The following is a 57,671-nucleotide window of genomic DNA, read 5'->3' on the forward strand; positions in this document are numbered from 1 at the left end:
AGGTGCTGGGTCTGCCACCTCCATGGAGCGATCTGCTTTGAGGAGGATCATCAATGGGCTCTCATCGCCTGCAAATGAATCTGGTTTTTTCTTCCATGTTGGCCCTGCGATGGCGGAGATGGTCATAAACCAGAAAGCCAGAAGTGGCCAATTTAGCGAACGCCGTGAATTTCTGGGATAGGTAAGAGCTGCAAGTAACTCGGAATCCATTTGCCTTCGCCAACCCTCCAGTGGATCGGTCTTGATTCTCCAAAACCACCAGATTGTTAGACATATTGGCAATAGCCAGAATGCTTCCGGTCGCAGGAAATGGAAGTTCACAATTGTCATGGAGTTGTGAGCAATTGGCCTGTTCGTGGATCGACACGGAGCGATCGATGAATTTGTACAGGTTCTCGACGAAATCTAGTTATCCTCCACTTTGAACCCAATGATATGCATATCAAAAGTGATAGAGGCAGATGGAATAGATCAAGCTTGGGACGATGGCTTACCGTTCTTATTTTTCGGGTCTCGACCTGATCCAATTCATGGTAAATTCCTTCGAGTTCCTCTCGGTTTGCAGCGAAGTAAAATTGGCCGTTTGTATTTTGTGCAACTTGTTCGAGTGAATCGAGATCAAGTTTGTCTTCCTCAACAGTGCCAGGGTCTCCGATCGCTACGGTGTGAATCCGAATGTCTCGCTGTGCTGCAATCCTTGCAGCTTCGATTGGAGGAACCTGGCTTTTTGTATCGTTCCCGTCGGTGAGTGCGATGATGGTTTTCGCAGGCGCATTCGATTCGTCAAAAAGATGGATTCCAAGTCCGATTGCATCGCCTAACGCGGTCCTTGGACCAGCCATGCCCACCGCAGACTCATCCAGTAAACGGCGTGATAAAGCCAAGTCAGTGCTGAATGGAGCTTGCAGAAACGGTGAATCGCCAAAAACGACGAGTCCAACTCGGTCACCTTTTCGCTTTATTACGAAATCGCCGACGATTTCTTTGACGGCGCTAAGTCGATCAACCTTCTCACCGGAAGCGTTGTTAAAATCCTCCTGGTCCATCGATCCTGATAGATCGACAAGCAGGAGTAGGTCCCGTGTGGGAATGATTTTTTCGACGGGGTCTCCTATCCATTGTGGGCGACAAAGTGCTGCCACGGCACAGACCCATATCAAAATGGGAGTAAGCCACTTGAATTGGCTTTTGACTTGTTGAGTTGGATTTGAAGCCATGGCCTGCTGAAGCCGTGCACCGAACGGCACCCAAACGGCTTGAGCCTTGTTAGAACTGGCTGGTAGGAGCCGAACCAAATAAGGAAGTGGCAGAAAAAACCAAAGCCAAGGGTGAGCAAAGATCAACATGGCGTGCGATGGGTATGAATCCATTCGATCGCAAAATCGCGTAGAATGCTGACCTCGGAAAGCGCGATGGATCGTTGGTAAAGATCAGTGCCGAGGATTTTCTGAACTCTAGGTGGAACTGAAATCGATGTTTGTGCCGCTAGCCAGTCGACCCATTGGTCGTTGTAGACTGTTGCAAGAGTCGTGCGCGGTGCTATCGCAAGTGCGGTCCTTCGCAAGATGCAGGCGATGGTATTTGCTGATTCACTTATCTTGATCTGGCGAATGGCTTCCCGGCGATATGCGGAAGATTTCCAATGCCTGTATTTCTTTAAAAGAAAATAGATGCCAATGATCAGGACGACCAATGCAAGCATAAGCCAGCCTGGTGCGAGTGGCCACCAGCCGACGGGTGGTGGCTCAACGATATCGTGCAATCGATCAAGGCTGGTGGTACGATCAGACATGGCTTCTTAAAGATTCTCTCAATTGATCGATTACGGGTTCGGATGTGCTGATTGGAAAAATCGGGATGCGTAGACCTCGGAAAATTCTGGTCCATTTCTCAGCCAGTTGCTGAAAGGATCTCTGGAAGTTTTGTTGAAATGACCGCTCTTGAGGGATTTGCCACAGATGCCCATTCTGAGTAGCGCGCATTCCTGAGCTGCCTTTTATTTGGGCTCCTAGCGGATCGTATACCGCAGCGATGATCAGATCGTTATGAGCATTCAGATTGATGGTGAGTTGATGGGTTAGATCATCCGCTCCTTCCAAATCTGAAATGAGAATGATTAGATAATCGTGATGTGCAATTTGGAGAACCGATTGCAGCACGGAATTCAGAGAGATTGTGGTTTCTGGTTCCCGTCTATCCGTTAGATCTTGATTGTATCGAACGATTTGCTGGAACAGACGCATCGCCTGGGAATGGCCGTGATTCGGGCGAATGGTTGTGATTTCCGAATCATTGAAAATCAAACCACCAATTCGTTCTCCCGCCTGAATGGCTCGCCATGCGACGAGTGCTGCCAATTCTGCTGCAGCGACCGACTTCATGGCACGGCGGCTCCCGAAGAACATGGTGGCGCGCTGATCGACTATCACAAGGACAGGGCGTTCACGCTCTTCAGTGTAAACGCGGACATGAGGCGAGCGCAATCTGGCTGTCGCCCGCCAATCGATGCTTCGAACATCGTCACCTGGATGGTATAGGCGAAGCTCCTCAAAAGTAAGTCCTCGACCTCGCAAGCGTGAAGCGTGGCGTCCCGATAGAATCGAGTTCGCGGGCTGATTTTTCGTGAATGAAAATCCATGAGCATCTGCTTTCAGCCCAAGCAGATGGTTGAGAGTTATAGTTACAAGTGCTTTGCTCATGACTAGAGGGCAATGACATGCTGCAAAAGTTCATCGATTACCGCAGTGCGGGATCTCCCCTCTGCTTCAGCTTCGTAGGAAAGGTGAATCCGGTGGGACAAACACGCAGGGGCGACTGCACGAATATCATCGGGACTGACGAAATCTTGATCATGAAGCCATGCGTGGGCACGTGCGGCAGCATCGAGTGCAAGCGTTCCTCTGGGGCTTGCACCCAGGCGTATCCACCTACCGAGATCTTTGTTGATTTTTGATGGCTCTCGAGTCGCAAGTACCAGATCGACCATGTAGGTTTCGGCAGCTTCCGCTACATGAACGGCGTTCACCTCATCGCGCGCGCTGAATGCCAAATCCTGACTGATTGGAGCGATGGGAGGTGGACTGGTCGTGGTTTCACTTCGGATAAGCCTTAAGATCGAGGCTTCGTTTTCAGCATCAGGGTAAGGGACATTCACATATAACATGAAGCGGTCCATTTGTGCCTCTGGCAGCGGATACGTGCCTTCCTGCTCGATCGGATTTTGAGTTGCCATGACCAAGAATAATTTCGGTAGTGAATGGGTTTTCCCCGAGACCGTCACCTGGCGTTCCTCCATCGCTTCTAGCAAAGCAGACTGTACCTTCGCGGGAGCGCGGTTGATTTCATCAGCAAGTATCAAATTGGAGAAAATCGGACCTTGCTGGAATTCGAATGAAGCAGTGGGTTCACGATAGATATCCGATCCTGTGACATCTGAAGGAAGCAAATCAGGGGTAAATTGAATTCGCCCGAAACTACTTTCGATCAGTTTAGAAAGGGTTTTGATGGAGCGAGTTTTTGCCACACCGGGTAGTCCTTCCATGAGCAAATGGCCGTTGGCGAGAAGTGCTATCAGCATGCGCTGAACGACCTGCTCTTGTCCAATGATCGCCTTGTTCATTTCGGCTTCGATCATCCGGAATGCCTCACGAGCACTCATTTTGAGGAGCTGGTAGGGAAAATCGTTTTCCAGTCGGATTTGATGTCCACGACCGTCCAGTATTTCGTTTCGGCATCGGTCCAGGCCTTGTCGAGTTTACCAATCGAGGAATTTCTATCATAGGCAAATTCACGATCTTCATCATTGTGATGTAGAATCATGCCAAACCGTGCTCCTTCACTAGAGGTCGTCCAATCGAGCATTTGATAATCTCCATCAGAATTCCCTGCGGCAAAAATTGGTCGACGGCCGATGTGCAAGTGGATGCCTGCGGGTTTACCCGGTCCGTCATCAATGAAGTCAAGCTCAGGGAGTTTGACAATGACTGGTGTGCCATCACGTATTTCGTATTTTGCCTTGTTCCGAGTTCCTACGACCTGTTCCGGTGGGATTCCGTAGGTTTCTTCTGCAAATACGCGGATGAAATCAATTCCACCTCCAGAAACGATGAAGGTTTTAAAATGCTCGGCACGCAGGTAGGCCAGTAGTTCTAACATTGGCTGATAGACCATTTCGGTAAATGGCAGTCCGGTCTGCGGATGCCTGGCGGATTTTAACCAATCGCGGACAACAATTTTGAATTCGTCATCCGTTAGATTGCCGTGCGTGGCCATCGCTAATGCAACGAGCGATTTTTCGTCCGCAGACAGGATCTTCTCGGGTTCTCCGCGGAGTACGGTGGCGAATGGTTCTTGTTCGGCCCACTCCGGATGTTTGGGTGAGAGTTGTTTGATCCGATCTAACAAGAACAGTGCCTGAAAATAGACCGGTTGTTCAGCCCACAGAGTGCCATCGTTGTCGAACACTGCTATGCGCTGGCTGGGGTCAACGTAGTCTTTTGAGCCTGCGGTTGTTACCTTTTCAACGAATGACACGATGGCTAGCTTTGATGGTGTCTGCCGCCATGAAGGTAGAGGATCAGCTTGCAACAGGGCAGAACTGAGAACCAGACAGAGGCAAATGAAGTTCTTCATCGCATTGCTGATGGATCAGGGTTTCGACCCTCCGTTGGGAGGGTCTATGGGGATTTATAACAAATCATTTTCCTTCAGCGCCTGAGCTAAGCTTGCCCATGACTTCGTCCAGATTGAATGAAGCGGGTTTTTGACGAGGAGGGAAATCCTTGAAGGTGGCAACCATCTTTCCGGCAATCGCCTGGCTGGCTCCACCAGCGAACTGCATTACACCCTCCATCCATTCGTAATACGTATTTGAATTGTGTTGCGCGCGTTCGAACGGGTCCATGCGAAGGTCGAAAATCAGGGGAATCCGCAAGGAGACAAAGGGATACATCCACACACCGAACTTGCTCGACTGTTGCTCCATGAAAACAAATTTCCAGCGATCGTAGCGCATTGCGACAAGCTGACCATCATCGTTCCAATAGAAGAATTCATGGCGCGGCCATTCTGGTGAAGTTGCAGTGCCTTCTTGATCTTTGATCACCTTCGGTGGGTCCGCTTTTGTAGGATCTAACAAAAATGGCAGAAGGTTGTAACCATCGAGATGAACTTTGTAATTCATGTCGCCAACCTTATATCCGGTGAGCAATTTCTCCTTGATGTCAGGAACTCCCACGGCCGCCATGAGGGTAGGCAACCAATCGTTGCTTCCAAAGATCCCGTTCAATACGGCGTCTGCCGGAATTTTACCGGGCCAGCGCACGATGCATGGAACTCGATATGCGCCTTCCCAGTTTGTGTTTTTCTCGCCACGGAAGGGAGTAATCCCGCCATCCGGCCACATATTGAAGTGGGGTCCGTTATCGGTGGTGTAAATAATGATGGTGTCCTTCGCGATTCCAAGATCATCCAGTTTTTTCAAAAGCATGCCGATCTGGTCATCGTGTTGAATCATCCCATCGGCATAAAAATTCAAACCTGACTTGCCTTTATACTCATCTGGCGGGTGGGTGACATAGTGCATGCGTGTCGTGTTGAACCAACAAAAGAACGGCTTGTCGGCCTTGACTTGTCGCTCGATGAAGTCTCCGGCGGCATCAAGAAATTCCTGATCCACCGTCTCCATGCGCTTTTTCGTAAGTGGGCCTGTGTCTTCGATTTTACCATCGGATGACGATCGGATCACGCCGCGTGGGCCAAATTTTTTCCTGAATTCTGCGCTTGCCGGATAATTCGGATGTTCAGGTGCTTCCTCCGCATTCAGGTGATATAAATTTCCGTAGAACTCGTCGAATCCATGATTCGTTGGAAGAAATTCATCGAGATCACCGAGGTGGTTTTTTCCGAATTGACCGGTGGCGTAGCCGAGCGGTTTCAGTAGCTCAGCAAGGGTTGGGTCTTCTTTTTGGATGCCGAGTGTTGAGCCAGGGATGCCGACTTTCGTCATTCCGGTCCTGACCGGCATTTGACCGGTGATGAAAGCTGCGCGACCGGCCGTGCACGATTGTTCCGCATAGTAGTCGGTGAAACGGATGCCTTCATGTGCGATGCGGTCGATGTTTGGAGTTTTGAATCCCATCATGCCATTGTTATTATAGCTGAGATTCCAGTAGCCGACATCATCTCCCATGATGACAAGGATGTTTGGCTTCTTGTCCTGTCCCGAGCCTGTGGCGGCGATTGCGATCGTCGCTGCTATAATGAGTCGACCTATAATCATTGTTCTACTTTTCATGATGCTGTTTTTTGGATTCTTGATTGAATGAACTTGTTGAGATTGTTTCATATTTCCCGAATTTTTCGTGACTTGGAATATTGGTGATGGATTCGAAATGGTTGTGATCATTTGCTGATTCGATTTAGCTCTTGGGAAATAGGAAAGTTATGCCAAATCGCAGCCCCCATTCAGGTCCGCCGCTGGGTTTGTCTAGATAGTAGCGGACTCCGCCAAAAAACTGCACTGGCTGGTTGCCGATGGTGACCAGCTGGCTCACGACCAGATTGATTGGAACCGTCCATTCTGAATGATTCCAATCATAGGTCGATTCGAGATTGGCCGTGTAGGTGGTTTTGGTGGATGTGATATAACTGGCAAACGGCTGGATGAATGTAGCATTCACATCGTCACGGTTTCCGTCTCCCGCGAAGCTCCAGAGATGATTGGTTAACATTCCATAGGTCCAGGATCCAGATTGCTTCAACACTACGCCGGTAGGACCAGTGCCCCATTTTTCAGAACCAAGGACCGAATCGGTAGCGGTCGGGATTAGGAAAACCGGGCCTAGTCCCCAGATCGGATCGCTCACTTTTGGTGAGAAAAAGAAGCTTTGCACCGTATCTCCCAGGCCAAACTCATCACTGGAGCCACCAGGTGTTATCCCTTGCTGATCAATCACCGGTAGAATCGTCCGTGAGATCAGATTCCAGTGTTCCGTCAACTCGAATGGTATGACCGGCTGGATATTGGTGGTCCACCGTGTGCCATCGCCTGGACCGATGCCGAAATCATAATTGCTCTGGATTGGCAGGCTGATCAGCGAGGCAACCGGGTTTGCCAGCTGCTTTGCCAGATCTGACTCTTCACCTAAGGCGGACGTGGCAAATGCCACGAGAAGGCCATGGATCATGGTTCTCATAATTGAATGGCATTTTCATGCGTTTCGCCATTCATGGATATAGAACCTTGGTTTTATCAATTCGAATATGTCATTGGAGGATTGCCAAATAAATTTCCCAAAATTTCAAGAAGTGGTGCCTGATCGATGGGTTTTGTCAGATAGGCATGGGCACCTAGCTGATTGACGAGCTCGGCATTTCCAATTTGATCGTGGCCGGTGATGACAATGATTGGAGGTGGGTTGGGGATTTTTGACATGCTTTCAAGGATATCAAATCCATTCATCACTGGCATGTGAAGATCGAGTATGATGGCTGAAATGCATTTGTCTCCCACCGCATCAATCAAGGAAGTGCCGTTGGCGAAGAGCACAATATCAAATCCCCGGGGCGCTAGAAGCCGACGGAGCGCGATTCGCATGTTCTCTTCGTCGTCGAGAATGGCGATGACCGGCGGAAGCCTTGGCATATCTCGAGTGGATAATGTATTCTCAAGGCGATGAAAATACTACCATCGTTTAATTTATCGAGTGTGCCGGTTCGATGTGCAGATCGCTCGCAGCTCTCACCAATTCGGCGACTGAAGGGAGTCCTGTTTTCTCGGTGATATGCATGCGGTGGATTTTTACGGTTTGCTCGCTAATCCCCAGCTCTGCCGCGATTTGTTTATTCAGCCTGCCGGCAATAACATGCCGGAGGACTTCCTGTTCTCGTGGCGTCAGGCTCTCGAACCGGCCACGTATTTCGGCATGTTCATGCGCTTCGAGCCTCTCACGGTTTCTTTGAATCAGAGCGAGCCGAAGTGAGTTGAGCAATTCTCCCGCATCGACAGGTTTTGTTAGAAAGTTGATCGCGCCGCCTTTCATGGCGCGAACGGTGGAGGGAATATCTCCTTCTCCACTGAGAAACACGACTGGCAGCAGGTTTCCTTTTTTGCGGAGTTGTTCCTGCAATTCCAATCCTCCTAGTCCCGGCATTTCGAGATCAAATACGGCACAGTCCAGTGCCGGTTCGCGGTGGTTCCAGAGAAATTCCTCCGCAGAGTGAAATCCATGAACTTGAAATCCGCGATTTGTTAGCAGCCGCCCGAGCGATTGAACGATACCAGGGTCATCATCCACAATACCGATGGTTGGTGTTTTCATGATCATTCTTTTAGGTTGATGCCATCGGTAACGAGATGATGAAGGATGCGCCTTCGTGTTTATTCGGTTCAGCCCATAGTCGACCACCGTGCGCGGTGATCAGGGTTCTGCAGATGCTCAATCCCAAGCCGAGGCCCTGGAGTTTGGTTGTATAAAATGGCTGGAAGATGTTTTCCGGATTGGTGGGCAGGCCGCAGCCACGATCTTGCACCGCGATGCAGACATCGCTGCCGTTTGTAAATGTCCGCAAGGTTATGGATCGCATGGAAGGATCATTTCTTTCCATCGCATCGCAGGCATTGACGATGAGGTTGAGCAGGACTTGTTGCAATTGCACCGACTCCATCAGAACCGGCGGTAGCTCGTGGGCGAATGATGTGGTGATGGAAACTCCGCGGCGAATCAGATCGCTATTCATGATCCGAAGGACGTCTTCAGCGTTTTCGTTTACATTGAGCAGCTGCGGTTTTTTATCGCCTCGGCGAAGCAGGGCACGCAGGCGCTTGATGACATCGCCAGCACGGCAGTCTTCGCGGATGATGTCGCTGATCATCGCCCGCAATTCGCCCAGATCCGGGTGATCGGATTCTAACAAATACTCCGCCGCTTGTGCGTTGCTCAGGATGATCCCGAGGGGCTGATTCAGCTCATGCGCCAGGGCGCCGGATAGGACGCCCAGGGAGGAGATCCGGGAAAGGTGGGCCAGCTCCTGCCGGTGCAAATCCGCGGTGGCTGCGGCCTCATAGCGATCGGTGATGTCCATGGAAGCGCCGTGGGCGGAGTATCCGCGACTGTTTCCACCGGATTGGGATCTGCCATGGGAGGCGATCCAGCGGGTAGAGCCATCATCACATACGATTCGGTGTTCCAGCCGGAATCCCTGACCTGCGGTGGCTGCACCTTCGATGACTTTGGTGACCCGCTCGCGATCGTCCGGATGCAGTCGCTGATGGACCAGTTTCAGATCGAGCGGACCAAGTGTGGGTAAATCAAAGATTTTACGGAACTGATCGGTTGCAACTACCAGGCTGGAATTTGCTTCGCGCCGCCATAGGCCGATGTGTGCCGCTTCTGCTGCCAGGGTGAGACTTTCATCCGCACGCCGGGCTTTTCTCCGCGCCGCCAGAAGTCCGATGATCAATCCCAACTGAACGATGATGATCAGCGCGACAAATAGGATCGATTCATAGTGTTCCTGCCAGAGGTTCGCCTCGTGCAGTTCACCCAGAAATGCAAATGCGGATTCGTCAGGGATTGGCTGAATGAACCAATCGGCCGATGTGCTTGAAAATTTAAGTAAGGCAGGGAACTGGGCAAAGTTCGGCCATGAATCCGCATCGGACCAATTCGGGGGGGACAGGTTTACCCGGAGCCGAATGATGAGCACTAGCGTATCATACAAAATTTTGTAATCTGGTCGATCAAATTCTAGTAATTTTACGCATCGCCGAAATCAGGATCGATGGCTTGTTTTGATCCGATTGAAAATAGCACTTGGCCGCTGTGGAGAGGATCCGCAGTCTTTTTGCCTCTATGACGCGATTTCGCCCCTGCATTGATCTCCACGATGGCAAAGTGAAGCAAATCGTCGGTGGCACGCTCTCCGATTCCGGTCCTGGGCCGAAGGAAAATTTCGTATCGGATCAGTCACCGGCGTCGTTTGCAGAGAAATTCCGCGCCGATGCGCTGACGGGTGGCCACGTGATCAAACTGGGACCGGGAAATGATGAGGCGGCGAGAAATGCACTGGGTGCCTGGCCGGGAGGGTTGCAGATCGGTGGGGGAATTCACGCATCCAATGCCAAGGAGTGGCTGGATGCGGGGGCGAGCCATGTGATCGTTACCTCGGCTTTGTTCGATGCGAATGGCAAATTCCTGCCGCAGGTGCTGGAGGATTTGGTGCAAACGATCGGCGCGGAACGATTGGTGATCGATTTATCCTGCCGCAAGGTGGGGGAGGGGTGGGTTGTGGCGATGAATCGCTGGCAAACGCTGACCGATTTGACCATTTCCGCCGAAACGCTCGATTCCCTGGCTCCTCACTGTGCGGAATTTCTCATTCACGCCGCAGATGTTGAGGGATTGTGCCGGGGAATTGATGCGGATCTGGTCGCTTTGCTGGGAAATTGGGGGAAAATTCCGATGACTTATGCAGGTGGCGCAGCCTCGCTGCAGGATGTGGAAGCCGTTCAGCAGGCTGGAAATGGCAAGGTGGATGTCACCGTGGGCAGTGCGTTGGACTTATTTGGCGGCACTGGAGTTCGTTACGACGAGCTGGTTGCGTGGAATCAACGCGATTTCTGACTGGATCGGGAAAGCGGTTGCAGCCCATGGCCGCCATGTCCTAGCCTGCTGCCGTGCCTCAACCGGATAACCAATCGTTTCCTCAAGAACCCTTGATCGACCCAGAGTTTCTCAAGTCGGTTTTTCGTTCGATGCTTCGTTCTCGGATTCTCGAAAACAAGCTGTCCAGCTTGTATAAAGCCGGGAAAATCGTTGGTGGTGTTTACCTTGGAAAAGGGCAGGAAGCGGTGAGTGCCAGCTTGGGCACCGCGCTGAACCCGGAAACGGATGTATTCTCCGCCTTGATCCGGGACCAGGCGGGGCGCATCGCATTTGGCGAGCCATTGCTGGATTGCACCCGCAGCTATCTGGGTTCGGTCGAGGGGCCGATGCGTGGCAGAGATGGCAACATCCACCGCGGTCGACCCAAGGAAGGCATGCCGGCGATGATTTCCCATCTTGGCTCACAGGTTTCGTTGGTGACCGGGATGCTTTTCGCCAAGCGGCTCAAGGACCCGACGAGCAGGGCCGTGGGCGCAACCTGCGTCGGCGATGGCGCGACCTCGACCGGTTCGTTCCACGAGGGGCTCAATGTGGCTGCGGTGGAAAAACTGCCATTGGTCGTGGTGGTGGCGAACAACCAATTTGCGTATTCGACTCCCAACTACCGCCAATTTGCCTGTGGCGATCTGGTCGAACGGGCCCGCGGTTACGGCGTGGGCGGATTTTCTGTCGATGGCACGGATTTGATCGCCTGCGCCACTGTCATGCGGGAAGCGGTGCGCCGTGCCCGCTCTGGCGACGGTCCGCAAATGGTGGTGGCACAGGTTTTACGCCTTTCCGGGCATGGTGAGCACGATGATGGCTCCTACGTGCCGGAGGATCTTCGGTCCGGGCATTACGGTCGCGATTGCATCGAAGTGGCGATCCGGCAACTGACCGACCGAGGAATTGTGACGGTCGATGAAATCATGGCTTGGCAAGAGCAGAATGCTGAAGAGGTTCAGCGGGCGGTCGCGCAAGCGCAGCAGGAGCAAGCCCCGGATCCCTATCAGGAAGACTGGAGCGCGCTTTCCACCCGATTTCCCCTTTGCCAATCCGGTAATCAACCCATCGCCCAGTGAGTGTAACTTATATCGACGCTATCCGTGAAGCCCAGGCAAAGCTGCTGGGCGAGGACGAACGCGTATTTCTTTACGGCCAGGACATCGCCAGTTTCGGCGGTGCGTTCAAGGCAACCAAAGGCTTGGCAGAAGCATTCCCGGGGCGCGTGTTTGATTCACCGATTTCGGAAGACGCGATGGTCGGGCTTGCGATTGGTGCCGCGATCGAAGGCATGCGGCCGATCGTGGAAATGCAGTTCGCGGACTTTTCGTCCATCGCTTTCAACCAGATCGTCAACCAGGCGGCGACCCATTACTATCGGACCGGCGTGCCGATTCCGATCACGGTGCGATTGCCCTCCGGCGGCACTCCCGGTTCCGGACCTTTCCACAGCCAAAGCATGGAAGGCATTTACGCTCAGTATCCGGGATTGATCGTGCTGACTCCAGCCACGGTTTCCGATGCCTATCACATGCTGATCGATGGCGTCGCCCTGGACGACCCGGTCCTCTACTGTGAGCACAAGTTTCTCTATCGCTGGCTGAAGGCGAAATCCATCAATGGCGAGCATCTGCCGATCGGTCAGGCACGCATTACCCGCCCGGGCAAACATGCCACGGTCGTGGCGTATTCCGCGATGGTGCACGAGGCGGTCCGCGCGGCAGACCGTTTGTTGGAAGAAAGTGGCTGGGAGATCGAGGTCGTTGATTTGCGATCCGTGAAGCCTCTGGACATGGACACTGTTCTTGCATCGGTGGCCCGCACGGGACGTCTGTTAGCACTGGGCGAAGCTTTCCCATGGGGCGGAGTGACGGCGGAAGTGGTTTCCCGGGTGACCGAAGAAGGGTTCCACCTGCTGGATGCGCCACCGCAACGGCTGAATGCCCGTGACACCCCGGTGCCATACCATCCCAAACTTTGGGCTGCCCACCGGCCTACACCGGAATCGATTTGTGACGCGCTGCGTCGACTGCTTTCTTTCTGAAAACCTGAAATTCGAACTTTTTCGCGATGCCCACCGTTCCCATCCTCATGCCCCAGCTCGGCGAGTCCATTGCCGAGGCGACCGTCGTCCAAATGCACGTCAAGGTGGGCGACGAAGTCTGGGCGGACCAGGAAGTCATTGAGGTGGAAACGAACAAAGCCGTGATGAGCGTCACCACGCTCTGCAATGGCATCGTTGCGGAAATCCGTGCCACTGAGGGCGAATCCTACGCCGTGGGCAGTATTCTTGGTTTACTCGAAGTGACGGAGGAAGAGGTGACGCGCACCGGCGTGGACACGATGGAGTCGCTGGAAGCGAAGCGCAGCATGCCCAGCCAGTCAGCTGCGGCCTCCGATTCGAAGGAAAGCAACCTCCACTTCGCCGTGGATGGTGATGACTACGAGGAAGCGCCTGCAGTCGTGCCATCGGTGAAGGGCTTGCCAGTGCCGACCGGAACGATGGGTGCGCATTACATTTCGCCGCGCATGCGCGCCCGGATGGACGACATGGGACTGCGGGAGGCGGACATTTCCGCAGTCGTCGGAACCGGAGCAGGCGGTCGCGTAACCGTTGAAGATTTGGAGCGTTTCCTGGACTATCTTCAGGATTGGCCAAGCTCGACCGCCTCGCCGATGCGATTGGCGGTGGCTGATGCGATGCGCCGCAGTTGGACCCGCCCGCTGGCAAATGTCGGCATTCCAGTCTTGCTGGATCGGGTGCTGGATCATCGCCGGGCCCAATCCCCGAAACCGGGCCTCACTCTTTACTTGTTGCGTGCGTTTGCCTTGGCGCTGGCGGAGCAGCCGAAAACCGCCGGTTATTTCATCGGCGAAAAAATCGTCCATCCACGGTCATTTGATATCGGGGTGGCGGTTCAAGTCGATGACGGAGTGGTGGTTCCAACTTTGCGCAAGGTGGACCAATTGCCGCTGAAAGACCTCGTTGCGATTTACGATGATCTGGTCGATCGCGCCCGCCGCCGACGACTCACCGAGGCGGATACCAAGGGTGGTATCGCGACCGTCACCAACTTCGGCACCTTTGGACTCACTTCCGGCATGCCGATCCCGCTGCCCAATGAAACCCTGATTTTAGGAATCGGGGCAGGGGTGAAGAAACCGGTCTGGAGCGATCAGGTGGAAGCGTTCCTACCTGCGACCGAGGCCGGGTTGTTTCTCACCTTCGATCACCGCGTCGTCGATGGCGGTGGCGCAGGTTTGTTGCTCAAACGGGTTTGCGAACTGCTACAACACCCGGAATCCCTTTAAGCCGATCTCGTGGAAAACCCGGACAAAATTGGTAAAATCGATATCCCGAAAAAGGCGATCTATCGCCTTTCGATTTACCACCGGTGTCTTCAAAAACTGCACGATAACAACGTCGAGACCGTTTCCTCCACGACTCTTGCCAGGGCTGCTGGCGTGAAACCGGCGCAACTGCGCAAGGACCTCGCCTATTTCGGCCAATTCGGCACCCGTGGCTTGGGATACCCGGTAGAAATCCTTTCCAACATCATCCGTGAAACGCTCGGTCGCGAGCACTTGCAGCCGGTGATTTTGGTCGGAGCGGGTAATCTGGGTTCGGCTTTGCTGCGTTATCAAGGTTTCGGTCGCGAAGGTTTCGAAGTGGTCGCCGCGTTTGACTCGATGCCTGAGGCGGCGATTGCCCGGGGGGTGATGATTCCCGTGATTTCGATCGACCGGCTGGAGGAGTTCATCGAGGAACGCGCCATCAAACTCGCCATCCTCTGCGTGCCGGTGGAGGCGGCGCAGTCCATTGCCAATCGACTGGTCAACGCCGGGGTCCAAGGCATTCTCAACTTCTCACCCATCGTTCTGGAGGTGACCGAAGAAGTGACGGTGAACAACGTCGATCTTGCACTTGAGCTGGAACATCTCGGATATTTCATCCGCTGATATGAAAAAGTCCCCCGGCCAGCCCCAGAAAACGGCAAGCTCCAGCGCTCCGCCCGCGAAGGAAACGGAGATTTCCGTCGAGGCATTTGTCGGCGCTGCGCTGCAGAAATATCAGGCGGCGCTGATCAGCTACGTCATCACGATTGTGCGCGACCCGGAGCGTGCGCGGGTTGTCGTTCGCGACACGTTCATTCGCCTGTGCCAGCAGGATTTTTCGAAAGTAAAAACCGATCTCAAAGTCTGGCTTTTGATCAATGGCCGGGATGCGGCATTACAGGTTTCACAGAAAGGAAAGCCTAGCCAGCCACCGGACGAGATCCGATGGCAGCGGGTTGCCGGACCGGATTTGTCGGCAGATGAAAAGTTTCTGCAAGACGAGCGATTCACCAAAATCATGCAGCTTCTCGATCAACTTCCGATCAAACAGCGGGAGGTTCTCATTCTTCATTGCCAGCAACGGATGAATGCTCTGGAGATTTCCAAAATCACCGGACTGTCCTCCTCCCAAACAAAAGTCCATCTGCACGCAGGCCTGAAAAGGATGGGAGAATTGCTGCCTAACGATTTGAAAATCTGAAACATGGTTTATCATCAATCATCGCCCATGTTTCGCCCATGACACTGACTCCGGAAGATCCACGCCTCACCTCCTATCTGTTAGGAGAACTGTCGCCTGAAGAAGCCGCAGCCGTTGAGAAGGCTGTAGCTGAAGACCCGAAGCTGCAGGCCGCTTTGTCGAAATTTGATGATATTCGCGAATTGATCGGGGATTCCCTGATGCGGAATGATTATCAATTGCACGCGGATCAGCAGGATGCTGTCCGGCGGAGCGCGGTCCTGGCCGACCGGACGCGGAAGCTCACACCCGCACCGGTAGCCGTTCGAAAGTTTCCGATCAAACCCGTGCTGATTGCATTGGGAACGGTCGCTGTGGTCGTCATTCTCGGAGCCGTGATTTTCGGCGGATCGAAGGATCAACCGGTGGCTTCATCCGGATCGCCAGAAGCCTCTACTCCAGACGAATCCGTTGCTGCACCCGCCTTGCCGAAATTTGCCATTGGCCCGGACAATCCCAGTGGATTCAGTGCAGCGCCAGTCTTGGAAAACCGCCCGGATGAGGCTGAGTTTCCGCCGCTTCTTTTTCGCAACCCAATCGCTGCCAGCGAATCGCCAGTGCTGTCGTTGCCGATTCGTTCCGGTCATACGAGCCTCGATTGGGTGAGCAATTTCATTCACCAAAACAGCAAATTGCCGCCGGTTAATTCCGTTCGGATCGAAGAGTTTCTGAACGCATTCGAGTTGTTACCAGCGGGAAGTGCCGCCATCGCCAAGGGGGTTTCCTTGTCGGCCGAAGCCATTTCCTGCCCATGGAAACCATCCGCCGTTCTCCTGATTGTATCGTTGCGCGGTGCGCCGAATGCCAATCATGAAGTCACGGCGAGTTTCCGGGCGGACCCGACGATGGTTTCCCATTATCGCTTGCTCGGCTATTCGCCGATGTCGGGTGAGGGGAAGGATCTTCCGATGACAACCCAGGTTCCTGCGAAATCGATGGTGACGCTGGCCTTGGTGATTGAGCCGCAGGGGGTGGCGAAAAATTTCGGAACATTGGATTGGACCGTCGATCACGAGAGCGCTCCAGCGGTGCCGATGGTTTTCAATCCATCAAATGAACCTTCGGACGATGCCCGATTTGCGGCTCTGGTTTGCACTTACGGGCAATGGTTGGCTGGCGATCAACGGGGGATCATCGACACTGAAATCGTGGCGGCGATGGCCCGTGAGGTCGCCTCGGAATCCATTTCCCCGGAACGATACAGTTTTCTGGAATTGATCGATCGCTCACTGAGCCTGTGAGCCACCGCTTAGTTGGGCAGAGTGGTTTTACCGTCTGACTCAAGCAACGTGGGTTCCACGACTTTCAAGCGGCGAATCTCGAGCTCTTCGCGCTGGGTATTGGCTGATTCGATCAAGCTCGAAAAATCCACATCGGCGATTGCCGGACAATGAGGTTGGATTTCCTGCAAGGCGACCCAGAGCAATTTTTTGCCGCAGATCCCAAGTTCGAGCATCTCAAGCGCTTCCATAAATCCAAGCTCGGGCGGGTTGAGACCGTCCCACATCATCTTCAGGCGTCCAACTTTCATCGACAAATCACCGCTGGCTTGGGCGAGCCGGTTCTGGCTCATGTTCAGCGTTTTGAGTAAACGCGTGAGTTGATCGAAATCTGATTTCACCTGCAGTCGCAGGTTGCGATAGAATGAAGTGTCATCCGGAGCATTTTTCCGATTCGCGAGATCTTCCAACAATTGTAGTGCGCCAGTGGCACCGGCTAAATGGTCGTTGAGATAGCGTTCGAGATTGGATGAATTCATAAGACAGCGGCCTTTTAGCAAGCGATATGCCAGTGCCCATGTTCGTCCCGGTTTGCCGCTTCTTGGAGTGGTCGTTTGGCTCGAGAGATTTCAGGAATGGGCCTTCTGCCATTCGCTCAAATCATTCAATCGGCTGCCGCGCTGGAGTCCGGAGATTCAGCGGTAGAAGGATCAGAAGGCCGGAAAGGAAAAACAAGCCATTGATGCCAATCGCGATCCGGTAGCCGAATGCCCATGCAAGGCAACCAAAAACGAGGGTGCCAATCACGCCGGCAAGTTTGGTAAAAAATCCCCAGTAGCCGAAAAATTCGCCGCTTCGGCCGTCGGGTGTGAGTGTGGAAACCACTGCCCGACCTGCGGATTGCAACGACCCCATTGCAATTCCCGCCAGAATACCAATGACGTAGAATTCAACTTTCGTCTGACAGAGTGCAGCCCAGACGCAGATGCCGATCCATAGAATGAGGGAAATGATCAAGGCAGGTTTTGCACCCGCTTTGTCCTGCAAAAATCCAAAGCCAAAAGCGCCCGCTGCGCCTGCAAGCTGTAGAACAACAAACAGTCCGATGATCTCTTCATCGGCCATGCCTAAAACCTTTTTGGCGAAGATTGAGGCAAACCCGACAACTGCGACTAAGCCGGAGGTAAAAAGCGTTAGCGAAAGGAACAGAATCGAGAGTGTGCGGTGTTGGCGTAAAACTCCGAGGGAGCCGACGTTGGTCTTCCAGCCAGCTGACCAAACCGTTTCTCCCGGGGCCAGGTTATGAGGCTTGGCCCGCTCTTTGAGAAAGAAAAGTGTAGGAAGGCTGGCTAACATGAAGAACAGCCCGGTCATGACGAAGGTCCACGGCACCCTGCCATCGCCGCTTTTTACGATCGCAAGCGCGATGACAAGGCTGAGTAATCCGCCGAAATAGCCAAAACTCCATCCGTAGCCGGAAATTTTTCCTGATGTTTCCGGAGTACTGATTTCCGGTAAAAATCCCGCGCAGAGGTTTTCGCTCAGGGAGAACGCAATGTTGGCGATCACGACGGTGATCAAAGCAGGCCAGATTTCGCCCGGTCCAACAAAGTAAAGTGCCATCGTGGCCAAAGAACAGACCACCGATGTCATCATCAAATAGGATTTTTTGCGGGCCTTGACGTCAGCCATCGCTCCAATCAATGGCGATAGTAGAATGACAACAACTTGAGAGGAAGAAAGGGCGAAGCCCCACCAGGCGGCAGCGCTGGGAGATCCTCCAGCGACGATTTTCTCGAAATAAACCGCGTAAATCACCGTGATGATCACCGTGGTGAACGAGGAGTTGGCGAAATCGAAACAGCACCATCCGAAAATTTCCCGTTTCTTCACCGGGCCAGGGTCCGCCAAGGCGTGTTGATTCATTGGCGGGAGTAAAGCCGTGAAAATGTGGGGGCGCAAGCCGACAAAAATGACAGGAAAGCCCCTATCACTTTCATCTCAAGGCAACGTAAGTGCCGGTCAGAGTGACCGCCGTTTCACCATTTTCCTCGATCAAAACCGTGAGTTTGATGCGGGATTTGCCCTTTTGGTGGAAGATTTTGAGAAATTTCGCCAGTTTCTTTGGATCTGGGGCCAGGCAAGTCGCGCGTAGTTCGCCGCGCACGGGTTTTTGGTAGGAGATGGTGCTGTCCCGGATCACGATGTGGGCATCTCGATCGCCAAGAGCGATCCAAAGGAATGTGTAGCCGGCGAGGGTTGCCAAGGCACTCAGGCTGCCACCAAATGCGGTGCCCAGGTGATTATGGTTTGGCTCCAAGGGAGCACAGAGAGTCAGTTCCGTATCGTTGACTGCCACCACTTGGACGCCCATGGCACGAGAAAGCGGGATTTTCTCATGCAGGAATTTCTGCAGCTCCAAGCTCGAATCGGTGGGAGTCATCGGAATCGTGAATCAAGGCAGGGGCTGCGCATCAATGGCATCCTTTGGAACGTTTGGAAGACGCTTCATTTTCCGGGCTGCCACTTGCTTGCGCAGTTGTTGAATGAAAAGTCGAAACAGTTGATCCAGAACTAGTCCTGTCAGCAATCCGGCAAGAGCTCCGGCGAGCGCGCCCGCGCCAATCGCGATCCAAGATTGGATGGGAATATCGAAAATTTTCACGGCGAGCCAAGTGCACACGCAGCCAGCAGGCAATCCGGCGACAACTCCGCATTGCAGAAAAAAGGCACGGATTCCATGGGAATATTTGCCGCTTTTGAAGCCGATCACCAATGAGGAGGAGATCACGCCAAGCGCCATCAGGGCGGAGAGGATGAGGCACGCAAACAAGCCAATCGCGATCCCGACACCCATCAGGACCAGCACGATCAGCAAGGCAATGAGGCCAAAAACAACCATGAGACTTTTGAACTGAGATTAGCCACGATTCGCGATCCCGGCGGCCAGCAGTTTATCGACGTGCTTTGCCAAAAGATCGGCTTCGAGATTTACCGGTTGGCCGGATTTGGCGGCGCGCAGGTGAGTGTGATCCCACGTGTGCGGGGTGATCCAGAAAACCGCCGAGTTCGGCAGAAGCTCGGCGATGGTCAGAGAGATCCCATCGATCGCCAGTGAGCCTTTGTCGATGCAGAGGCGGTGGATTTCGGGGGGGAGGCTGATTTCCAGTCGGTGATCGTTTCCGCTGGGTTCGATGGAGGCGATGCTGCCGGTCGCATCGACGTGGCCTTGGACGAAATGCCCGCCAAGCCGATCGCCAACACGGAGTGCTCGCTCCAGATTGACCACGGAACCGGTGGTTAGATGACCGAGGGAGGTGACTTTCAAAGTCTGGGCTAACAAGTCAAACGCGACTCCTGTTTCTTCGAACGAGGAGACTGTGAGGCAGCAGCCATTGACCGCGACCGAGTCTCCCAAGGCTAGTTCCTGGGAAAACGGGATATCCAGAGTGAGTTTGGCTTGGTCGCCCAGTGATACGAGACTGAGAACGCGGCCGGTGGCTTCGACAAGACCGGTGAACATGGCAATTACGGGTGTTCGGGCTGAAGGTTTTTAACCTCCGGAGTAGGGGGTTCAGCCGTAGCACTGGTTTCGTGCGTGGCTTCCATGCCCTCGACTGGCTCGAACATTTTGTCAATGCCCCGGTCTGGGAAGAACATCATGCAGGTGGCCACCAGAATGGTAGGGATCAGGGCACCGAGCATCAGTTTTCCGGGGGATACACCATCACCGAAGAAACGGCCGAGCAAGGCCTGTCCGGCAGGGTTCGGAGCATTGGCGATGACCGTGAGGCCACCACCGGTGACGGCACCCGCGAGCACCGCGTATTTCAAGTGGGGCGAAAGCCCTTCCACCTGGCTGGCGAGGAAGGTGATGGCGGCGTTGTCGTTGAAAGAGGTGAGGATCGTGGAGCCGATAAAGAGTGGCCATTCCTTCAGGCTGGAAATGATCGGGGCAAGCCACCAGCCCTGCAGTCCACCGTGGATCACCAGACCGCCCAAGAAGAAACCGACCAAAATGGGGCCGCGCAGATTGATGTCGTGTTGGTGGTGCGCCGTGGCTTGGGAGAAGGCGAGGAAGAATAAGAAGCCGCCAATGAAGAGTGGTGGGTAGTGGGAAAACGCTACAGTCCACGCCATGAACGCGAGGTGAGTGATGATGACAAACGGAGGAACCCGGCGCTCCTTGACGATCAGATCGCCTTTGCCATCACCATCGTGATCACCCGCGCGTGATGCCATTTGGCCGAGTTCCTTGCGGAAAAACAGGTAATAGATCGTGCTGGAAACCACGATGGAGAAGACTGCTTTGTCACCGTAGTGCAAAAGCATCTCAAAGGTGGTAAGACCCCACTTTTGCGCGACCATCAGAACAGGCGGAGCGGCAAAGTTGGTCAGAACTCCACCTACGGAAATGTTCACAAAGAGCAGACCGAGAGTGGCATAGGCGAACTTTGGAGATGGCTTGAGGCTGTAGAACTTTTTCGCCAGCAGCATGGCTGCGATGGTCATGGCTCCTGGCTCCGTGATGAATGAGCCGAGAAGCGGGGCGACGATCATGATGGAGAGCCACCAGGCCGCAGGAGTTTGTTTGCCGATCCGGGCGAATCCACTGAGGCAGGATTCAGCGAAACGCAGGATGGGGCGGGTGGAGGCCAGCGCCATGATGATGATGACGAATAGGGGTTCGGTGTAATTGACCCCCATGAAGTAAGCCTTCACCGTATTGAGATCGTAGTAGCCAAACATCGCGACGATCAGGACGAGCACCCAGATGCCGAAGATGGCTTCCACCTCGCCTAGGAAATGCAGGGCGGTGGCCTTGAAACTGACCATATCTCCCGCTACCGCCGCTTCTCCTTCTGCGGCTTTGAGCCGGCGAATCTTCGCATCATGCTCGTGTTGCACGTGATGCGCGCGCTTGGTGATCGGAATCGCGAAGAAAGTGTGGACGATGGCGAGCAGGAAAATGATCGTTGCGACTAACAGAAACGGCTGTTCCTTGGCACGGAAGGCGAGGCGTTCCCCGATGCTATCCAGGCCTTTGGCTTTTTCCAACTCATTGAAGTGACTCATTTCTGTCACGAAGGCCGGCTCAGCAAGATGAGATTCGGCTGCCCGGACCGGTGAGTGGAACGTGAGAAAGAGAGTGGCGAGGAGCAGGAGAAAGCGTTTCGTCATGGTGTCAGGGAATTCCCACGGGTTTCATACGAGCAAGGGTAGGAAAGGGCAAGGCAAACCGGACCGGCAGACTCAGCGACGAGCACAAACCGAGATGGAGCCGAAATGTTGGGAATGGTTGCTATTTTCTTGGCTTGTAAGTGAAACGCTTATTTTCACTCAGGATTTCAACCGATTGTAAGATAGTTTGTGATGTTGCATGTTAGATGCATGACATTTGATCAGTGTTCCCCCCAACTGCGGATATCATTTCGGCATACTTCATCTTGTATTTCAGCCCTAGGGCTGGAGCGAAGAATGGAGCGATCTGGTAATTTGTCAGCGAATGTTAGCTGGGTGATAGAGAACCAAGTTTCAAGTGGTATCATGGTTCTTGGAAAATGTGGGCAGATAGGTCTAACAGCCATTTCGAAGCTGATAGACATTTGTAAGGAATGGTCACCAATTCGCAGAAATTCGACTGTTCAATATGGTCGGATCTTTTTCGATTCAGATAGTCTGAAAGTCCGAATGGTTTGAAATTAGAGGGGTTACAGGCGGTCTTACAGTACCTTGTATACGAGTGTTTGTTCGACCAGTATTTGCAGCAATCTAACAATCAGTCCTGCGGGTATGGCCATAAATAGCGAACAGAATGATGAAAGTCTCCACAGCAGCTGGAAAGGCTCCCGTGCACAGCTTGCATTCCCGGAAACAACTCATCCTGCGCGATTTGATCGCAATCTAACGGTTTCCATCGTTGGCATTGGTGGCTCAGAGGGTGGGCTGTTACCTCTTCAAGAATTACTGTCCACCTTGGAGACTCCGACGGGGTTGACTTTCATCGTTGTGGCTCATGGAGCTTTTGAAGCGGAATGCCCGTTTGTTGAAGGGCTCCGGCGTTTCACTGCCATGCCGGTGCGACTGGTGAAGGATTCAGCGGTGTTAGAGCCGGATCATGTTTATGTGGTGCCAGCCGGTAGCTACGTATCGATCAAAAATGATTTACTTCAAGTCAACGACATGAAGTGGCCCGAGGGCAGTCACATGACCTTGGATTTATTTTTTCGGGCTTTGGCGGATGCCCACCGCCACCGGTCCGTTGCAATTGTTCTTTCAGGAGCACAAGACGACGGCTCGATTGGTTTGAAAAGAATCAAAGAACGTGGTGGATTGACGATCTGCCAAGATCCCTCCGAAGCGGAACATGCGAGAATGCCCCGGGCTGCCATAGCGACGGGGATGGTCGATCGCGTTGTGAAAGTGGCGGATATGCCAGATCTGTTGCTGAAATTTAAACAAGGCCAGAATGAGCTCTATACTGCGGATCGCATCGGCAAAGGGGCTGATCATGATTTCGCAAGCAGTGATGGGAATGATGACGTTATCTGGCGAATTCTGATGTATTTGAAAGACCGGATTGGCCTCGAGTTCAGCCGTTGCAAGCAACATCATATCAGGCAACGTGTGAGCAGGCGGATATGGCTCAATAAAGCTCAAGATGGATTGGCATATCTTGAGATGCTCAAACAGCGACCCGCGGAAACTACGGCATTATTGAGAGATTTGTTGGTCGGCTTCACGAACTATTTCAATGCCGAAGAATTCATTCGGTCACTTGAAATTCAGATTCCCGGCATGATCGAAAATCATTCAGGACGAACCATCCGCGTTTGGGTACCCGCATGTTATACCGGTGAGGAAGCTTACACGGTTGCCATGTTATTAAGCGGTCATGCAGCGAAATTGGAGCAACCTCCGTCCATCCAGGTATTTGCAACGGATCTAGACCAGGCTGCACTCAACTTTGCGCGTGAAGGGAGATATATGGAAATGCCAGGTCTCGATTTTTGTGCAGAGCAGATCCAACAATATTTTGAACGATGCAATAATGGATTTCGAGTCAAGAAATCGATCCGTGATATGGTTTTGTTTGCGCGCCATGATCTATTCATTGAGCCACCATTTTCACAGATGGATCTGATATCATGCTACGATCTCGTACTCGGATACGTAGAAGGACCTTCAGAGCAGATAATGGCGATTCTCCGTAATGCACTGCGTCTTGGCGGGAAATTAATTCCTCACAGTAAAACGGACGAATTTGCGGAATCGATGAACCGCGAAGCGATTCGTATGGAGCGGGACACCCATTCATTCAGTCGATGCGAGGAAATCAATCAAGGCGGGATGAACGCTCAGGCGTCCCGAAACAATTTCCCAATCCTTTGTGAAACAACTGGAGTTTCTGAGAACGGGGCTACGGAATATCAGTCGGTTGATGGGTTGATGAATTCACCACACGCCGAGAATTCCCTGACTCCGGATATCATTGAGCAGTTAACACCACCCATCATGATCATCGGACCGGATTACCGGATCGTCAATAGGTCTAAAAAAGCAATCAAGTTTCTGCAGCGGAAGAGCGGGCGTGAAAGTGGGAATTTACTGCAAGATATCCGTCCCGAAATACGGGCGAATTTGGCAGAGGCTCTCCATCGTGCAGAGCAGACTGAAAAGAAATTAATTCTCTCAAATGCAGAATATTATGAGAACGGAAATCGCATTTGGATAGAGATCGCAGTTCATCCGACGCAACCAGCGATGAAAGGATTCCGTTTGGTGGCGTTCCGGGAGCTGGGGGCTGCATTGACGGCTTGGCCGAGTGTTGAATTCGTTCAGCCAATGATATCATCTCAAATTGGTCGGCCGACTCAGACTGCTGAACCCTGCCAGCAGCAGAATCATGAGATTACTGAGAAGCAGACTAGACAGATTCGTTCGTTGAAAAGCGCGAACAAGCAAATCGCATCTGCAAATCGGGAGTTGAAGAAAAAGCTGGATGATTTGAAGCGGAATAACATCGAATTGAAAAATTTGATGGCGTCTACCAAAATTGCCAAATTGTTTTTGGATACCAAATTACGCGTCAGCCGTTCAACCCCGTCGTCCACTGGTATTTTTGACTTTCCTCAATCTGATATAGGTCGGCCATTTTGTGAACTGACCCATCAATTGGAATATCCTGAAATTCATTCAGACGCAGCTCATGTTCTACGGTCCTTATCCTTGATTGAACGTGAAGCGAGAGATTTGCGCGGTCATTGGTTTTTGGTCAGACTATTTCCATATCGAACGACAGAAGATCTGATCGCCGGGGTGGTCATCACTTGCGTGGATATCACGGAACGGAAAAAAGCCGAGGAAGCTCATCGCTGGCTGTCTGCGATCGTCGAGTCTTCCAATGATGCGATTTTCAGTTTCAATATGGATGGCAAAATCATCAGTTGGAATCGCGGGGCGGAACGAATTTTCGGCTATACAGCAGAGGAAACCGTAGGGCGAGAGCAGTCGATTCTCGCTCCGAAGCAATATCAAGCTGAGTTGATTGACATGCTCGAAAAGTTGCGCGACGGAGAGGCCATAGATCAGTTTCAGACCATTCGTCGGTGCAAGAACGGGAAGCTGATTGATGTTTCTCTATCGGCAGCTGTGATGAGAAATGAGGCCGGCGAGATTGTGGCGGCAACGGCGATTGCCCAGGATGTCACCGAAAGGAATCAGGCAGTTAGAGATTTGGAGAAAGCCCGGGATGAATTGGAACATCGGGTTGAGGAGCGCACCGCAGAGTTGCAACGACGAGTCCGGCAACTGGGAAAAATGGCGGCAGAACTGACGTTCGCCGAGCAACGCGAACGAAAGCGCATGGCTCATGTTTTACATGACGGTCTTCAGCAAATGCTGGTTGCTGCTAAAATGCGCGCGGAATCTTTAAATATGCAGTGTCCTGGTGATCGTTCGCCTGAAGTCACTTCATTGGTCGAACTGATGGATGAGGCACTGGCCTGTTCACGATCACTGGCAATTGAACTTTCTCCTCCGATTCTGTCTGAAGGCCTTCCCAAAGCCTTGGAGTGGCTATGCAAGATATGGTTGATGGATCGCTATCATCTGAAGGTTGATTTGCATCTTGATATGTCTCTTGACGCTGAGGGCGAGAATCTGAGGAATCTGATATTTCTATCGGTCAAGGAGCTGCTTTTCAATGTCGTGAAACATTCGGGCGTTCTGGAGGCGACCGTTGATCTTTATAAAGTGGGCGAGTCTGAACTGTGCGTGCTTGTTCAAGATTATGGCGTTGGTTTTCAAACCGGCGCCACGGGATTGAAGTCCCGTGCAGCCTCAGGATTCGGACTTTTAGGTCTGCGCGAACGCCTGGAAATGTTGGGCGGAGCATTTAAAATCGAACGAAATCGATCTCGTGGAGTCAAAGCAACCATCACTGCGCCCCGCGCCAAATCCTTTCAATGAACTCATTCGAAACCTCAAAATCATAAATCAGTGAAACGTGTATTTATCATCGATGATCATCCAATCTTGCGGGAGGGATTACGCCGTCTTTTGGAAAGTCAGCCAGGATTTGAAATATGTGGAGAAGCCAGCGTGGCGGCAGGTCTAACCGAACGCATTCTCCAATTGAAGCCTGATCTGTTGATCATGGATATTGCACTGCCGGACAAAAGCGGTTTGGAGCTTATTAAAGATTTACAATCGATTGGATCGAATGTGCCAATTCTCGTCTTTTCCATGCATGATGAAATGCTCTATGCAGAACGTGCCCTGCGTGCTGGAGCCAAAGGTTATTTGATGAAAGGCTCGGGAGCTGACTCTTTGGCAACCGCCATTAAAACCGTAGTTGCGGGTAATCATTACCTGAGCCAACGCGTTTCTTCCCATATCCTGGCAAGTTTGTCAGGAAAGCGAAAAGCTGGAAATCTTCCAATCGAGCGGTTGACCGATCGTGAGTTGCAGATTTTTGAATTAATCGGTCGTGGTGCCACCGTGGCCCGGATCGCGGAACAGCTGCATATCAGCCCAAAAACGGTGGAAGCTCACCGTGGGAATATGAAGACCAAGTTGGATTTGGCGGATGCTGCACGGCTGATGCGTGAGGCGGTGATTTGGGTTGAACTCTCAGCGGGATAAATCGCTTCGAAGAATCACCAGCTCGTCTGCTACCGCCGCGCATCACTCAGCGACGGCGGTAGCAGAGTCATCTTGGGAGCTGCTCAATGGCTGCGATTCAACCGCGTGGATCAGCCCCCGGTAGGCTATGATTCCTGCGATGTAGAGGACGGCGGTTGTTAGGAAAATTTGCCAATAAGGTAAGTCATGTGTGCGTAGTAGCTGGAAACAGCGAGCCGCAAGCCACCAGGAACCGCTCCATATCGCACCGCTGCAGGCACTCATCAGCTCGCGATTTCTTTCCCCGACATAGGTCATGGTGAGCTCACTGGTCGAGGGGCCAGCCATGCTCATCAAGGGTTGCCGAAAAATGAAGCAACACACGGCCAGAGGAAGTGCCCAGAAGGCCGTTTTGAGCAATTCGGTAAGTCCCATTACCATCAAAATCAAAACCGCTATGGATTGCACCCCGATGATGGCGCCTTTCCACCCGAGCCTGCGTTTCACCTCGGGCACGATCAACCCGGCGATTAACACCATCACACTGCTGATCGACCCGAAACCTGAATAGGCTTTTGAGCTGAGGTGGTGCACATGCCGGAAAAACAAGCTCATGAATTGAATGCTCAATCCGGCGCCAGTCGCGATGCAAAGCGTCGGAACTAGAGCCTTGGCGAGAATCGGCCAATCTTCGCGATGAATATGCAACCAATGCTGGGTGGGTTTTTGGCTTGCGACGGGGTTTGGCAGTCGCGCGTAAACGAAAGGAGCTACTGATGCAATCAAGGTAAGTATCAAGAGGGTCGCATGCTCATCGAAAACAAGGGTCATGCCTGCGATCTGCATTTGCCCCAATGATTGGAGAGCGGTTGATAAAATTCCTCCGCAGACACTGGCACCAGCCCAAGTCGCGAAAAGCAGGCTGAGTGCTTCGCTCGATTGCTCGGATGGCGCCAATCGCAATGTCATCGGCAAACTTGCGACGTTCAGTAACAAGTTGGCGAATCCCATGCAGAGAAATGCGATGGAGGCTGCGGACATCATTCCCAAACGGACCGTCTCCAGGGCTACAAGTGCAGAGACCGGAAATAGAATCGAGCCCAGGAGGAGGGGAGTCTTCAAGGGTTTGCCACGCAGCCAAAGTCCTGCGGGAAGAGCGAGAAACAAAGTGGCTAGAAATCGCTGGGAGCCGAGCGCTGCGATTGCGGGGTCATCCAAGCCACAACCCTGGAGGAAAAGATTGAGTAGCAAGAATTGCGCAGTGGTGATCAAATTGATCAGAAACTGACCGCTGGCGAATAAAATCACTGGGCGAGGTAAGTCGCGGTATCTTTCCAACCAAGCAGGGAGTTGCGGCATGCCGCCGCTTTCATGATCGGCAATTTCCGTGGAAGCAAGGGATTTGAGTGATGGCTGCGAGATCGGGAGGTGCCAACCCATGATTTGGGGCAAAGGGCTATCGATTCCGCCATAAATCCCAATGACTCGCTTCCTGTGCACTGTTCTTGACCTGTGCTATTTCGCAAAGTAGTTGCTGATATGCTTTCCCCTTCGCCTGCGTCTTTTCCTCCTGCTCCGCCGCCACCGCTTCCTCCTTCTCAATTTGGCGTGCCTGCGGGTGGGCATGAGGAAGCATCACTCCACCCGGACGTGATAGATTTTCTGGAACGAGTAAAACGAGGTGAGCGTGTGATCACGATACCTTATGTGCTTTCGATCCTGATTCTAACATTACAGCGCAGTATGGGAGGGATTCATTATGTGAACTCATCGAACTGGCCGATGGGACGCATAATCATCGCTACGATCGTTACCTCCATTTTTGGTTGGTGGGGGTTGCCGTTTGGACCCATTTTCTCGCTAATATCTTTGTATTATCTTTGGTTCGGTGGGCGCGATCAAACTCGCACCATGCTGAAATCCATGGTTGGCCCAGTGGAAGCCAGTCGAATTCTCGCTAATGCTGTAAAGCCGAAGCCTACAGCCGGAATTTGGATCATTCGAACCATTATCGTATTAGATATTTACGCAGTCGTTCAATTATTTCTAACGATCATACAGGGTGCATGATGGAATTGAAAAATTTACACTGAAACGTCGGTCCTAATCCGCCTAACCATTGGCGGCGATCGATGAGTCGCCCAGATGGATTGATCGTTTGGTCAAGGATTTGATGTTGAGCCGATTTTTCAAAAGCCATTTTTGGCTAGAAGAATTCATTGATGGATGCTTTGGAGGCAATCTGAAATCTAGTATCTCAACTTGTGGACCGGGAATGAAAAGTGATTAGGTTTCAACCGCCGGATAAAGATCATCATTCGGATCTTGTCAGGGAATGGCGATGATTTGTAATCCGGTGACGCCAGTCCAGCCGCCTTCGAGATCGCCGCGCCAATCGATTTGGATGTCTTTGGAAGTGTTATCTGGGAAAATGACGAAGTTTCCTATCGTGGCTTGCTCCGGTGATATTCCACCGGATTGGGAAAATCGGCCATCCACCCATCCGAGCTGGTAGTAACAATCCTTGCTGGTTTTTGAGCTGCTTGAGTTCGATGTGAGTGTTACTTTACCCTTACCTCCATTGTCGTCCGCTCCTAGATAGACATAAACTTGGTATTTTTTGTAGGGGATGTTTTGAATCGTAAGGGTTCCGCCTGCCTGAATGTATCCTTTTTGCAGTTTCAGATTTTCGTTTTTGAAACCCCAATCTCGTCCTGTTTTGGATCTCCAATCGTTGTCTCCAGCAGGGACTTTCCATTCCAACTTGGTTGGTGTTGGCTGTCCCTGATCGTCGATCGCGTGATCGACCGATCCTTTTGCTCCTGTTAGATTGTTCCAGTTTCTTTGCGAAACCATTGGTTCGCCTGTTAGGTCAGTGGATTTCAGGATCGTCGATTCGTCATCATTAACTGAAAAATTGAGTCCAATCGCTTGCGTGATGAGTCCGGGTATCGTTCCAGGCGGAGCCATCGTGTAGTCGGGTACGGGATTTTTCGCAAAGACTCTCACGTAATCGATCCACATGTCGGAACCTTCCTGATACCGGCTGAGATCGATTTTCCAGCCGCTGATGCCGCCGATAGCATAGTTGATTAAAAAACAGTGCGGGTATTGTTTTGATATTTCACCTGTGGGGTGGCGAAACACTTCAATATTATCAAAATAATAAATGGTATCCTGAAGATCGATTTTACAGCCGTAGGTGTGAAAGGTGGTGGACCAATACGACTTGCCGCCTAGCTCCATGATTTTTGCTACCGTGTTCGGGTGCTCTTTTTTGCTGCCGTCAGCATTGAATTGACCCCAAAAGTGACCGACGATGGAATAGCCAGGATGATTCGGGTTGCCTTTTCCGACACCGCCATAGGCTTCTACAATATCGAGTTCGTCACCACGGGTGCCGGGATCCAAATGGGTGATGGTCCAAAAGGCGGGCCAAGTACCGATGGCGGATTGGGCGGTAAAACGGCATTCAAGATAGCACGGAGCTTTCGCCCAAATACCTTTGCCATCCATGTTTACGGAGGCAATGAGACCCGTTCGGCCCTGCGGCGAGCGTGAATCCTTGCGCGCTGCAATCTTCAGCCAGGTGCCAGTTTGAGAAAATGGTTCGCCATCCTCGAGATCATCACTGAATGGCCAGCCACTGAAGTCGCCGAATCTCGGCTTGTGTGCCATGTAGGTGGCATTTCGGCCGTCATTGGAAATGGACGGACTTTGATCAAAGTCGTCGGCGAAGATCAATTCCATGCCTAGTGCTGGATCAGGAATGTTATTTGGAATTCCCTGATTCCATTTCACACCACCGGTATTGAATAGTTGAAGTTCACAAACATCTCTTTTGCCGGCTGCGTTTTCGGCCATGATGCGGATATTGATAGGACCGTTGGGAAATTGATCCGCTCGAAAAACAAATGAGCCGTTTCCCCCAGCGTCCAAGCGAATCCCATCTGGACTTAGATTCTGATCGTGTCCCCATGGATTTGGAAATTGAGAAGTGGGTTGCTGCCAGCAAAATGCGGAAGCGTGCTCCATTCCACTGGCCTTGAACTGGATTGGCACATCGCCGCGAATTTCTGAGCGATACGCGGGGCTGGATACTCGAATGGATTGAATCCAGTTTTCTCCACCCGTGTCCTGGCCATAATTGAATTCGGTGTATTCGTCCGATTGGGCACTGGCCAAATGGACGGAAATCACCAGAATCGGGAAGATCGAGCAGATCCGCCGGCATATCGATTTCACCATGAAATCTATTTACGCGACGGTCTTGCGATGTGTTGCAATTTACGAAACGAAAGAATCAAACCTAAAACCACCGTGCCTGCGACTAGGCCCGTCAAACCATTCAACAAAGGTGGAACTATTTTTGCGAGCCAAACTGCAGATGCTCCACCATGGGTGATTGATTCCAGTATGGCTTCGATCGCGTGGTGAATGGGAGGTATGCCATGAGAGATGATGCCGCCACCAACAAGAAACATGGCGGCAGTTCCTGCGACCGAGAGGAGTTTCATCAAAAATGGTGCAAACCAGAGAATCGATTTTCCGATGCTGCGGGCGGCTGATGAATCGCGTTGACTCAGATAGAGTCCAGCGTCGTCAAGTTTCACAATTCCGGCCACCAAGCCATAGACCCCAGCGGTCATGACCACGGCGATGATGCTGAGAACAAGCAGTTGGGGAAGGAATCCCTTACCTTCCACAGTGCCGAGTGTGATGGCAATGATCTCGGCTGATAGAACAAAATCCGTTCGGATCGCTCCCTTGACCTTGTCGGATTCTGATTCGGGCTTTTCCTCGAGTTGGGTCAGCTTCTTGACGGCAACTTCATGGTCCTTGGGCTGGCGGTGAAAGAGCAAATGGTGGAGTTTTTCGCAACCTTCAAAACACAGATAAAGCCCGCCGACCATGAGCAGAGGGGTGATTCCCCATGGAGCAAAGGTCCCGATGACTAATGCGAGGGGGACGAGGATGAGTTTATTGATGAATGATCCTTTCGCCACCGCCCAAACCACGGGCAGTTCACGTTTTGAAACGACACCGCTGACCTGTTCGGCATTGAGTGCCAGATCGTCGCCTAACACCCCGGCTGTTTTTGAGGCGGCCTTTTTGCTGAGAATTGAGACGTCATCGAGGATCGATGCGATGTCGTCGAGAAGGGTAAGGAGACTGCCTGCGGCCATATAAAGATCATGTCCTCCATGGTTAGGTCATGGGCAAGTCACAAAAAACAAAAGTCGTCCGGCATTGTCAGGCGAGATCGGCATCCATTTACAATCAAGAGACTGACAGGAGAGCGATCTAACGCGTCTAGGTGTCAGCGCTCACGGAGGAAGGATTCTGCTTGAGAAGTCTCAACCGGCAATTGTGGATCGCGAATTTTGGAATAGGTGTATGCCGCCCGGATGGCGATCGCATAAAAGAGAATGTCGATCGGAGAGAACATGGCGACGAGAACGTCGTAAGAAGCAGCATAGTTGAAATGGAGATAGGTATTCAAAAAGCCGAGACCATTTTCCTTTGCGACGAATCCGATTCCAGAAAGCACGTTTCCCGCGACACATCCAAGGATGGCAAATCCCACACCAATCATACTGTAAGCTGTCGTGTGTCCGCGTCCCATGAGTCGGATTAAAAATCCGATCAGTGCGCCGACTCCAATTGCCATGTAGCCGATTTGGTAACCTGTATAGACCGTGACCATGGTCCAAATAGCCGCTCCTAAAACGGCACCGATTGCTCCTCCGGCGATGGCCAAAACAATGTTTCCTTTCATGCTCTCGTCGCGGAACGCTAGGCGGCTATCGTTGAGGTGGAAGCCTAAAAGCAATTGAATGGGTGAATTCCCGTAAGACAGATGTCGACATTTCCCGGGATTCGTTCGTCGCCGGATCAATGAGCCTGCACAGCGAAAGGCGGCTGGTGCTTGCAGAAGCTCACTTTTCCGTCCATGCTCCAAGAGCATGATCCCAACTCCTAACCAACTGTTCTCGCGGTTTGAGCGCGGAGAAATCGAACGTGATGAACTCCAAGCCATGATGGCGATTCACGCGCGCGAATTGATCGGCGAAATGGAGGAGGATTATCGAAATCCGGCCGCGGCTTTGATGGAGAGCCTCTTGGCAAGGCGTGCGGTTGGCCGTTTGGTAAGGCAGCATAGCGGCCGATTGGTGCGTGAGGTTTTGGAGGCACTTTCCGAGGTCGAGGATTTTCCTCCGGCAAAGTATTTATGGAATGCGTCGCATCCGGATGTTCCGCTGCATTGCTATTTCCGAATTCGGCGGGCACCGATGTTTCGCATCGTCTCGTTGGAGCTGGAGCGCGAAAAGGTTTTGGTTGCTACCGAATATGGCTCAGTCGCCAAAGGCTTGGCGACCAAACGCTCATTCACCTTGAAGCGGGATGTGGCTTGGCGGCTTGTGGTGGTTTAGTCCGTAGCCACAAGCGCGGCCCCAAAGTGAGGCAGGCTACCGAGAGGCCTCCTGCCAAACCCCACCACACTCCGCGGGTTCCCAGGTGGAAATGAAATCCGAGCGCGATGGCAAGTGGAAGTCCGACCAGCCAATAGGAGATGAACCCCATGAGTGCTGGCACGTGGGCATCGTGTAATCCACGCAGCATGGCTCCGGAAACCACCTGAAGGCTATCGACCAATTGGAAAATCCCGACAATGATCAAGAGGGAGGCAGCCAGCGAAATGACCTCTTTGTTAGAAATGAAGAGGCTTGTTAGATTTTTCCCAAATAACAAAAATGTGGCTGCCGTCATGAGGGCGATGATCGTTGCCAGCAGCCAGCCGGAGATGGCGATAGGACGCAATTGGTGATCCAGCCCGGCTCCATTGGCTTCGCCGATACGGACGGTCAGCGCCATTGATAGACCGAGTGGGATCATGAAAGCGGTGGCGGCACACGTGATGGCTACCTGATGCGCGGCCATCGGCGTGGAGCCGAATCGACCAATGATAAGGCCGGAGGTAGAAAAGGCCGCGACCTCGCATAGCATGTGGAGACTGGCTGGCCAGCCGATGCCGAGCAGGCGGCGTATGGCGGTGAAATCCGGCCGTCGGAACCAACGATAGGGGACCCATTCCCGCAAGCCGTGGGCATGCAGCAACCAGACAATCATGGCAATCAAGACGAGTGTTCTGGAGATGAAAGTGGCTGTTGCGGCTCCAGTCAGTTTCATCGCTGGAAAGCCGAAGTGACCATAGATCAGCAACCAGTTTAGGCCGATATTGAGGGCGACACCTGACATGAAAATCCAGAACGGTGGCCATGGCCGGTTCAGGGCATCGGCATGATTTTTCAAAGCCAAAGCGGCCAGTCCCGGTATGATCGAAGCCATGAGAATTCGGAAAAACGCAGGCGTCCTTGCGGTCACAGCTTCAGGTTGACCGAATAGGTCCAGTCGCAATGAGATCAGCCAAGCCGCCGCGAACAACAGGGTGCCGATTGCTAGAGCGAGGTACGTTCCGTTGCGACAACTGGCACGGGCAGCTTCAGGGTCATTCGATCCTTTTGCGTTTGAGGTAAAAACCGAAACGGCGGTGAGGAGCCCAATGCCAAAGACAAAGGGCACGTGAAATACGGCGTTGGCAAAAGTGAGCGCAGCGAGCTCGGTAACGCCGAGTTTACCGATCATGACGGTGTCCGCCACTCCGAGCAGCATCTGGCTGAGTTGGCCGATGATGAGCGGGAAGGCGAGACGTAGGGTGCGTTTTGATTCGTGGACCAGATGCATGGGTTCGGCGGTCATTCGCCGCCAGGCAGCGGAGGTGTGAGGCCGCGAAGCCCGGATGTCCAAGATAATCGTTCGTGAGCCTTGTCCTTGATCTTGTGGAAATTGTGGCGATCAAGACTATTTAGAGCAACCTGAGATTCTCGCGCGAACTGCATCTTTGCGTTCGAGAAAACAGGAAATATCTCGTTCCGTCAGCGCTATTTCAAAATTGATAGGTTGCAGAAATGAAAAAGTTCCTGCCGGGTGCCGTGGTTCGATCATCTACGGACGACGCTTGCCCACCGAAACTATCGAGGCCGAGGTGGCCACCGCTACGCCGGACAGTTCCCCAGTTCCAGTATTTTTCGTCGAAAATATTATTGATTCCAATATTCAAGGTGAGATCCGGAACGGGCTTCCACCAACTGACTAAATCCAAAGTGAACCAGGCGGGTGGATGAAACATTTCACCATTCATCGTGGTATCATCTGTCCGTGTCATGGCTCCTGTGTAAGTCCCGATCAGTCGGCTGCCAAATTTGCCTTCTGGATCCGCGTAGCCTAGATATCCAATGATTTTCCAGGGTTCGACGGTATTGATAGGTTCATCGGTTGTTAGATTATTGCCGATGGTGTAAGCTGCATTTAATCCAAGCGTAACGCCTTTTAAGGCAGGCTTCCAAGAATCAGCATTCCATTCGCCAGATGCTTCTATCCCGTAGATTTCAGCTGATCCACGGTTTACAGCTGTGGTGATCACGCTGCCGTCCTCAAGGACATCTACCACGACATTATTTTCGATGAAGTCTTGATAACGTGTATAAAAAAGTTCGGCTCCAAATCGGCCAATCCGGCTTTCACCTTTATACCCAAGCTTGAAGGCATGGCTGACTTCTTCCTGCAAGTCAGGGTTTGGGATGGTGATTTGCTGGTAGCTGCTGGACGGGTGATCGAACACCATGGTCAATTCCTCAGCAGAAGGATTGCGGACTCCCATTCCGTATCCTGCGTATAGGCGAGTATTTTCAGTGGTATGATAGGCGATGTCTAGCCGGGGTGACAGCGTGATGTTTTGATAGCCATCGCTTGCTTCCGGTATGGTTCCGCTGCCGACTGCGTCTTGCAATCGCTGCATGAAATCTTCAGTTAGATCTGTGTTGATATCGTAGAAATCAAACCGCAATCCTCCTGTTAAATCCCATTTTGGGCTGACCTGGGCCTCGTCTTGCAAGAATAATCCGAGACGCGTGGTTGTCGCAGGCGCAAATGAAATCCGATTCGTTTCTGTTACGACCGTTTCTTCTTCGAATGTTCCTGCGGGACCCGTTAGATCGGGTACGACTGTGCCATTGGTTTCGATACGATCGAAGCGATTCGATGATTCTTCTTGTGATAAATCGATGCCGCCTGTGAATAAATGATGGGTATGACCCAAGTCGATGGACTTTCTCGCAACTGTATTTAAACCGTAAATTTCGGTTATAAAATCAATCCATTGCTCACGGTTTCTTCCATCAACCATGAGATCTGGGTTGGTCGTGGCGATCCATTCTCGCCATTGCTCAGAGATATCGGTCCGCTCCGTTGCCAGGGTTCTTGGATTGGTGCTGATGTTATGACTCGATGATTCTACTTTTTGCCAATAAAGCTGTGTTTCGACTCCGTCGATCCAACTCGCTACCGGGCGATAAGTCCACTTGACGCTGGCGCGATTCCTCTCTTCTTCCTGCCAGTTTTCAATGCTTTGCTTGTAGATATTGAACATCTCTATCGACGGATGCAATGCGCTTTGCATGTCAGCATAGACATCCCGATGATAATGCTCGAAAGTGAACTGAATGACGTGATCACCTGCATCGTAACCAACTTTGCCTAACCAGGAGTCGCTGTTTAGCGACATTGGATCTGGAGAAATGCTTCCATTGTTGGAAGTCTCATTGGTATCACGACCCGCATAGAGGAGGAGATAATCGACGGGGCCGCTTTTTCCTGCACCGCCGAGTTGCCATGCCAGACCGTCGTTACTGGAGAAATATTGAGTTCGTGCGAGGCCCCCCCAATTTTTGTCCCGATATATGTCCGAAGGTTCCAGGGTTTTCATCGAAACCACACCACCCATGGCATCACTACCGTAGAGGGCACTAGCCCCTCCTTTGAGAATCTCGACCAACTGGAACATGGAAGGGTCGAAATAATCGCGCCCCATGCCCCCGGCACCTGTTTCGGAACCACCATCGAATGAAGTGGAAACGTATTCGGGTGGTTGACGAATGCCATCGACTTCGATGCCAACTCGATTTCCTTCAATGCCCCGAATATTGAAACTTGAGGCACCACTTGATCCATACGCGACGGCACCATCACCAGTGGTCATGTCAAAAGGAACAACGACTGTTGGATCATATTTAACGATGCCACCAAGGTCCTGGACTCCCGTTTCTTCCATCGTTTTCCTGTTCACCCGCGTTACGGTGCCTTTGGTATCGAGCCATTTTTCTGGATTGAGCGATGCCACCACAATCATATCCTCCAAGGTTTGAAGAGTGGGGGAGTCCGGCTCTTGGGATTGCTCACTTTCCTGGGGCGTTTCTTGACCAAATCCTCCGGGAATTGAAGTTAGCAGGAATATGGTTCCATACAGAAAATAACGCGGATACGATGGGGAAATCATGACGAAATGGGGGGGATATTAATAGGCGATTTCGAGTCGCATGAATCGACTTTTATGGTTAGAAAGCGCTGCCTCATCGGTGACTGTCACCTCGTCACGATCATCTAACTCACTGATTTGAATCATGGATGATCCAGCTCCATTCCAAATCCAATCCTCTGTTCCTGTTTTACTTGCAAGGGTTGTCCATGTTGCCAAATCGCTCGATGTGCTAACAGTGTAGACCAAGGCTGATGACGGTTCTGCCGGCATCTTGAAGGACAAGCTCATGTGCTGTTCCGCATCTATCGAAATCACTTCGGGCTTAGGGCTGGCTCCTGGACCGTCTTCTCCTTCATTCGAATTGGGGTCTGTGCCCAATGCGAACTCGAGTAAATTTGACAACCCATCATGATCAGGGTCTGCATCACTCGCGGCACTCCCTGAGTCATCAATTGATCCGAAATGGGTTTGTTTCCAATCTTCGAACTCGTCAGACGAATGATCGCTAATATCTGTAAATTTCGAGGCGACATCGACGCGAATTCCTCTAACAGAAGTATGATTTGCAAGCGGGAGAGTGATGGTGATGGATGTGATTTCCTCGCTGATAGCGGAAAGATCCCATTGCCATGTAGCTCCTCGGTAGACAAATGAGTCAAGACCGTCCGTGTCCGGGATTCCAGTTCCGTTATCGACCTCTTCCGAATCATGAAGAATCATCGGCAGCGGCGATAGTTCTTGATTTCCGCCATTGTAACTCAATTTCGGGCCACCATTAATTGGAAATTCGGACTCAGGATCCCACACGGCATCAATCTGAAAAACAGCTTGTTGGATGTCAAAGTTGGTCGCCTGTTGGCTGACCGAAACCGAATACGGACCGGACCAGCTGTATAGCCCGGAACTTGCTGAGTAACCCGGACTGTTTACGGTGAGAGAGCCGCTCACATTCCATGGATCATCCGCATAATAATTCGGATTCACTGAGGTCAGCGTCGTCCATGAGCTGGAGCTCGTGGTGCCATCCAAATCGTAAATGGCGATGAGTGAATCTGACTCTTCTGCCCTGATCGGAGCGATGATGAGTAAAACACCAAGAAGGGTCACGATGATGTGCCGAAGAGTCATCCGAATTGATCGATTTTAACCTGTAAATATGGAACCATGACTGTGGATCTCTGCTGGTGTCAGCTGAGTAATCCTTATCTTCTGCGTCGAATAAGTCCGGCCAATCCAATCGCGCTCAAAAGAGAAATAGCCGGTTCAGGCACTGCGGCGGGTAGAATCGATGCGTCTACAGTCGTATCATCTTGCTGGATGCTTATTCCATAAATTTGAGCGTGTTGGACCGCGCTCCATGTAATGTCGAAACGATCAATATCACCGACAATACCACTCAAATCGAACCACAGTGCGTAAGTGTTGGTATATAGAACCTCGTCCCCGTCTGGAGTGGAAAATGTCCCTGCATCAAATTGGTCATACAAAGATGAACCTGAAGCAACTATCGTATATATCGTGCTATCACCAGATAAAGTGTATGATAGTAGAGGAAGCTCATGATTGTAAAAATCATAGCCATAAGCTTCGCCGATCTGAATTTGGAAAAGAATGGTTTGCAGACCGACTATGGGATCACTCGTGCTTAATGACAGGGTTCCGCCAAAGAGATTGGAGCTGCTGGAAAAGCCACCGAAATAGATGGATGAACTGGCAACGAATGCACCCCCCTCTGCTCCATTGCTGATTTTTGTCAATTGAGTGGAGGGGTCGTTTTGGTTGTTCTGGGAATTGATGGGCGACCAGATGGAGTTGCCTGGAAACCCACCGGTCGTGGTGATCGTGCTGCTACTCAGGTCATTCCAGGATGCATAGCTGCTATCGCTGCTCAGGCCTGAAATGGGCTCCAGAGTAACACCATTCAGAGTGGTGCTGGCCATAGAGGCTGCTCCCAAGCAAAGAGAAAGGGCCAACTGCCGATAGATTTGTTTCATTTCGGGAGCAGCATGCCCTTCTAACGGCGATGCCGCTCCCGTTGGATTGCGCGAAATTAGCGCTGGTTTGCTGGTGTGGACGATGAATTGCGATTCAAGCACCCAATTGCTTTTTATCTAAAGCTTTCTCTGTGTAACGCCCTCAACGGCTGCATGTTGCCATACCGAGATTTGACAGAATGCGTTGCACGGCGGTCGATTGATTGAGCGTGTAGAAGTGAATGCCTGCAACTTGGTGGTCAAGCAGATCGGCGCATTGCTGTGTCGCGTGATGGATACCAATGTTCATTGCGACTGCATCGTTTCCGTTAGAGCGCTGCATGGCTTTCATCAATTTAGCCGGGATACGCGATCGAGCCGCGAATTCGGATATTCTGGCTAAGGCGGAATTGCGAGTGATCGGCATGATGCCGGCTAAAATGGGAATCCTGATTGAAGCGATTTCACAACGTTCCCGGAAATCCAGAAAGTCCCTGTTATCGAAGAAAAGTTGTGTGCAAATGAAGTCGGCACCAGCTTCGGCTTTAGCCTTCAAATGATCAAGTTCCACCATCCGGTTTCTTGCGTCCGGATGCCCTTCAGGATATGCCGCTACTCCAATTCCTAGATCACAGCGGTGTTTTTCCGAGAACTTCTGAATGAAATTCACGAGGTCTGAAGCGTAACGAAAATCTCCGTCCTTGATGCAATTCATTCTCGGTGAATCGCCACGCAACACCAAAAGATTGCGTATCCCTGCTTTGACGTATTGCTCCAGGATTCGGGTGACCTCATCCTTGGTGTGCCCGATTCCTGTTAGGTGGGGTATGGTTGGGAATGGTTTTTGCTGTTTCAGCTTGAGGACCAGCTCATGCGTCGCATCGCGTGTCGATCCGCCAGCACCGTACGTAACGCTGATGAATGATGGCGAATAATTTTCCAATTCAGAAATCGACTGGAGCAATGATTTTTCGACAGCTTTGGTACGCGGTGGGAAAAATTCGAATGAGAACTTTGTGTCCGGGCCTGCTAAAATATCACGAATATGCATTGCTTCTGATCTACACTATGCCCGCTCACAAAGTTCCGGTTTCGTTGCCTTTTCCCTGAGATTGCGTGCAGCATCGACCATATTGATTAGCGAAGGCTCAACTTCTTCCCAACTTCTGGTTTTTAAACCACAATCCGGATTCACCCAAAGATTTCGCCTTTGTAGGACGGCCTCGGCTTTCTCCATCAGTTTCTCCATTTCCTCGGTGGTAGGGACTCTCGGTGAATGAATGTCATAGACGCCAGGGCCAATCTCATTGGGGTAATCGAAATCGACGAAGGCATCCAGTAGCTCCATGTTGGAGCGTGATGTTTCAATGGTGATGACATCTGCGTCCATCGCCGCGATGGCCTCGATGATATCATTGAACTCGGAGTAACACATGTGAGTGTGAATTTGCGTGTCATCTCTCACACCACTTGAGCAGAGACGGAATGCGTCCACAGCCCATGCTAGATAGGTCGGCCAATCCTCTTCCCTCAGCGGCAATCCTTCTCGAAATGCTGGCTCATCGATCTGGATCGCTGCGATGCCGATTTTTTCCAGATCGATCACTTCATCACGAATGGCTAGCGCAATCTGTCGGGCCGTAACATCACGCGGCTGATCATTTCTAGCGAACGACCACTGAAGGATGGTTACAGGTCCTGTGAGCATGCCTTTCATCGGGCGCTGGGTTAATGTTTGAGCGAATTTCGACCAATAGATTGTCATGGGATTCGGTCGACTTACGTCACCATAGATGATGGGAGGTTTCACGCAGCGACTTCCGTAGCTTTGAACCCAGCCGTTTTCGGTGAATAAGAAACCTTCCAATTGTTCTCCAAAATATTCGACCATATCATTGCGTTCAAATTCCCCGTGAACTGGCATATCGATGCCAATCCGATTTTGAAACTGAACGCAGTGCTCGGTTTCTTTTTTGAGGAATGCGTCATACTCCGCGTTACTCATGATGCCTTTTTTCCACTTTGCGCGGGCGGATCGTATGTCCTTCGTCTGAGGAAATGATCCGATCGTGGTGGTCGGGTAGAGCGGGAGTTTCAACTTCTCATGTTGCAAACTTTGACGATTGGCGAACGGTGATGTGCGTATGCTGTCGCCAGGAGTAATCGCCTTAAGACGAGCCTGAACACCGAGGTCACGAATTTTTGTGCTAGTATTGCGTCTCTCTCTGCTTTCTTGATTCGCCTGTAAAACGTTGAGATCGGATTCGCCAGTTAGAAGGTTTCTTAAAGTATCGACCTCGATCATTTTTTCGTCCGCGAACGCGAGCCAATCTTTGATCTCTCCATCCAGATCCGGTTCATTTCGCAACGTGACCGGGGAGTGGAGCAACGAACAAGAAGGTGCGATCCATAGGCGATCTTCCCCTACAGCAGACGTCGCTTGCTTCAGGATGCCGAGTGAATCCTCAAAATCGTTTTTCCAGATGTTGCGACCATCAACAATGCCTAGCGATAGAATCTTGTTAGACGGGAATTTGGCAAGCAATTCACTCAATTCATTCCGACCTCTAACCGCATCGAAGTGCAGGCCTGCAACAGGGGAGTCCAGCGCGGCTTTTAGATTTTGACGTAATCCGCCAAAGTAAGTGGCCACGAGAATTTTAGGCGAATTGGATACCTGAGACAATCGTTCATAAGTGCGCTGATAGTGCGTCCGTTCTTTATCTGTTAGATCCAGAGCGAGGATGGGCTCGTCCAGTTGAATCCAACTCGCGCCTTCATTACCCAGTCTGGAAAGGATTTCTTCATAGACGGGTATCAAACGATCAAGCAGCTCCATTCGATCAAAGTTGCTGCTGGTTCCTCCAGTAACTTTTCCCAGTTTTAGGTAGCTCAAGGGGCCAATGAGTGTTGGCTTGGCGTCGAATCCTAGTGCTTTGACTTCATGATATTCATTGAATATTTTCGTGTCAGATAGCTTGAATTCAGTGGTGGATTTGAATTCCGGGACGATGTAATGGTAGTTGGTATCGAACCATTTCGTCATTTCACTGGCATAGGTCGCGATGTGGCAGTTTTTGCATTCATTGGCGTGATCGCTAGTGGTGCTAAGATGATGGGTGCCACGTGCGATCCGAAATCGAGTATCCAGATCTGCGGCTTTTCCATCCCATGCAAAGCGTTCAGGAACGTTGCCAAACAGGCAGGTGGCATCCAGAATTTGGTCATAGAATGAAAAGTCGTTACAAGGCACCAAATCGATTCCAGCAGCGATTTGCTTTTTCCAGTTTTGTTCGCGCAGATTTCTGCCGACGGCCTCCAATCCAGCTCTCGATAGTTTCCCTTTCCAATACAGTTCTGTTGCTTTTTTGAGTTCTCGTTGCTCGCCGATCCGTGGGTAGCCTAAAAGGTGGGTTCGTGTTTTCATGCTTGGATCGACCATAGGCGAGAACCCGACCATTCTGTTAACTCATTGTTTTTATCATCGTCATTCGAAAATTGGATGATCAGATTTGCTTCATGATCGAACTCCGCCATTTGAAAGCTCTGGTTGCAGTGGCTGAAACTGGAAATTTGTCCAAAGCTGGCAAGCGACTCAATCTGTCCCAGCCTGCGCTTTCTCATCAAATGAAGGCGCTCGAAGAGCACGTTGGTGCTGAATTGTTCCAGCGAAAAAGCAATCCGCTAAAGCTCAGCCCAGCAGGAGACCGGCTTCTAACAACAGCCTATGAAGTGGAAAAGCTGATCGTGCAAAGCGAGCGTGATCTAGCAAGAATTGCTGAAGGCAAGGCCGGGCAGTTAAGAATCGCGGTAGAATGCCATTCATGCTTCGACTGGTTGATGCCGAGCATGGACGCGTTTCGTGAAGGCTGGCCGGAGGTGGAGATGGACCTGGTTTCAGGTTTCCATCCGGATCCAGTAGGACTTCTGCATGAGGATGTTGCTGACTTGGTCATTGTTTCCCATGTCAAACCTCGACCTCAGGTCGTTCACCACCCCTTGTTTCGATATGAGGTGCTGGCTCTATTGGCGAAAAATCATCCGTACACCTCCAAAACTCATCTAACAGCTAGAGATTTCGCCAGAGAAACGTTGGTTACATATCCAATTCCTGATGATCGGATCGACGTAATCCGTGATGTGCTTGCACCGGCGAAAATTGAACCTCTGCGCCGCAAGACGGAACTTACGGTCGCGATCCTGCAATTGGTCGCCAGCCATCGCGCCATAGCGGCGATGCCGGGATGGGCGGTTCAGCCTTATTTGGAACGAAATTACGTGGCGTCCCGTCCGATCCGGAAAAATGGCTTATTTGCCAACCTCTACGCGGCCACAACCGATGTGGCCGCGAAGTCGGTTTATATGTTAGAGTTTCTGGATACGATGCGCCGGATCAGCTTTTCGACCTTGAAAGGGATCGAGTTGCCGAAGTGATGGCGTATCGCGAGATCCTGTGGTGCCCAGTTAGAGCTGGAATGTATCGTCTTCCGGTTTATCACCGAGTGCCATCTGGACTTCGCCATTGTTGGCCAGGTGGACCAAACAGTGATAAGCATCTTCGGGATCGGAATCTGTCTCGTAAGCCATTTCAGCGGCCGTTTTCGCATCGGCTGTTAGATGGCCACGAACTTGATTCAGCAAGTTGAGGAAGACGCCGGCGGCCTTTTTCCCTGCCTCGACCCCGGGCTGATGGTAGGCATTGATATGCACCAGCGATGCATAGAAAGAAACTGCTCTCTCGAAGAGGGCGATCAATGATCCCAGTTGGAATGGAGTTACTTCCGGGATGGATATGGTGATTGATTTGCGGCCGGATTCATAGAGCGCCTTGCGTGTGCCGCGTAGAAAGCCCTGCAGGAAATCCGCACTTGTATTGCCAGGTTCCACTTCGATCGATGGTCCCGATCGTCCTTGGCGGACTTCGATGAATGTCGCGAAAAAATTGTTCAATCCATCGCGCAGTTGCTGGATATAGGCGTGTTGATCGGTAGATCCTTTGTTGCCGTAAACTGCAATACCTTGATGAACTGTATTGCCATCAAGATCCTTTTCCTTGCCGAGTGACTCCATCACGAGTTGTTGGAGATATTTGGAGAAAAGAACCAGCGAGTCCTTATAGGGCAGGACGACCATGTCCTTCTCTCCCTTTCCGTTGCCGACGCAATACCAGGCGATGGCGAGTTGCATGGAGGCGTTGGTGGAGACATCAGCACGACGTGTCTCTGCATCCATGGCTGCAGCGCCGGAGAGAAGCTCATCAATCTGGATTCCTTGAAGCGCGGCAGGTACTAGGCCCACCGTAGACAATACCGAGGTCCGGCCTCCCACCCAGTCTTCCATTGGAAACCGGGCTATGAAACCATGGGCATCCGCAAATTGATCGAGCTTTGAGCCTGTTCCGGTGATGGCGACTGTGTGCTTTCCGAAATCGAGTCCAGCGGCATCGTATGCGGCCTTTGTCTCCATCATGCCATTGCGCGTTTCCGGTGTGCCACCGGACTTCGAGATGACGAGAACGAGTGTCGTGGCGAGGCCAAGGCTGGCGAGCTTTCCTAGCGTATGGTCGATGCCGGCAGGGTCCGTGTTGTCTAAAAAGAAGAGCGGAAGCTTTGCATTTTGTCCCAACGCCTCGGAAACCAATTGAGGCCCCAATGCGGAGCCACCAATACCAATGAGGAGAACTCGTTCGAAAGTTCCGCCGCCTGGAGGAACTACCACGCCGGTGTGAACCTGCTCTGCAAAGGCTTTCAGTGATTCAAGTGGCTCGGTGATTTCACGCTGTATTTCTGGGGTCGGAGCAATCGATGGATTGCGCAGCCAGTAATGCCCGACCATTCGTTGTTCATCCGGATTTGCAATCGCGCCCGATTCAAGGGCAGCCATGTCTGCGAAGGCTTTATCGATTTTTGGCGATAGCATATCATAATCGGAATCGCTCAGATCCATCAAAGATAGATCGATCGAGAATCCGAATTCAGGGTAGCGGACGATGCGTTGATTGTAGGTTTTCCAGGACATGGTTAGAAAGGTTTGGAGTTAGATCTCAATAGGAGAGAATCGAGTGAATCGGATGTTGGGAAAGATTATCTCTTCCGTGAAGAAAGGTGAGCTCAATCAGGAATGAAATGCCGACGAGATCCGCATCGAGTTTTTCCAGCAGACTTACTGCCGCCGCGGCTGTGCCACCAGTCGCTAGGAGGTCATCGACTAGAAGGACGGTTTCACCAGGCTTGATGGCATCTTCGTGGAGCTCGATGACCGCTTCTCCATACTCCAGAGAGTACGCCGCTTGATGAGTTTTCCAAGGGAGTTTACCCTTTTTCCGAACTGGGATAAACCCAGCTCCCAAGCGGTCTGCGACCGCTGCGGCAAAAATGAAACCACGAGCATCGATCCCGACGACCTTGTCGATCTTGCGGTCTCCAGCGGTTTCACAAAGCAGATCAATGGCCTGGCGGAACAGCTTTCCATCGCTAAGGATTGGCGTGATGTCCTTGAAGATGATGCCAGGTTTTGGGAAATCGGCAACGTCCCGGATGGCTGCTTGGAGTTCTGCGGTCTTGGACATGGGCGAAGGTTCTGAATTTAAGTGGCAACAATCAAGGCGCAAGCGACTTCGTGAGTTTAGACTCATCAAGCGATTGGAGCCAAGCTTCCGCTTGATTCGGGTGGATGAAACGGATGAATCGAATATGCGAATATCTTTCATCCACGATAGCTGACTGGTATTTTAACTGGTTTTTGGAATGGGTTTTGATCGACCACAAGATGATCGAATCCCGACTGAGAAAACTTTTGCGGAAGGTTTCCCGATTTCCCGAGCCAGGCCAGATTTCTTGCTTACTCCAGGAACGCAGCATCGCTCGTTTCACTGCACGGGTGATTGTCCTCAAGAACGTGTAGTCGAGCCAAATCACCGTTTCGACCTGTTCCCACTTCATCGATACGGTCCGGGTGTAATTGCCATCCAAAATCCATCGCGAGCCACTGAGCTGATTTTTCAGTTTGTCAAAAAATTCATTGTCGGTGGAAGGAGACCAATTCGAGTGCCAATAAAGTCGATCCATTTCGATCAGCGGGGCCGCGAGACGCTCTGCAAGACGTCGGGCGAATACGGATTTCCCGCTACCACTCGTCCCAATCACGTTGATTCGATCCAAGCCGGATGGTGTGATGAAAGGGTCCCGCACGATGCCATTTTAAATGGCAAATTTTCAAAAATGACAAGTGCGCTGATTTGAAGGAAAGAACGGCATGGATTTGCCATATTTGAATGGACAAAGAATCCAATTGAGCAACACCCTTTGCAGGCTCTAACAATTTAATGGTCTTTGGGATAGTCGGCTAAATTCTCAAGTTCGAATCTGAATATTCGGCCGAAGAAATCGACGAAAAACGGCTTACCTTCGGAATCGATGGCAGCGACCCCTGATGGGAGTAGAACACAGCGGTTCTGAACACGGGTTTCTGCGAGCGTTTTGACGCTCCCAGTTCGCAAGGTTAGGATGCTGGAAGGAATAGGGGTTATGTTGGTTGCTGGGCGATTATCAGAACGGAATTCGGGCGTAGTTGGTGGCTGGTTGGTAATGCTCGGTGGGTTGGATTGCCAGCCATCCAAATTTACACTAAAAAAACCATTTCGACATATAGCTCGTAGAATTTTACCGTGCTCCGCAAAATGCAATGAATTCGCTTTTGTTGTTTCGAATAAACGGTGTGGATAGTCTCCAGGTTGGTCTAGCTGGATCAGATGGATTCCTGCATTCTTACCAGGCCATGCAAGATATTTTCCATCCGGCGAAAGAGCAATCTTGTCTAAGGTCTCAGTGTAGATGAATGCAGTAGGCTCCATGCTATAGAGAAGATGGATTTCCTGATCTCTCAGATCTAGTAGATAAAATCGGTTTTCACGGGTATAGTAAATCACGCGACTGTCGGCGAAGCGAATCCATACAATGGCATGGAGCTCGCCACACGAACCATCGATCTTGAAATCTTTAGTAACTTTCGTGCTCAAATCAAACAAGGTTAGCCCCTGGTTGGTCAATGCAACGAATTGATGACTCGAAGGATCGACTAGAACCATTTGTCTAAATCCTTTTAGTTGACCAATTTTTTCGACACCTGGTGGCATGCCGCCAGTGAGAGAGCTATGTTCAATCCAAAGATCAGCGATGTAGATGGCGCTGCCATCATGAGGCTTGCTGCAAGTTAGAACAATCGTGCTGGTGGATTGAGGTGCAACGGATCGGTGGGTGGTGAATTCGCTGTGGAGGCTTGAGAAAGATTGCCAAGTTGGGAAGGGGATTTCGGGTGAAGGATCTTTCGAAAGAGTACTTCGGTCGATCTCATGCCCCGTGGAATCCCGGAAACTCAGTGCCAGCTGGACCCCGCTATTAGACAGTAACCATCCTCGAACACAGGGAGAAGGCGCAATTGGATTACAAGGGAAAGTGAGTAAATCTATAGTCTGGGAACCGGTGTTTTCAGAAATTTCCATAACACGACTCTGTTCGAATGGTCCGTGAATATCTGATGATTTGAAGGGTGGACTCACTTCCGGTGCATCCATGACAATCCTCTCTCTGATTTGAATTGGAACAGACAATCGTATGTTTTTTCCTGACCGTTCTTTCGCGAGTAATGCGATAAATTGGCTGTCTTCTGGCAAATCAAGATCAATTTGTCCTGTTGCTTTTGCCGCTAAAACGGAGTGAAAGGTCTTCATACGATCGACCCGGTTACCGGTTACAAATTCCAAATCGTAGAGACCATCGAGAAAGGAAAAGTCGCAAGATGGAATAGTGTAATCATTTTGCGATTGGATGCTGGATAGTGACCAGCTGATTTTCCACGTTTCGCCGGTGAATATCGCGGATATTTGTGGCTGAGCGCCTGCTGGGTTTCGAGTTATCAGATCCAAGACTTGCTGGCGCCAGTTGCTATTATGAATTTTCGGGTCGAGTGGATATGCAAGCCACGGACGAAATTTTTCGTATAACGAAATATCGGATGAATTACTGGATAGCAACCGGTCGAATAAGGCAAGAACGTGTTGTGAGTACTTTGGGCCAGGTGCAAGGTCCTTCAAAAAAGATGAGGCAATTAACTCAAGTCTGTTTTTGGGAATGGTTTTGAGGGAATTATGATCTGGAAAATTTGTTGCCCACATTTCTCGTGGTGCCTCGGCTTGACTGGTTAATCCACAAAACTCAATCCAGCTCACATCACGTGAATATCTGGCCATGGGCCAAGCGATTTCGTTGAGCATGAATCGTTTCGATTGGGAGTCCTCAGTCGTGATGAGCTGCTTGATTTGAGACCAGTCGGTATCGATAAAAGAGCCATCACCCAGCTTAGTCGCGAGAGTGAATTTGCTAAGACAGTCTTCAAATGACGAGAAAAGATCGCTGAGTTGGCCCGTTGAATGAATGAATCGAAACCGAAGTTTTTCGCCATCATTGGCTAAAAACTTCAGGAGTAGTAGCAGTTTATTTTTGAAGGAAATTTGCTGCTCTTGATTGAGTGACTTTAAGAACGGAATGATCGATTGATCCAAAGTTTCGGGATTAGGATAAGCCGCTAGCTTGATGATTAATCTGACACGTGCAGTCGCTGACGTTTCTGGATATCTCGATTCAGCATCTGCAAGTGGAATGGCTAAATTGAGTTTGATCAGTGCTTCAATATCCAAATCATCGATGTTGAGATCGGTTGGCTGTGTCTGTGAAGCATGATTTGATGGAGTTGTTCGTACAGTGAAATACGCATCAGCTAAAATATCAACCGCTGTGGCCTGGTGATTTTGATCCACCAATTCACTCGCAATTTCAGCCAACATGCGACCGTTTGCTGGAGTTATGGCGCGGTAGCGGTTCAAGATAGGTTTGAGACTCTCTGGCTCGATTTTGGCTAGATGGCGGTAGAGAGGAAGAAAGTCGCTTTGGTCACTGATAGTTGGTATGGGTGATGTCGATTCCTCATCCAAAATGGGGGAATTCAGTAGTAATTCTACCAGTTGGTGATTGTTCTCTCTGGTGAATAGTTCGAAGGGATTCAATCGGGGGGATCTTGAGGAAGGCTGCGTCATGATTTGATGAATCGTTTTCATCAAATAAGAAGGAGAGACCTTGTAGAGTGATTCCATTGCTCTGAGGGCTAGCTCAGGGTTGTTTTCCTCTGTTGCTGCCGCAAGCACATCGGCCGCCACCCATCTTTCTGACGGGTCCAGCTTGAATAGTTGTTTTGCGTAGGGATAGATGGCTTGGGTCGAATGGGTGACATGGAAACTATGAAGGAGGCATCGAACTCGAAGGATGGTGATGTCTGATTTCCTTGCTTCTTCTAGCTGCTTGACTAGATCCTTTTCAAATCCGTCATACAGGTGGTTGTTTATCAGAATTTGATAAGAAGTATTCTCGGGTGAACTATCTGTTGTCCCATGGCTTGAATGAATGGATCGATTTGAATTCCAGAATTGTGAGTATCGGGCCAGTATTTGTTTTGCGAGATCGATTGCCCTTTCTGAATTTGACTCGTCGGATTCGACGCAAATTTTCAGTTGATCAATGATATCCAAGGAATGGCTGTCACTCATTCCTGTGGGTAAGTCTTCCGGTTTCGGATCTGCGGAATTGAATTGTCTCTTGATTGTTTCCAGAATTTTTTTTGTATCTCTAACGGGCCGCCGTGCTGGTCTAAGATTATTTGGGACTAGATAGTTGTGATATGCGGTGAATGCGCGTGCTTTAGCTGGACAGAGATACTGATCGCAGTTTTCCAAATAATGGGCAGATTCTTCGGGGGAATGGCCTCTAGCTATTGCTTCTGCAAACAGGAACATCCCGGCTGTTGGATCGATAGGGGAGGTTTTGTTGAAGTTCTCAATACGATCTTTGGCAATTGCTACCACCTTTTCGTCAGGACACAGATATTCACCTGTTTGAACCAGTAAATCATAAACGAGGGTGCGTTCTGGAAAATCTGCGAAGAAGATCCGGAGTCTTGCTTGTAGTTCGGTGTCCAGTTGGTTTGATTCTGGATTGAAATAGGATACACTATTTACCCAAGGTGAGTGAATTGAGATGATTGAAAATATGGTATTCTGGGGCGGAGGGACGCGGTGATGGCCATCTATAGCGCGGTATGAGCTACTTGTGTCGAATCCTTGGCCGAGGATTGATACATCCGGGGGCAAGAATAGGTAAATAAATGACAGTTCAGAGTTAGCCTCTACTTCTTCCAGATTTCTGGGAATGGGTTTTGTCTGAAGGGCCCGATATTTTTCCAATCCAGCTGCTGATTTAGGGATTGCATTGATTATGCTTTGGCGAAATGACTCAGAGTGCTCTCCTGCAGTTACGATTACCTTGGAGATTGCCGTTTCCACGTCGGGATTCGGAACTCCAGAATTAATTAGAAAAGTGAATGTGGAATAGGCGTTAATGTGCAAATCCAGTGGGCTGACTGATCGATCTCCCATCAATAGATCGGGCAATCGATCAAGTAATATAGCTAGAGATTCTTCCGATAATCCATGCTGCCTGGAGCGGTAATTGAAGTAATCTAGCAGTCTGAATCCGGAAATGCTTGGTGGTAAATTCTGGAAATGGCAAAGTGGTATGGTTTTGTCAATTTGATCCTCCAAATCTGCTGCAATCAAATAATAAATCTGTCTTTCAGGGGATAATTTTTCGAACTTCGGATTGGTTTTCAGAATTTGGTAGCATGTTTCTGGTTTTATCAGATTTGATAACCTTCTGAGCGCCTTGTAGGCATTGTCACCCTGATATAGTTCTTGATCACTCAGTTCTTCGTGAAGATCTGTAGCTGCAACTTCTAAATATTTTACAGATTCATTCCTCTTTGTGATTTGGGATGACGCCATGATCAGGTTTAGGTCACTATTTCCTGGATCTGTCGTGAAGATATCCAGCAGGCGTTGCTTGATTTCTGGAGTAACATGACCCATCGGTATTCCGGGGCGACTTGTAAATAAATCTGCCGTTTCAATTTGACCTGTCGGCATATTTAGCCAAGCGATGAGCGGTTGTGAATACCTTCCGCAAAGCTGGAGTAATCGCCGTCTTTCGCCGGTCGTCAGGTCTCCACGGTTCAAGGCTTCGGCTAAATATCGGTTCAAGATAGGTTCGTTATTGGCATGGATCTGATAGAGGGTTTCTAGATCGCCGACGGAAGGTTTTTTGCCAGCCTCTTCAATCGCTTTATTATATTCACTTGTTTGGCCTAGCGCGTCATGCCACAATGCTCTCAAGACTGGCGATTCTGTTTCCTGTAGCAGCTTGTCCACATTGCCTGTGCGCCTAGCAATTTCTAAATGTTGGATCGCCAATTTGGTCCTAACTCTTCCTGCTAGCGGATCCTGTTGTTCCAGAAATGACAGCAATTCCATCGCCTCATCCTGATGGTTGGCAATGACATCGTTCCTTACCACTGAAAGCCATAGTTGAACATTCGAGAGGGAAAGAGTGTCTCCATCATGGATGGTCCTTTTGGCTTCCTCGGTTTCTCCTAATTTCCAGAGAAGTGATGCTTCTCGTGCAATGTCGGTAATGGGTCCTCCTCGCTGCGCATCCAGTGCTGCGGGATAATCGTGATCTTCTTCCAGTAAATTGGTAAGGCATAGCTGGATATTCGGATTTGGCTGTTCTTTAGCCATCGACGCGCGTAACGCGGCGATAAATTCCTTACGATGTTCCGATGACATCGGCAGTCCCACGAAGCCGCTCATGAGAACATCATCTCTCATCACTAAAGTAGGGCGTGGTATGGCTGCTACGACAGTCGCCGGGGTCTTGCCGACAACATCAAAAAAGTCTGGTTTTTGGGTATTCTCCGCTGTTTCGCCAAATGCAGGCGAGAAAATTGGGGATACCCATACCAGCGCCAAAAAAAGAATGGCATGGCTCATCAACATAATGATTCGGGTTAATTTGCGAGAAGGCACTCACCCAATCACCGACTTCAGGTGCTGTAGAGCATTATTTTTAAAAATTGAAAATTTGCTCAAAACTCATGCCCGAAAATGTATCCAGATCATTTGGATTCCATGAATAGGGATAAACATGGATGTTTGAAGGTTGCTCCCGCAGGCACTTATGTGAGGAGATTTCTGCGATTTTGCCGTATGTTTGGACATTTTGGACCAAATCGTTCAACCTCTGGCGGGTTTTCCATGATGTTATGAAGAAGTGTCCCTTTTGTGCCGAAGAAATTCAGGATGATGCGATTAAGTGCAAACATTGCTCCGAGTTTCTCGATGAATCGAAGCGACCCGTCACGGTTGTGCCTCCATCCATCCCGCATGATTATGCCGCCCCAAGCCCTGCACCGGTGCCGTTTTTCTACCGCACTGGTTTCATCGTCTTTCTTTTTCTCCTCTTTCCACCAGTTGCACTTCCATCGATCATTCTCCATCCGCGATTGAACAAAGCCTGGAAAATCGGGCTTTCCATCGCGATTCTTGTTGTTAGCTGGCTGACTTACATTGCACTGAAATCGTTCATCAATCAATTGAACGAAGAAATGAAAGTCTTGAACCAAGGTTTTGGTGTCTGAATCTTGCTTGATTGTCTAACTTCATATCACTTCAAGGCTTTGTAAAAGATAGCCTGAAAAAGCGAGATGGCTCCGTTATCAGTTCGGTGTAAGGCGGCTGCGGTGATGGTGATATTTCGGTCCAGTCCTCGCCAAGATCGACGTTGGATTCCAAGACACCGGTGCCGGACCAATCGACCACAATGTTTCCTTGCACGACCACGGGTTTGTAGAGTTGAGGCTCTTCTGTTGATGAAGCGCTGATGATCAGGGCGCCGAGATAAGTGAAGTGATAAGCATTGTTGTTCGAGGAACCCGGAGATACTTCAATGGTTAGAACTCCTTCTGCCGTGGGTGTCAGATCCGTCAGGACAGCAACTGTGTTGATGTTGTTAGATGGATTCAACGAGGTTGAGTTTACGCTAGCTCCGGTAACCGTATAAAGTGTCTCACGATTATCGGAAACATCAGTTCGTGAAGCGTAAAACGTGAGCGAATAGGTCATCGCTGGATCCAGTCCGGTGATTTTGAAGGCTGGGAAAATATTCGCGCGTTCGTTGAAGAACTCGGTGTTTCCGTAAAACGAATCCTGGCTTGCTGTCGTTGGGAAATCAGTCGCTGTTAGAGTGCCGTTCGGGTTCGCATCGTTGAACCGTCGTATCATTTCCAATTGAAGGTTTCCTGCATTTCCTGCCTCGTCCAATAGTGGGCCAAGCACTCCGGAATCTGTGGCGGCGACAGCAGAAGTGACATTGTTCCAGGTCCGGTCGGGATCGGTGGTGGAGCTGGTAACGGTCGCTCCAAAATCACAATACCAACTGCTGCCCGAAGCGGACTGGGCGTGGGTGATGAAGAGAGATCCGGCGGAAAAGGCATTGCCAGCGATGTCGGTGACCACTGGATTCACGCCAACCACAAATCCATCTTCCACGGAGCTTTCCAGCACCAGCGTGACCGATTTTCCGTCGGACGAAAGCGTGGCGGAAATGACTTTCACGACTTCGCCATGGTAGGCGACGGTGTAATTCGCCGCGATCGCCGCTTGTTCGGAAGCAAGCGCTTCACTGAAGCCCAGCTGGATCGTCGTGGAATCCGTTAAGCTGGCTTCCAGCGGCGTGGGGGGCACTTCATCCGATGTTACGGTCAAAACCACCGGGTCGCTGGTCAGGGTCGAAACTGCATTGGTGATTTCCACTTTAAAAACAGCTCCATTCAAATCTGAATCTGCAGCTTGGATGGTATAGCTTAATTCATTCGCACCATCGATCGCTTTATCGTTCTTGAACCACTGGATGGATTCCGGCTCCGATCCGCGAATCAGCGCGTTAAAAGTTACCGATTGGTTTTCGCTAACCGTTTGGGAAGTAGGCTGGCTGACAAATGATAATTCCACCGTTCCGGTCACGGTTTGCCAGGCCATGCGTTCGAGAAATGCCGGATCTTCCGTTAGATTCAATCCCAAGGAACTGATCGCCTCCTCCGTGTGCAGTCCTTCCGGGCTTTCGCCGTAGATGGTTGCATAGAAAACCGCCGCGCTGAGGAAGTATCCATTGTCATTTCCGTGGTATTCGTCACTGCCGTGCAAGTCCGCGAAATCCGTATCCGATTCGGCGAGCAAACCGCCCGCGTTTTCCCATGCATCGCCGACCGGGGAGATGAGGACTGGTGCGTTCTCAGGATGATCGGTGGTTAAGGCAAGGGCGAGAGCTTGATAGTTGGTGCGCAGCTCCGATTGCATCTCTGAGGTGGTCGCGAACGTGCTGGCGGTCGAGCTACCCGTGATCAATGAATGTTTCGCGCTGCGCGCCCAGGTTTCGTAAAGGATCACCTGAGTCGCCGAATGATTCGCGATAACGCGATCATATAAAAGCGTTCCATAAGTCATGTGATCCTCGACGCTGCCAATGTGAGTGGGTTGCGTTGAGTAGTTTTGCAGGATCACGTAGTCCCATTGGCGCGATGCAATCGCAGCCTGGCTGGTGGCATCATTTTCATGAAATTCAAAGCTCTGCCCGCCAACGGCCCGCATTTCCGTGGTCGGATCTTCATGGCCTCCGGCGATCGCGAGTCGGTCGAAAATTTCAGGCACACTGGTAGTGCCTCCCTCGCCATAGGTGAAACTATTACCTATAAATAAAATCTTTTGCTCGGCATGAGTCGAAATGCTGAGGGCAAAAAGCGTGGCAGCGGAAAGAAAACCGGAAATGTGAATTCTAGGCATGGGTAGGTTCATTCAATGGGTTTCGGAAGATTGGCTTAGAAAGGGTGTGCCGAAATGGCGGAGTACCACTCTTTTTTCCTCCCCGACTGTTTTTTCTCCGCCACGGAAAAACATTGCCGCATTGGAAATTTCCGGGCTTGGTGAACTTGCAACATGTGCCGCCACATGATGGACGAATCGACCGAGAAGACCTTGATCAATGCCTCTAAGCTGGGGGACATCGCTGCTTTCGACGAACTCGTGAAGTCGAACCAAGCCAGCATCCGCGCGTACTTCCGCATGCGAGTCTTCGATTGGGCGGCGGCTGATGATCTGGCGCAGGAAGTTTTTCTAACCGCTTACAAGCGACTGGGAACCTTCCGCGGTGAAGCCCGGTTCGGTGCCTGGACCCGTGGAATCGCCTCCAATCACTTGCGCAACTGGTTGCGCCAGCGTCGCGATGAACCCGTTGGCGGTGGGGAAGAGCTGCAATCGCTTTTCACCAGCCAGATCGACCTCAGCTACCAATTCGAAAGTTCGGTTGAACCCGAGCCGGAGGAGGCGGTGATGCTCGCGGCCTTGGATAACTGCTTGAGCAAACTCGGCAGGTCCGCGCGCAGCTTGTTAGACGAGCGATACCATGTCGGCAAAACCGTTCGTGAGATTGCAGATGGGACTTCGCGCGGCTATTCGGCCATTGTGATGCAGCTTCTGCGCATCCGGAAAATTCTCGCAACCTGCATCCGCCAGCAGCTCGGTCCCACCCGATGAAAAAGCAGGATGCGGATGAATTGCTGGCCCGTGTCCTCGGCGGCAAATCCAGCGAGGAGGATCGGGCATCGTTACTCGACTGGCTTGCTCAAAACCAGGACCAGCGATCAGAAGCAGCTGAGCAGTTGGTGATCGATAGCCTGCTCGGTGTGACTTTGGAAAAGAATTCCGGCGATGATTTTCGAGATCGTCTCCTGCAAAGACTGGCACTCGAACAAGAGCGGAGATCATTCCAAAATCTGGGTGCCAGAGTGCAGCTGAATAGCCGCAAGCTTGGGTTCATCCTCGGCCCGCTGTTGGCGACGATCAGCTGGTTCCTGCTCCATTTTCTGCTGGCGGATGCTCCGGCGATCGCTGGAAAAGCGGCACCTGCGTGTTGGGCTGGCGCGGTGCTCATCTGGTGCGTGGTGTGGTGGATTTTCGAACCGGTACCCATCGCCGCTACTTCGCTCATTCCACTCGCGCTTTTTCCGCTGTTCGGAGTTTTGGACGAAGTCGAGATTGCGGATTCTTATGCCAATCACTTGGTTATACTTTTCCTTTCAGGCTTTATGCTTTCGCGCGCGATGGAGCAGAGCGGCGCCCACCGGAGGCTGGCACTGGGGCTTGTTAGAATGATCGGTGGCTCGGGAGGGCGGCCCTTGGTGCTCGCTTGCATGATTGCTTCCGCGGGTCTCAGCATGTGGACATCGAACACGGTGACGGTGCTCATTTTGCTGCCGATTGTGATCGCGATTATCGATCAACGGCGGGATCGCCAGCTTGCGACGCCGCTTTTGCTTGGGATTGCTTATGCCGCGGCCATTGGCGGGATTGCTTCGCCCATTGGCACTCCACCGAATGCCGTGCTCATTGCCCAGGCAGATTTGCTCGTCGCAGCGGGGCAGCTTGCGCATCCGGTTGGATTCGTCGATTGGGTCAAATTCGGGCTGCCTGTTTCGCTCATTCTGGTTCCTCTGGCCTGGCTGTGGCTCACACGCGGAATTTTACCAGCCGCTCCGTTTCGCATCGCGCCGCTCGGTCCTTGGAGGAAAGCGGAAGTCCGCGTTTCCTTGGTCCTCGGGTTGACCGCAGTGCTCTGGATGACCCGCTCGGATCCCTACGGCGGCTGGAGTTCGCTACTCGGGGTGCCGACCCTGAAAGACAGCACCGTCGGCCTGTTGGCGGTGATCGCGCTTTTCCTCATTCCCAACGGCAACCGGGATGGAAAAAATCTGCTGGAGTGGGAGCACGCCGCGAAAATTCCCTGGAACGTTCTCATCCTGTTAGGCAGCGGTATCGCCATCGGAAATGCCATCGCCGCCACCGGTCTCAGCCAGGCGATTGCAGAAAACCTCAATCTACTTGGCGGGCTTTCGACCTTGCCCATGGTGGTTGTCGTCGTCATCGCGGTTAGCCTTCTCACCGAAATTGGCAGCAACACGGCCACTTCCACCATTTTACTTCCGCTGCTAGCAGCTACCGCTCTCGCCGCGCAGATTCCGCCCATGCTGTTGATGGTTCCGGCTGCCATGGCAACGAGTTGCTCGTTTCTGCTTCCCGTGGCAACGCCGCCCAATGCGGTGGTGTTTGCCGTTGGTGAGTTTTCCATCCGCAGAATGCTTTTCGAAGGAATGGTGCTGAAAGCCATCAGCGCGGTGGTCATCATTGCCGTTTGCTACCTGATGATGGCCTGAGGCGATATTTTTCGTTTTTTGGTGTGGTACGATTCCTCGGTTCGACACCCACATTAGACCGGCATCCATTTTGCCGGTCGGAAATCGTAACCCAATTCCAGGAAACCTACATGATCCCCAAACTATTGATCCCTGCCATTGCGGCAGTCTTCGCTACCGGTTCCTTAAACGCCGCAGTCGTTTACATCGATTTCGGTGGCAGCGACACCAGTGGAAACTGGAACTCCATCACCGATGAAGTCAGTGGCTCCATCCTCGATGCCATCGACAGCAACGGCCAGTTTACCGGCATCTACGTGGAAGTGACCTCCCGCTTCAATGCCTCCAACTACACCGGCACAACCGATTCCTCAGCGGGCTATCCATCGACTGCGACCGGCGATTCGTTCTATGGCAACGCCTATCAGGCATACAACGGGCAACCGATCATTGCCAGCTCCACCGTGACGTTTTCCAATCTCACCGCCGGTGTGCAGTACAGTTTCACCTTTTACGCCTCACGCGTCGGCGTGGCCGACAACCGCATCACCCGCTACACGCTCACCG

At 51.3% G+C, this 57,671-nt stretch carries 48 protein-coding genes (2 of these 48 running past the window's edge); 16 read left to right on the plus strand and 32 right to left on the minus strand.

Annotated features, from left to right (window positions below; genetic code table 11):
- The 11 genes from JIN85_RS00755 to JIN85_RS00805 all read right to left on the minus strand — a co-directional run.
- Positions 1-126, minus strand: partial view of a VWA domain-containing protein gene (locus tag JIN85_RS00755; RefSeq protein ID WP_200266593.1) — the beginning only. Its footprint begins 573 nt before the window's first position; 126 of the gene's 699 nt are visible here — the first part of the coding sequence; it begins with the start codon at positions 124-126; its stop codon lies off the left edge, out of view.
- A 200-nt stretch (positions 127-326) separates the two neighbouring features.
- The gene (locus tag JIN85_RS00760) at positions 327-1,370 is read right to left on the minus strand and encodes a vWA domain-containing protein (RefSeq protein ID WP_200266595.1); all 1,044 of its coding nucleotides are present in this window, start codon (positions 1,368-1,370) and stop codon (positions 327-329) included.
- On the minus strand, positions 1,340-1,792 hold the full coding sequence (locus JIN85_RS00765; RefSeq protein ID WP_200266597.1) for a DUF4381 domain-containing protein: 453 nt from the start codon (positions 1,790-1,792) through the stop codon (positions 1,340-1,342). Before JIN85_RS00765 ends, JIN85_RS00760 begins: the two co-directional genes overlap by 31 nt.
- Positions 1,785-2,699, minus strand: a complete 915-nt coding sequence (locus tag JIN85_RS00770; protein WP_200266599.1) for a DUF58 domain-containing protein — start codon at positions 2,697-2,699, stop codon at positions 1,785-1,787. The genes JIN85_RS00765 and JIN85_RS00770 overlap by 8 nt, the downstream gene beginning before the upstream one ends.
- 2 nt (positions 2,700-2,701) lie before the next feature.
- Complete coding sequence (locus JIN85_RS00775; protein ID WP_200266601.1) at positions 2,702-3,658, minus strand: AAA family ATPase; 957 nt, start codon at positions 3,656-3,658, stop codon at positions 2,702-2,704.
- Positions 3,655-4,632, minus strand: coding sequence for an HAD family hydrolase (locus tag JIN85_RS00780; RefSeq protein WP_234047151.1), 978 nt, complete (start codon positions 4,630-4,632; stop codon positions 3,655-3,657). The genes JIN85_RS00775 and JIN85_RS00780 overlap by 4 nt, the downstream gene beginning before the upstream one ends.
- A 64-nt stretch (positions 4,633-4,696) precedes the next feature.
- Positions 4,697-6,295 (minus strand): arylsulfatase, encoded by a 1,599-nt coding sequence (locus JIN85_RS00785; protein WP_234047152.1) that lies wholly within the window; start codon positions 6,293-6,295, stop codon positions 4,697-4,699.
- A gap of 124 nt (positions 6,296-6,419) precedes the next feature.
- Positions 6,420-7,187 carry a transporter gene (locus tag JIN85_RS00790; protein ID WP_234047153.1) on the minus strand — a complete coding sequence of 256 codons (768 nt, stop codon included), beginning with the start codon at positions 7,185-7,187 and terminating at the stop codon, positions 6,420-6,422.
- Between the two features lie 65 nt (positions 7,188-7,252).
- Positions 7,253-7,645: a response regulator gene (locus JIN85_RS00795; protein WP_200266607.1), complete on the minus strand. Its 393-nt coding sequence runs from the start codon at positions 7,643-7,645 to the stop codon at positions 7,253-7,255.
- A gap of 49 nt (positions 7,646-7,694) precedes the next feature.
- Complete coding sequence (locus JIN85_RS00800) at positions 7,695-8,321, minus strand: response regulator transcription factor (RefSeq protein ID WP_200266609.1); 627 nt, start codon at positions 8,319-8,321, stop codon at positions 7,695-7,697.
- 10 nt (positions 8,322-8,331) lie between these two features.
- The gene (locus tag JIN85_RS00805) at positions 8,332-9,723 is read right to left on the minus strand and encodes a sensor histidine kinase (RefSeq protein WP_200266611.1); all 1,392 of its coding nucleotides are present in this window, start codon (positions 9,721-9,723) and stop codon (positions 8,332-8,334) included.
- 131 nt (positions 9,724-9,854) lie between these two features.
- On the opposite strand from JIN85_RS00805, the gene hisA reads away from it, so the two are divergent.
- From hisA to JIN85_RS00840, 7 genes are all read left to right on the plus strand, one after another.
- Positions 9,855-10,625 (plus strand): phosphoribosylformimino-5-aminoimidazole carboxamide ribotide isomerase, encoded by a 771-nt coding sequence (gene hisA / locus JIN85_RS00810; protein WP_200266613.1) that lies wholly within the window; start codon positions 9,855-9,857, stop codon positions 10,623-10,625.
- A gap of 131 nt (positions 10,626-10,756) precedes the next feature.
- Positions 10,757-11,728, plus strand: coding sequence for a thiamine pyrophosphate-dependent dehydrogenase E1 component subunit alpha (locus JIN85_RS00815; RefSeq protein ID WP_200266615.1), 972 nt, complete (start codon positions 10,757-10,759; stop codon positions 11,726-11,728).
- A complete protein-coding gene (locus JIN85_RS21835) occupies positions 11,725-12,693 on the plus strand; it encodes a transketolase C-terminal domain-containing protein (RefSeq protein WP_200266617.1) in 969 nt (322 codons plus the stop codon). The genes JIN85_RS00815 and JIN85_RS21835 overlap by 4 nt, the downstream gene beginning before the upstream one ends.
- Before the next feature lie 26 nt (positions 12,694-12,719).
- A complete protein-coding gene (locus JIN85_RS00825) occupies positions 12,720-13,961 on the plus strand; it encodes a dihydrolipoamide acetyltransferase family protein (protein ID WP_200266619.1) in 1,242 nt (413 codons plus the stop codon).
- Positions 13,962-13,970: 9 nt separating this feature from the next.
- Positions 13,971-14,609 carry a redox-sensing transcriptional repressor Rex gene (locus JIN85_RS00830; RefSeq protein ID WP_325107826.1) on the plus strand — a complete coding sequence of 213 codons (639 nt, stop codon included), beginning with the start codon at positions 13,971-13,973 and terminating at the stop codon, positions 14,607-14,609.
- A gap of 1 nt (position 14,610) precedes the next feature.
- Positions 14,611-15,186: an RNA polymerase sigma factor gene (locus JIN85_RS00835; protein ID WP_200266621.1), complete on the plus strand. Its 576-nt coding sequence runs from the start codon at positions 14,611-14,613 to the stop codon at positions 15,184-15,186.
- 38 nt (positions 15,187-15,224) lie between these two features.
- A complete protein-coding gene (locus tag JIN85_RS00840) occupies positions 15,225-16,466 on the plus strand; it encodes a VWA domain-containing protein (protein WP_200266623.1) in 1,242 nt (413 codons plus the stop codon).
- A gap of 8 nt (positions 16,467-16,474) precedes the next feature.
- Here JIN85_RS00840 and JIN85_RS00845 read toward each other — a convergent pair whose 3' ends face one another.
- The 6 genes from JIN85_RS00845 to JIN85_RS00870 form a co-directional block, all read right to left on the minus strand.
- Positions 16,475-16,984: a hypothetical protein gene (locus JIN85_RS00845; RefSeq protein ID WP_200266625.1), complete on the minus strand. Its 510-nt coding sequence runs from the start codon at positions 16,982-16,984 to the stop codon at positions 16,475-16,477.
- Between the two features lie 121 nt (positions 16,985-17,105).
- Positions 17,106-18,371, minus strand: coding sequence for an MFS transporter (locus tag JIN85_RS00850; RefSeq protein WP_200266627.1), 1,266 nt, complete (start codon positions 18,369-18,371; stop codon positions 17,106-17,108).
- A 70-nt stretch (positions 18,372-18,441) separates the two neighbouring features.
- Entirely contained in the window at positions 18,442-18,888 is a 447-nt protein-coding gene (locus JIN85_RS00855; protein WP_200266629.1) for a thioesterase domain-containing protein, read from the minus strand.
- A gap of 12 nt (positions 18,889-18,900) precedes the next feature.
- Positions 18,901-19,347 carry a hypothetical protein gene (locus JIN85_RS00860; RefSeq protein WP_200266631.1) on the minus strand — a complete coding sequence of 149 codons (447 nt, stop codon included), beginning with the start codon at positions 19,345-19,347 and terminating at the stop codon, positions 18,901-18,903.
- An 18-nt stretch (positions 19,348-19,365) separates the two neighbouring features.
- On the minus strand, positions 19,366-19,968 hold the full coding sequence (locus JIN85_RS00865) for a riboflavin synthase (protein ID WP_200266633.1): 603 nt from the start codon (positions 19,966-19,968) through the stop codon (positions 19,366-19,368).
- A 5-nt stretch (positions 19,969-19,973) separates the two neighbouring features.
- On the minus strand, positions 19,974-21,626 hold the full coding sequence (locus JIN85_RS00870; RefSeq protein ID WP_200266635.1) for a putative Na+/H+ antiporter: 1,653 nt from the start codon (positions 21,624-21,626) through the stop codon (positions 19,974-19,976).
- 612 nt (positions 21,627-22,238) lie between these two features.
- Between JIN85_RS00870 and JIN85_RS00875 the strand changes: the two genes are divergently transcribed.
- Both JIN85_RS00875 and JIN85_RS21840 read left to right on the plus strand, forming a co-directional pair.
- Positions 22,239-25,916 (plus strand): chemotaxis protein CheB, encoded by a 3,678-nt coding sequence (locus JIN85_RS00875; protein ID WP_200266637.1) that lies wholly within the window; start codon positions 22,239-22,241, stop codon positions 25,914-25,916.
- A 30-nt stretch (positions 25,917-25,946) separates the two neighbouring features.
- Positions 25,947-26,591, plus strand: coding sequence for a response regulator (locus JIN85_RS21840; protein ID WP_200266639.1), 645 nt, complete (start codon positions 25,947-25,949; stop codon positions 26,589-26,591).
- 42 nt (positions 26,592-26,633) lie between these two features.
- Here JIN85_RS21840 and JIN85_RS00885 read toward each other — a convergent pair whose 3' ends face one another.
- A complete protein-coding gene (locus tag JIN85_RS00885) occupies positions 26,634-28,010 on the minus strand; it encodes an MFS transporter (RefSeq protein WP_200266641.1) in 1,377 nt (458 codons plus the stop codon).
- 99 nt (positions 28,011-28,109) lie between these two features.
- Here JIN85_RS00885 and JIN85_RS00890 point away from each other — a divergent pair, with 99 nt between their 5' ends.
- Complete coding sequence (locus JIN85_RS00890; RefSeq protein ID WP_200266643.1) at positions 28,110-28,640, plus strand: hypothetical protein; 531 nt, start codon at positions 28,110-28,112, stop codon at positions 28,638-28,640.
- A 258-nt stretch (positions 28,641-28,898) separates the two neighbouring features.
- Here the strand turns inward: JIN85_RS00890 and JIN85_RS00895 are convergent, their stop codons facing one another.
- The 3 genes from JIN85_RS00895 to JIN85_RS00905 form a co-directional block, all read right to left on the minus strand.
- The gene (locus JIN85_RS00895) at positions 28,899-30,818 is read right to left on the minus strand and encodes a glycoside hydrolase family 16 protein (protein WP_200266645.1); all 1,920 of its coding nucleotides are present in this window, start codon (positions 30,816-30,818) and stop codon (positions 28,899-28,901) included.
- Positions 30,819-30,823: 5 nt separating this feature from the next.
- Positions 30,824-31,756, minus strand: a complete 933-nt coding sequence (locus JIN85_RS00900; protein ID WP_200266647.1) for a DUF808 domain-containing protein — start codon at positions 31,754-31,756, stop codon at positions 30,824-30,826.
- A 134-nt stretch (positions 31,757-31,890) separates the two neighbouring features.
- Positions 31,891-32,349 carry a hypothetical protein gene (locus JIN85_RS00905; protein ID WP_200266649.1) on the minus strand — a complete coding sequence of 153 codons (459 nt, stop codon included), beginning with the start codon at positions 32,347-32,349 and terminating at the stop codon, positions 31,891-31,893.
- Positions 32,350-32,536: 187 nt separating this feature from the next.
- Here JIN85_RS00905 and JIN85_RS00910 point away from each other — a divergent pair, with 187 nt between their 5' ends.
- Positions 32,537-33,004 carry a hypothetical protein gene (locus JIN85_RS00910; RefSeq protein WP_200266651.1) on the plus strand — a complete coding sequence of 156 codons (468 nt, stop codon included), beginning with the start codon at positions 32,537-32,539 and terminating at the stop codon, positions 33,002-33,004.
- Here the strand turns inward: JIN85_RS00910 and JIN85_RS00915 are convergent.
- The 6 genes from JIN85_RS00915 to metE all read right to left on the minus strand — a co-directional run bounded on the left by JIN85_RS00915 (position 32,961) and on the right by metE (position 42,348).
- Positions 32,961-34,331: an MATE family efflux transporter gene (locus JIN85_RS00915; RefSeq protein ID WP_200266653.1), complete on the minus strand. Its 1,371-nt coding sequence runs from the start codon at positions 34,329-34,331 to the stop codon at positions 32,961-32,963. The genes JIN85_RS00910 and JIN85_RS00915 overlap by 44 nt on opposite strands.
- Before the next feature lie 187 nt (positions 34,332-34,518).
- Positions 34,519-36,966, minus strand: coding sequence for a TonB-dependent hemoglobin/transferrin/lactoferrin family receptor (locus JIN85_RS00920; protein WP_200266655.1), 2,448 nt, complete (start codon positions 36,964-36,966; stop codon positions 34,519-34,521).
- 18 nt (positions 36,967-36,984) lie between these two features.
- Positions 36,985-38,076: a hypothetical protein gene (locus tag JIN85_RS00925; RefSeq protein ID WP_200266657.1), complete on the minus strand. Its 1,092-nt coding sequence runs from the start codon at positions 38,074-38,076 to the stop codon at positions 36,985-36,987.
- A 74-nt stretch (positions 38,077-38,150) separates the two neighbouring features.
- A complete protein-coding gene (locus JIN85_RS00930) occupies positions 38,151-38,942 on the minus strand; it encodes a PEP-CTERM sorting domain-containing protein (protein ID WP_200266659.1) in 792 nt (263 codons plus the stop codon).
- 142 nt (positions 38,943-39,084) lie between these two features.
- The gene (gene metF / locus JIN85_RS00935) at positions 39,085-39,972 is read right to left on the minus strand and encodes a methylenetetrahydrofolate reductase [NAD(P)H] (protein ID WP_200266661.1); all 888 of its coding nucleotides are present in this window, start codon (positions 39,970-39,972) and stop codon (positions 39,085-39,087) included.
- A gap of 15 nt (positions 39,973-39,987) precedes the next feature.
- Positions 39,988-42,348, minus strand: a complete 2,361-nt coding sequence (metE, locus tag JIN85_RS00940; RefSeq protein ID WP_200266663.1) for a 5-methyltetrahydropteroyltriglutamate--homocysteine S-methyltransferase — start codon at positions 42,346-42,348, stop codon at positions 39,988-39,990.
- Positions 42,349-42,440: 92 nt separating this feature from the next.
- Here metE and JIN85_RS00945 point away from each other — a divergent pair, with 92 nt between their 5' ends.
- A complete protein-coding gene (locus JIN85_RS00945) occupies positions 42,441-43,355 on the plus strand; it encodes a LysR family transcriptional regulator (protein WP_200266665.1) in 915 nt (304 codons plus the stop codon).
- A 30-nt stretch (positions 43,356-43,385) separates the two neighbouring features.
- Here JIN85_RS00945 and JIN85_RS00950 read toward each other — a convergent pair whose 3' ends face one another.
- From JIN85_RS00950 to JIN85_RS00965, 4 genes are all read right to left on the minus strand, one after another.
- Positions 43,386-44,939, minus strand: coding sequence for a glucose-6-phosphate isomerase (locus JIN85_RS00950; protein WP_200266667.1), 1,554 nt, complete (start codon positions 44,937-44,939; stop codon positions 43,386-43,388).
- Positions 44,940-44,964: 25 nt separating this feature from the next.
- On the minus strand, positions 44,965-45,489 hold the full coding sequence (locus tag JIN85_RS00955; protein WP_200266669.1) for an adenine phosphoribosyltransferase: 525 nt from the start codon (positions 45,487-45,489) through the stop codon (positions 44,965-44,967).
- 31 nt (positions 45,490-45,520) lie between these two features.
- Positions 45,521-46,111 carry a P-loop NTPase family protein gene (locus JIN85_RS00960; RefSeq protein ID WP_200266671.1) on the minus strand — a complete coding sequence of 197 codons (591 nt, stop codon included), beginning with the start codon at positions 46,109-46,111 and terminating at the stop codon, positions 45,521-45,523.
- A gap of 131 nt (positions 46,112-46,242) precedes the next feature.
- Entirely contained in the window at positions 46,243-51,852 is a 5,610-nt protein-coding gene (locus tag JIN85_RS00965) for a tetratricopeptide repeat protein (RefSeq protein WP_200266673.1), read from the minus strand.
- Positions 51,853-52,124: 272 nt separating this feature from the next.
- On the opposite strand from JIN85_RS00965, the gene JIN85_RS00970 reads away from it, so the two are divergent.
- Entirely contained in the window at positions 52,125-52,499 is a 375-nt protein-coding gene (locus tag JIN85_RS00970) for a zinc ribbon domain-containing protein (RefSeq protein ID WP_200266791.1), read from the plus strand.
- 31 nt (positions 52,500-52,530) lie between these two features.
- Here the strand turns inward: JIN85_RS00970 and JIN85_RS00975 are convergent, their stop codons facing one another.
- Positions 52,531-54,699: a DUF4886 domain-containing protein gene (locus JIN85_RS00975; protein WP_200266675.1), complete on the minus strand. Its 2,169-nt coding sequence runs from the start codon at positions 54,697-54,699 to the stop codon at positions 52,531-52,533.
- Positions 54,700-54,852: 153 nt separating this feature from the next.
- Here JIN85_RS00975 and JIN85_RS00980 point away from each other — a divergent pair, with 153 nt between their 5' ends.
- The 3 genes from JIN85_RS00980 to JIN85_RS00990 all read left to right on the plus strand — a co-directional run.
- Positions 54,853-55,449, plus strand: coding sequence for a sigma-70 family RNA polymerase sigma factor (locus JIN85_RS00980; protein ID WP_200266677.1), 597 nt, complete (start codon positions 54,853-54,855; stop codon positions 55,447-55,449).
- Complete coding sequence (locus JIN85_RS00985; RefSeq protein ID WP_200266679.1) at positions 55,446-57,125, plus strand: DASS family sodium-coupled anion symporter; 1,680 nt, start codon at positions 55,446-55,448, stop codon at positions 57,123-57,125. Before JIN85_RS00980 ends, JIN85_RS00985 begins: the two co-directional genes overlap by 4 nt.
- A gap of 110 nt (positions 57,126-57,235) precedes the next feature.
- On the plus strand, positions 57,236-57,671 hold the 5' portion of the coding sequence (locus JIN85_RS00990; RefSeq protein ID WP_200266681.1) for a PEP-CTERM sorting domain-containing protein. 254 nt of this gene lie beyond the right edge of the window; 436 of the gene's 690 nt are visible here — the first part of the coding sequence; its start codon is at positions 57,236-57,238; its stop codon lies off the right edge, out of view.

The organism is Luteolibacter pohnpeiensis (assembly GCF_016595435.1).
Lineage (GTDB): Bacteria > Verrucomicrobiota > Verrucomicrobiia > Verrucomicrobiales > Akkermansiaceae > Luteolibacter > Luteolibacter pohnpeiensis.

Bases quoted from the DNA above. Each gene is read 5' to 3' on its own strand.
- JIN85_RS00760 (WP_200266595.1), bottom strand. From the start codon at position 1,370: ATGGATTCATACCCATCGCACGCCATGTTGATCTTTGCTCACCCTTGG.
- JIN85_RS00765 (WP_200266597.1), bottom strand. From the start codon at position 1,792: ATGTCTGATCGTACCACCAGCCTTGATCGATTGCACGATATCGTTGAG.
- JIN85_RS00770 (WP_200266599.1), bottom strand. From the start codon at position 2,699: ATGAGCAAAGCACTTGTAACTATAACTCTCAACCATCTGCTTGGGCTG.
- JIN85_RS00775 (WP_200266601.1), bottom strand. From the start codon at position 3,658: ATGAGTGCTCGTGAGGCATTCCGGATGATCGAAGCCGAAATGAACAAG.
- JIN85_RS00780 (WP_234047151.1), bottom strand. From the start codon at position 4,632: ATGAAGAACTTCATTTGCCTCTGTCTGGTTCTCAGTTCTGCCCTGTTG.
- JIN85_RS00785 (WP_234047152.1), bottom strand. From the start codon at position 6,295: ATGAAAAGTAGAACAATGATTATAGGTCGACTCATTATAGCAGCGACG.
- JIN85_RS00790 (WP_234047153.1), bottom strand. From the start codon at position 7,187: ATGATCCATGGCCTTCTCGTGGCATTTGCCACGTCCGCCTTAGGTGAA.
- JIN85_RS00795 (WP_200266607.1), bottom strand. From the start codon at position 7,645: ATGCCAAGGCTTCCGCCGGTCATCGCCATTCTCGACGACGAAGAGAAC.
- JIN85_RS00800 (WP_200266609.1), bottom strand. From the start codon at position 8,321: ATGAAAACACCAACCATCGGTATTGTGGATGATGACCCTGGTATCGTT.
- hisA (WP_200266613.1), top strand. From the start codon at position 9,855: ATGACGCGATTTCGCCCCTGCATTGATCTCCACGATGGCAAAGTGAAG.
- JIN85_RS00815 (WP_200266615.1), top strand. From the start codon at position 10,757: ATGCTTCGTTCTCGGATTCTCGAAAACAAGCTGTCCAGCTTGTATAAA.
- JIN85_RS00825 (WP_200266619.1), top strand. From the start codon at position 12,720: ATGCCCACCGTTCCCATCCTCATGCCCCAGCTCGGCGAGTCCATTGCC.
- JIN85_RS00835 (WP_200266621.1), top strand. From the start codon at position 14,611: ATGAAAAAGTCCCCCGGCCAGCCCCAGAAAACGGCAAGCTCCAGCGCT.
- JIN85_RS00840 (WP_200266623.1), top strand. From the start codon at position 15,225: ATGACACTGACTCCGGAAGATCCACGCCTCACCTCCTATCTGTTAGGA.
- JIN85_RS00845 (WP_200266625.1), bottom strand. From the start codon at position 16,984: ATGAATTCATCCAATCTCGAACGCTATCTCAACGACCATTTAGCCGGT.
- JIN85_RS00850 (WP_200266627.1), bottom strand. From the start codon at position 18,371: ATGAATCAACACGCCTTGGCGGACCCTGGCCCGGTGAAGAAACGGGAA.
- JIN85_RS00855 (WP_200266629.1), bottom strand. From the start codon at position 18,888: ATGACTCCCACCGATTCGAGCTTGGAGCTGCAGAAATTCCTGCATGAG.
- JIN85_RS00860 (WP_200266631.1), bottom strand. From the start codon at position 19,347: ATGGTTGTTTTTGGCCTCATTGCCTTGCTGATCGTGCTGGTCCTGATG.
- JIN85_RS00865 (WP_200266633.1), bottom strand. From the start codon at position 19,968: ATGTTCACCGGTCTTGTCGAAGCCACCGGCCGCGTTCTCAGTCTCGTA.
- JIN85_RS00870 (WP_200266635.1), bottom strand. From the start codon at position 21,626: ATGACGAAACGCTTTCTCCTGCTCCTCGCCACTCTCTTTCTCACGTTC.
- JIN85_RS00875 (WP_200266637.1), top strand. From the start codon at position 22,239: ATGGCCATAAATAGCGAACAGAATGATGAAAGTCTCCACAGCAGCTGG.
- JIN85_RS00885 (WP_200266641.1), bottom strand. From the start codon at position 28,010: ATGGGTTGGCACCTCCCGATCTCGCAGCCATCACTCAAATCCCTTGCT.
- JIN85_RS00890 (WP_200266643.1), top strand. From the start codon at position 28,110: ATGCTTTCCCCTTCGCCTGCGTCTTTTCCTCCTGCTCCGCCGCCACCG.
- JIN85_RS00895 (WP_200266645.1), bottom strand. From the start codon at position 30,818: ATGGTGAAATCGATATGCCGGCGGATCTGCTCGATCTTCCCGATTCTG.
- JIN85_RS00900 (WP_200266647.1), bottom strand. From the start codon at position 31,756: ATGGCCGCAGGCAGTCTCCTTACCCTTCTCGACGACATCGCATCGATC.
- JIN85_RS00905 (WP_200266649.1), bottom strand. From the start codon at position 32,349: ATGAAAGGAAACATTGTTTTGGCCATCGCCGGAGGAGCAATCGGTGCC.
- JIN85_RS00910 (WP_200266651.1), top strand. From the start codon at position 32,537: ATGATCCCAACTCCTAACCAACTGTTCTCGCGGTTTGAGCGCGGAGAA.
- JIN85_RS00915 (WP_200266653.1), bottom strand. From the start codon at position 34,331: ATGACCGCCGAACCCATGCATCTGGTCCACGAATCAAAACGCACCCTA.
- JIN85_RS00920 (WP_200266655.1), bottom strand. From the start codon at position 36,966: ATGATTTCCCCATCGTATCCGCGTTATTTTCTGTATGGAACCATATTC.
- JIN85_RS00925 (WP_200266657.1), bottom strand. From the start codon at position 38,076: ATGACTCTTCGGCACATCATCGTGACCCTTCTTGGTGTTTTACTCATC.
- JIN85_RS00930 (WP_200266659.1), bottom strand. From the start codon at position 38,942: ATGAAACAAATCTATCGGCAGTTGGCCCTTTCTCTTTGCTTGGGAGCA.
- metF (WP_200266661.1), bottom strand. From the start codon at position 39,972: ATGCATATTCGTGATATTTTAGCAGGCCCGGACACAAAGTTCTCATTC.
- metE (WP_200266663.1), bottom strand. From the start codon at position 42,348: ATGAAAACACGAACCCACCTTTTAGGCTACCCACGGATCGGCGAGCAA.
- JIN85_RS00945 (WP_200266665.1), top strand. From the start codon at position 42,441: ATGATCGAACTCCGCCATTTGAAAGCTCTGGTTGCAGTGGCTGAAACT.
- JIN85_RS00950 (WP_200266667.1), bottom strand. From the start codon at position 44,939: ATGTCCTGGAAAACCTACAATCAACGCATCGTCCGCTACCCTGAATTC.
- JIN85_RS00955 (WP_200266669.1), bottom strand. From the start codon at position 45,489: ATGTCCAAGACCGCAGAACTCCAAGCAGCCATCCGGGACGTTGCCGAT.
- JIN85_RS00965 (WP_200266673.1), bottom strand. From the start codon at position 51,852: ATGAGCCATGCCATTCTTTTTTTGGCGCTGGTATGGGTATCCCCAATT.
- JIN85_RS00970 (WP_200266791.1), top strand. From the start codon at position 52,125: ATGAAGAAGTGTCCCTTTTGTGCCGAAGAAATTCAGGATGATGCGATT.
- JIN85_RS00975 (WP_200266675.1), bottom strand. From the start codon at position 54,699: ATGCCTAGAATTCACATTTCCGGTTTTCTTTCCGCTGCCACGCTTTTT.
- JIN85_RS00980 (WP_200266677.1), top strand. From the start codon at position 54,853: ATGTGCCGCCACATGATGGACGAATCGACCGAGAAGACCTTGATCAAT.
- JIN85_RS00985 (WP_200266679.1), top strand. From the start codon at position 55,446: ATGAAAAAGCAGGATGCGGATGAATTGCTGGCCCGTGTCCTCGGCGGC.